Here is a 44,077-nt window from a genome sequence, read left to right as displayed (position 1 = left end):
TGAAAAGATCAAACGCATGCGACGCGTGGCCACCCGGTATGACAAAACCGATGTTTCATTCATGGCTTTTGTCCTTCTTGCCATCTGCACTTTATCCCTCAGAAACCAATTTTAAAACACGCCCTAACGACGGCCACCCATGAGAAAACTGAAAAGCTTAGGGGTATGCCGACGCAGCTGGGAACCTACGACCAGACAGATCGCAAGCACGATCAGGGGTAAAAACAGGAAGGTTAAAACGGAGTTCGTTCCAGTGTAGGGCACACATTTGAAAATCAGCTTTTTGCAAGTCAACATCAACGGCTCATGAGCTAGATAGACGAAGAAACTCAGCTTTGCAGCCTTCAGCATCTTTTGCCGCAGTGGAGCCGTGACCAGATCGCTCAGGCCCCAGATGGCGACCATCCCTGAGACATTCGCCAGTTTGTTCATCCATGGCAGCGCGTCACCCGCCAGATCAAACCAGGTATCAGACCACAGAGCAACAGCCAGACGGCAGCGCAGGGCCATCTCCAGAAGCCTAGATCCCAGTCCGGCACGATCTGTTTCTTGGCCATCACAGCCCCTAGAGTGAAAAAGGCCAGCCCCGCCTCATCAGGCGGAGTGGGCAGACATCCAACAAACCAGGCCCCGATGACTGCACTCACCAGGTACCAACCCAGTCTCGTTGCCAAGAATGAGATCAGCGGACTCAAAAAGATCAGCAGCAAAAGATGACGAAGATACCAGAGTTGATAAGCCACCGGATTCCATAGCCAAACCCCCAGCCATTGCAGCCAAGTCAGCTCAGCCAGCTCCATCCGCTGCCCGATCAGGGCGCGGGTCGGACTCAGCTAGTAGGCAAGCCCAAACAGCACACAGCTCAGCAAACTCCAAATCAAGTAAGGCAGCAGCAGGGACTTCACCCGCTTTCGCCATTTGTGCACAAAGCCAGACCAGCCAGGCTTCAGGGTCCAAAAGAACAGAAAACCCGAGATAAAGAAAAACAACGGACGATTCACCCGCCCCAAATGGCTAAAACAAAAAGTCAGCCAAACATCTGCTTCAGGAGATGGCTGCTTCATTAGAACCCCATCATAAACCAAGGAAAACGGTGCCGCATGATTGAAAAGCACGATCAGGATGGAGATAAAAGAAAGCAGCCGAAGCTTCTCTCGAATTGCTAGAGATAAAGGCTGCTGCGTGGGAGCTTGAATCATGGAATGCGTAACGCCGAATCAATGACGCTGAATGGATGGAGGAAGATCAAAGATAAACGCATTCCACATGAAGAGATCGCCACTGCACAGAAGTGCTAAGACTACGGAAAACGATAGAAACACACCAATTAGGAATGGCAGAAATCCATCATCATGGAAAACGGGCGATTAGTATGCAACAGCCTGACATTTCTAGCAATGAATTGACTTAGCCTTTTTCGTCATAATTTCGCACGCCGGCCCTGTTTCTACCGTCCCATTCAGGCTTCATAGCCTCCACATCCGTCTGGGAATGCGTGGTGTAGTTCGCCGCGTCTTCTTGAATCACCTCCCCTGCGAACGCGGAAACCAATGGTAGCCGAATAGGAGCCGTCCCAAATGGATTCAAAGCCATGCTGCTACTCTCATTCTACTGTCCTCAAAAAATGGGAAGCCTAAGCTTTCACCACTTTACCCAACGCGTGCTGTCCGGCGCTCGGCAAGTCAGCTACCAGCGCCTTGGCCCCGCCTTCTGCGAAACGAATCAGCCACTTGTGACCGCCTTTGCGGCTTATCATCCCGAACTGCTTTATACAGTTCACTAACATTAAACCCGCCACTTTGGGCGAAAGTGACTAACTCATATCTCTTTTCTGGCATGCGTGAGGTATTTCAGGTTATAGCCCTCCTCGTAATTGATAACCATATTAACACCCACTCTTTTACTTATTTTATCGATTCATAGCGGCACATCACCTTCAGGGCTACTTAGCACCATAGAAATGGGGCGTGGGGGAAGCTGGCGGAGATGAAAACCAGAAAGGAAGGTTTCACGGCTCCATTTTGGAGGCATGCAAACTCATCCGTGATGACGCTTTTCTCTGGGGAGAGGCTGCGTGGGCCGGGCGCGGCGCGCCCCCCCACTGCCAGTCGGCATCACCGGCATGAAACCGGGCGCACAGCAACGCACCTTTGACCTCGTGGGCATCCAGACGCACAAGCCGGGCGACGGTCTGGACCTCGGCATCCTAGGCGACTCTAAGAAGCTAGGCTGACCCGTTGGACGATTCATTTGACTCCACACCCGACGCCGGACACTGAGCAGCATGCGCCTCAACCACGACATCCACCTCGGCTACTGCACCAACATCCACCGCGGAGAGACATGGGAGGAGACGTGGAGCGGCCTCAAGAACTACACGCTTCGCGTCAAAGATCGCGTCAGTGGCGGGAAGCCGTATGGAATCGGTTTGCGCCTCAGTGCGCTGGCCGCGCGTGAGCTGAGTGCGCCAGGAAAAATGGCCGAGTTCAAAGCCTGGCTGGATGCGAACGGTTGCTACGTTTTCACCATCAACGGCTTCCCCTACGGCTCCTTCCACGGGACACGGGTGAAAGAACAGGTGTTCAAGCCAGACTGGAGCACGCCGGAGCGGCTCGCTTACACAAACCTGCTCTTCGACATCCTCGCGCAACTGCTTCCTCCAGGCGTCAGCGGCAGTGTCAGCACCCTGCCAGGCTCTCACAAGACCTTCGGCGTCGGCGCGGATGAACTGAACGCAATCTTCACGAATTTGCGCCTCTGCCGCGAACACATTGAAAAAGTCAGTGTGGCGAGCGGGCACGATCTGCATCTCGGCCTGGAACCCGAACCGCTCGGCTTGTTCGAGACTAGCGGTGAGACCTTGAAGTTTTTCGGCCTCTATTTTGACCGCCACCCGCAGGACCGCAATTTCTTCAAGTTCATCGGCCTCAACTACGACACCTGTCATCTCGCGATCGAGTTTGAGGACGCAAAGAAGGCGCTGGATCGCATCACGGGGGCCGGAATTCGACTGAGCAAGCTGCACTTCAGCTCCGCGCTGAAATTGAAGCCCACGATCGAGAATGTGGAGAGGCTGCGCGGCTTCAATGAACCGGTGTATTTCCATCAGGTTATCGCCAGCTATGGCGCGGACGAGCCGCTTCGACGGTTCAAGGATCTGCCGGACGCGCTCGACTTCGCGCAGACGAATCCTGGCCAACTCGGCGAAGAATGGCGCGTTCATTTCCACATCCCGATCCATGCGCAGCCCGGCGACGGCTTTGACAGCACGCGGGATCACCTGATCGGCGCGATGGACTGGCTGGCAGCGAATCCGAAAAAATGCCAGCACATCGAGATGGAAACCTACACCTGGGAAGTCCTGCCGCCGGAAATGCGCAGTGGCGATGTGGTGGATCAATTGGTGAGGGAATACGACTGGACTCTTGCAGAGATGAGCAGGCGCGAATTGAAACCGGTTTGAGGGGAAAATCCCCTTGAATCACGGCCCATCCATCCGAAGTCTGCCAGCCCCATTCTCCCAGCCATGCAAAGCCTCTGGAACGACACTGTAGCCGCCACTTTCGGAACCGACGCCCTCGGACAACGCGTTTACACCTCCCGCCTGCTCGGCCGCAATCCTGCGCTTGTGCTGCACGGCGGTGGGAACACCTCCGTCAAAGTCACCGAGAAGGACTACTTCGGAGACAGCGTCGAAATCTGCTACGTCAAAGGCTCCGGCTGGGATCTCGCCACCATCGAGCGTGAAGGCTTCGCCCCCGTGCGCATGGAGGCGCTCCTGAAAATGGCCAAACTACCCACCATGACCGATGAGGACATGGTCCTGCAGCAACGTGCCGCGATGACCAACCCCAACGCGCCCGCCGCCAGCATCGAGGCCATCCTGCACGCCATCCTGCCCTTCAAGTTCGTCGATCACAGCCATGCCAACGCCATCTCTGCCCTCACCTGTGCGCAAGATGGCGAAGCACGCACGAAGGAGCTTTTCGGCTCCAAAGTGCTCGTTTTGCCCTATGTGATGCCCGGCTTCGTTTTGGCCAAACAGGTCTTCGAAGTGCTCCAAAAGACCGATCTGCGCAAAGAAGGCATCGAAGGCATCGTCCTCCTCAAACACGGCCTCTTCACCTTCGCCGACGACGCCAAAGCCAGCTACGAAAAGCACATCGAGCTCGTCACCAAAGCCGAAAACTACCTCGCCCAAAAATCCGTCAATCAGGTCAATCCTGTCACCGAAGTCAAAACAGACCTCCTCGCCCTCTCCAAGCTCCGCCAGCTCGTCTCCAAGACCCGTGGCTTCCCTCAAATCGCCCGCCTCAGCACCAGCGAGGACGCTTTGACCTACTCCGCGCTGCCAAACATCGCCGATTGCGCCACCCGTGGCCCCTTGACGCCGGATCACAGCATCCGCACGAAGCGCATCCCCGCCGTGCTTGGTGATGACCACGCCGCCAGCATCCAAACCTTCGCCGCGAACTACGAAAGCTACTTCAAAGCCCACGCGACCACGCAGACCATGCTCGACGCCGCCCCGCGCTTCGCCGTGTGGCCCGGAAACGGCATCGTCAGCTTTGGTGATACCTTGAAGGACGCCAAAATCGTCGCCGACATCGCGGAAAGCACCGCCGCCACCGTCGCGCTCGGCGAGCGCACCGGCGGCTGGGCACCGCTCAGCGAAAAAGACATCTTCGACATCGAATACTGGGACCTCGAGCAGGCCAAGCTCCGCAAAGGCCCCGGCCGCAAAGTCCACCAGGGCAAAGTCGCCCTCGTCACCGGCTGCGCCGCCGGCATCGGCTTCGCCATCGCTGAATCCCTCGCCGAGCAGGGCGCGCAGGTCGTCGGTCTCGACATCGACAAGGAAATCCCGCAGATCATGGCGAAGATCGGTGCCATCGGCATCGTCGTGAACCTCACCGAGGACCAGCCCGTGCAGGACGCCATCGACTTCACCGTGCGTGAGTTCGGCGGTATCGACATCGTCGTCAGCAACGCTGGCATCTTCCCGAAGAACGATGCCCTCGACGTCATGGCGCAGCCCGATTGGGACCGCACGCTCATGATCAACCTCACCAGCCATCAAAAGCTCATGAACAAGGTCATTCCTTTCGTGAAGCACAGCCCCGATGGCAGCATCATCTTCGTCGGCAGCCGCAATTTCAAAGCTCCCGGCCCTGGTGCCTCGGCCTACTCCTGCTCCAAGGCCGCCCTCACGCAGCTCTGCCGCGTCGCCGCCCTCGAGCTCGCCCCGTGGAAGATCCGCGTCAACATCGTGCATCCCGACGCCGTCTTCGACACCAAACTCTGGACCCCCGAAGCCCTCGCCAAGAGCGCTGCCCGCTACAACATGACCGTCGAGGAATACAAGACCAAGAACCTCATGAAGGTCGAGATCCGCTCCAAAGACATCGGCAACATGGTCGCCGCCATGGCGAGCCCGCTCTTCGCGAAAGTGACGGGTGCGCAGATCCCAGTGGATGGCGGGAATGACCGGGTGATTTGATGTTTTCAAAGGAGGGAATCATGACATTACCCGATCTCCCTCTTTCCACCCCTTCCCTGCTCTTTCCGGCGATCTCGCTGTTGATGCTGGCCTACACGAACCGGTTCCTTGCGCTGGCGAACGTGGTGCGAAAGCTGCACGCGGACTGGGAAGCGACGAAGGAACCGGTGTTGCTGGAGCAGATTCACAATCTGCGTAAACGCATCCGCATCATCAAGCACATGCAGTCGCTGGGCGTGCTGAGCATCATGCTCTGCGTGATCAGCATGACTCTTCTCTTCTTCGGACGACAGACAAGCGGCCAGGCGGCCTTTGGCGCGAGCCTGCTGCTGATGTTTGGCTCGCTGACACTGTCGCTGATCGAAATCCAGATGTCCGGGACAGCGCTGGACATGCAGCTCCGCGATGTGAAGTGCCGCAATGAGTAAAAGCCCGGCGTGACTCAAATCGTGAGTCCGGCGATGCGCTGCATGACCTCGTCGGCGAGGGCTTGATAGAGGTCTTTGCCGGTCTGCGGATAGCTTTCGAGGTCGGGCTGCCACAGATCGCCGACCACAAGCGTGATGCGGGCGGGGCGGAGGGTTTTGGCTCCGCGTGGATAGGCGTCGTAAGTGCCGAAGATGCGGACGGGCAGCACCGGAGCGCCTCCTTTGGCGATGAAGAGGCCGACACCGGCCTCGGCGGACTGGAGGCCGCCGTCCGGGCTGCGCGTGCCTTCGGGAAAGATGAGCACTTTTTTTCCCGCACGAAGAAGACGGATGGTGGCCTTCAAAGAAGCTGCGTCAGGCTTGTCGCGGTCGATGGGGATGGTCTGCCAGCTACGGAGGATGGCTCCGGCGAGCGGATGATCGAAGAGGGTCTTGCGCGCGAAGTAGTGGATGGCCTCGTCGAAGGCCTGGCCGACGAGGGGCGGATCGAGAAAGCTGACATGGTTGCACGCGATGAGCGCGGGGCCGGGGAAGCGGAGCTTTTCCGCGCCTATGGTCTGAAAATCGAACAAACCACGGGCAAGCTCGCGGAAGAAGCGATGGCCGAGCCAATAGCTGAGGTTCATGACGCGCCGCAGGGAAATTAAGGGTGTAAACAGCCGCACGGGCGCTGCGGAATGACGAAATCAGAATGGCGAATGACGAATGTGTCCAGAGTTGAGTCTCGAAGGCAGAGCCTCATGGTGATGGGGGCATTCATTCGTCATTCCTCATTCTGGTTTCGTCATTGCAGCCGGAGTGCTGCGATCACCTGCTCGACGGCCTGGTCGAGGGTGATATGGGAGTTGTCGATGACCGTGGCGCCGTCTGGAATGACGAGGGGGCTGTTTTTGCGCTGTTTGTCGAGGCGGTCACGTTCGGCGATCTGGTCGGCATGTCCCTGGGCTCCACGACGGCTGGCGCGGACCTCCTCGCTGGCATCGACGTAAATCTTGTGCGGACTGTGCGGGAAAACGACGGAGCCGATGTCGCGGCCTTCCATGACGAGCGGGCCGATGGCGATGAGCGCGCGCTGTTCGGCGACAAGGCGTTCACGCACCTCCGGCACGCGGGCGACGAGTGAAACGGCACGGTTGACGGGATCGCTGTTGAGTTCGGCGTCGGTGAGGGTGTGGGCGGCGATGCAGACCTGGGTTTTGCCTTCGACCACAGGTGATTCGAGCACAATGCCCGCCGCGGCGTTTCGAACGGCGTCGGCGTCATTTGGATCGACATCGCTCTTCAGAACGGCCCAGGTCATGGCGCGATACATGTTTCCGGTGTTCACATAGGTGTAGCCGAGCCTTTGCGCGACGAGGCGCGCGATGCTGCTTTTGCCGGAGGCGGCGGGTCCGTCGATGGTGATGACGGGATGCGGCGTGCTCATGAGGACTTGGCGCGGTTCATTTTGTCCACCAGCGGCTGCGGAACGGTGGACATGACGGGAATGGGACGCGCGCCGGTGTCGCCGAGCAAAAACAGGTCAAGGTGATGCTCGAAACCGGGATAGGAAGTGGCGATGCACTCGGTGCCCTCGATGGTGGTGGTGCCCTCGGCGAACAAGCCGGCGACGAGGAAGGCCATGGCGATGCGGTGATCCCCCCAGCACGGAAGCGTGGCTCCCTGCAATTTCGCGCCGCCCTCGATCTCCATGCCGTCCGGATGCTCGGTGACTGTGACGCCCATGGCGCGGAGGTTTTGCGCGACAGCGGCGATGCGGTCGGTTTCCTTGACGCGGAGCTCGGACGCATCGCGAATGAGCGTTTTGCCGCGGGCGAGAGCGCCTGCGACGGCGAGGATCGGGAGTTCGTCGATGACGTTGGGAATTTCCGCGCCGCCAATGACGGTGGCGTTCAAATCTCCACCGCGGACGGTGATGTTGCCACGCGGCTCGCCATCGGAATGCGTTTCCGAGCTGGTGACGAGCGCGCCCATGCGCAGGAGGACCTTGATGATGCCGGTGCGGGTGGGATTGAGACCGACGTTTTTGAGCGTGATCTGCGCACCGGGCGTGGCGGCGGCGGCGACCATCCAGAACGCGGCGCTGGAGATGTCCCCCGGCACGACAATGTCGGTGGCGCGCGGCTCCTGACCTCCATACACAGTGACACAGTCGTCCTCACGGAGCCATTTGATGCCGAAGTGGGTGAAGAGGCGCTCGGTGTGGTTGCGGGTGGGAACCGGCTCGACAACGGTGGTTTTACCCTGGGCAAAAAGTCCGGCGAGAAGGATGGCGCTCTTCACCTGGGCGCTGGCGACAGGGAGCTTGTAGTAAATGGATTTCAGGTTTCCGCCCTCGACGGTGAGCGGAGCGCAGATTTTTTCACCCTGACCGGTGATCTTCGCGCCCATCTGGCCGAGCGGATCGGCGACGCGCTTCATCGGGCGGCGTGAGAGCGAGGCATCGCCAAACAGCTCGGTTTTGAAGTTCTGGCCAGCTAAAATGCCGGACAGCAGACGAATGGTGGTGCCGGAATTGCCGCAATCGACGGGTTTGGAGGGCGCTTTAAGCTTCATGCCGTTGCCGGTGATGGCGAGTTTCACAAGGCCGATGCCTTCCACCTCCTCAAGGGGCTCGACAGTGGCTCCGAGGGCCTGCATGGCATGCACGGTGCAGAGGCAGTCCTCGCTGGGCAGGAAGCCGTCGATCACGGTGGTGCCCTTCGCAAGTCCGGCGAACATCGCGGAGCGGTGGGAGATGCTTTTGTCCCCGGGGACGGTGATTTCGGCGGGGATGCTTTTGAGTTTCTTCGACTTGAGGCTGGCCATGGTGTGTCAACCCGCCGGAAGGAGGTCGCGCAGGGCCTTGGCCTTGGCGAGGAAACGGCGGAGGGCTTCTTCGTCCATGCTGCGGAGCATTTCAACAAGCTCTAGCATCGCCCCTGCGGCGTCTTCGAGCGCGGAGATGACCTCGTCCTTGTTGTTTAGAAAAATGCCGGCCCACATGGCCGGATCACCACCGGCGACACGCGTCGTGTCACGAAAACCGCCGGCTGAGCTATCGAGCACGCTGGTATCACGCTGCAAGGCCGCGAGCGTGGTCAGAACGGCCATCGCATGAGGCAGGTGGGAAATCCGCGCGACACAGTGGTCATGTGCCTGCGGGGTCATTTCCCGCACGCGGCAACCAAGCTTCATCCAAAATGCCCGCAGTCGGTCCAGGTGCTCGCGCCGGGTGTTTGGCGTCGGCGTGATCAAACAGGCGGCGCGATGAAACAAATCGCCGCTGGCATTCGCAAGGCCGGTTCGCTGCGAACCGGCCATGGGGTGGCTGCCGATGAACACCGCCTTCGCCTGGGTCAGAATCGGCTCGAGCGTCTCCACCACGCTGCCTTTCACACTGCCCACGTCGGTGACGAGCAAATCATCCGCAAGTTCGCAGGCTGCCATCTGGCGCGCGATCTCCGGCATGTGCTGGATGGGCATGCAAAGTATGGCCAGCGAGGCGCCATGAACCGCCTCGGCCACGCTGGTGGTCGCAAACACCGCAGGCATCTCGCGCCGCACTTCCTGCGCGGCTTCCTCCCTCCGTGCCCAAACCCGTATTTCCACACCGGGCATGCGTTGCAGGATGGTTTTGATCAACGAGCCTCCAAGCAGGCCGGGACTGAAAATGGCGATGGAGCGTTCGGCGGACAAAGCAGGGAGCGGTTGGGCGTGAACAGGGTATTTACAGCCCAGCCGGGGAAGCCTGAGGGCGTTTTGCCATTTACGACGGGAAAGAACGATACCTGGCCGTCAAAAGCCTTCAGGGCACACGGAATACTTTGCCTGTGTAAGGGCAGCGCGCTTTCTGGCCGGACTGGAAGTCACGCACGTCGATGGCCTGTCCGTTCGGATCGAACGGGCTCTTCACGAAACCGGGCTTGCCGGTAATGCGAGTGGCGTAAGGAATCTCTGTCGGAGCGGCAGGTTGCGGAGACGCTGCCGGAGCCGGGCCAGTGGAGGGCGGTGGTGTGTTACCGGGTGGTGTGACTGTGACCGGAGGCGGTGCCGTTGTGGAACCATTCGCAGGGGGAGTGGTGACCTGAGTGCCGGTGGGCGGCGCGTTGGGATCCGGGGGTTGCACGGCCGCGGCGTTCGGATCGGCCATGTTCACGCCCTCAAAGAACTGGGTCTGCTCCGGTGGGGCGCCGTAACGCGGCGGCACATCAAGCGAGCGACCACCTCCGGGCGACGGCGGCTGGGAAGGCCCATAGCATGCCGTCAGACTGGCAACGGACGCAATCAGAAGGAAGGCTTGCGACTGGCTTTTCATAGTGTGTTCAGGTGAGGTAAAAAATCGCACGATCAGGCATTCACGCGCATGGGCATCAGCACATAAAGGAAATTCGTGCCGGTGCGCAGCACTCCGGGGCTGATCTCGTCGATGAGGTGCAGATGAACCTCGTCAGCGCTCAGATTACGCAAGGGTGCCATCGCGAACTCAGGATTGAAGGCGATGGTGATGGCCGCGCCCTTGTAATTGATGGCGAGCGTTTCACGCGCCTCACCGACATCGGGCGAGGAAGCCACAATCTCGACGCTGCCGGGCGTGAAAATGAACTTGATGGAGTTCGACTTGTCCGTGGTGAGCAGCGAAACACGGGAAATGGCACGAAGGAAGCCTTCGCGATCAAGCGGAATACGCTCTTTTGACTCGCCGGGGATGACCTGGCGGTAGTTCGGGTAATTTCCGTCGATGAGCTTGCTGACGAGCAGGCTGTCGCCGAGATCGAAACCGACCTGCGAGCCAGTCACACGAATGGACACCTCGCCAGAATCGCCCAGGAGGCGGGAAAGCTCGTTCACGGCCTTGGTGGGAACGATGATGTCAATTTCCTGGCTCTGCGGAAACTCAAGTTCCTGCTCAACCATCGCGAGACGGCGGCCGTCGGTGGCGACCATCGTGAGCGCGTTGTCCTTGAAGGAAAACAGGATGCCGTTGAGCACATAACGAGTCTCGTCGGTGGAGATGGCATAGCTGGTCTTGCGCAGGCAGTCACGAAGCACTTGCTGCTCGATGCGGAACTCGCGGGCGTCGTCAAAACGCGGCAGCGCGGGGAATTCCTCGCTGGTGAGCCCGAGAACTTTGAAAAAGCTGGGGCCGCTTTTGATGGATGCCACGTTCTTCTCATCCACCTTGACCTCGATTTCTTCGGAGGGGAGTTCACGCACGATAGTGGCGAGACGGCGTGCAGGAAGCGTGGTGGCACCGGGTTCGTCCACCTCGGCAGACACTGAGCAAGTGACGCCAACATCCAGATCCGTGGTGGTCAGTTCCAGAACGCCGTCCTTGGCCTTGAGCAGGACATTGGAGAGGATGGCGAGCGTGGTGCGCGAACTGACCACGTGCTGAACCTGGTTGATGGCGCCCAGGAAGGATTCCTTGCTGATAGTGAACTTCATATAAAATACCTGCTTTGGGGCGATTTGTTAACAAACCCCGATGAAACGGCAAGGATATTGAGCGGAAAAATCCGGGTGTCTAACTGCAATCTGCGCTCTTTGCCGTTCACGGCGCATTCACCTTCCGCGGCGCTGACTCAAACGACGCAGGCACTGGCACACCGAAAACCTCCGGCTGCTTTTGCGGCTCCGGCGAGGCTGCGGGGGCCAAATGCTTGAAAAAATCATCAAACCTCAGGCTGCATTGCAGCCGGCGCTGGTTGCCGTCGATCTTGGGATTTACCTGGATGACCGCCTCGGTGAAAGGGGGACGGCTTTTCATCTCCTTCGCTCTTTCACGGGCCTCCGCGAGGCTGAGCGACTTGTCCTTGATGATCGCATCGAGTTTTTCGAGGTCCGCACGCGTCACGCCGCCCCACAGCTTCCTCCATGCGTCTGGCTCGATAATCACCACCTGCACATTCGTCCAGCATTTCGTCTTCGGCGTGACCTGCTCCCAAAAACCGGCGATCAGCATGAACCGCTCATCAATATCAAACTGACGCAACGCGTCGCCGAGACCAATCGGCGTGCGATATTTTGCAACCTTCGGGTTCACAGGCACACGACCATGATCAGGATTCGCGCTGGCAGGGATGTCCCATTTTTGAGTGAGACTTTCGGGCTGATACTCGCCAAAAAATGTGGCTCGGAGCCAATGCTCAAACTGCAGACCGTGGCTTTGCACCTCAAGAGCAACCAGCTGAACCGACATGGCCACCAATACCAAGCTCAAGATCGCCGGTGTGGGTCTCATGGCTGTTTGCTGGCATTTTTTTTGGTGGAGCATAGCGGGTTCGAACCGCTGACCTCCTGCATGCCATGCAGGCGCTCTACCAACTGAGCTAATGCCCCGGAATAAAAACCGGCCCCCCTAGTTTTGGGGAGCCGGAGACTAGCAAAGTGCTCTGTTTTGACAAGCGCTTATTTCTTCTTCTTCGCATCACCAGCAGGCGCGGCGGCGGGTGGAGCGGGGGCCGCCGCAGGAGCGCCAGCGGCCTGGGGCTTCGGCAGCTTGTCGAAGATCTTTTTCGCCTCGGTGACCTCGTCAGGCTTCATCTTGTCCTCAAGCTGCTTGAGCACATTCGCCGTCACATCCGAGTCGGCCTTGTTGCCGCTCTTCTGGGCGAGTTCGTCGGCCTGCTTGGCATAAGCCCACGCACGGGCGAGTTCCGGTGTTCCCGGGACAACACCCACGGCATAAAGATTCGCGAGGCGCAACATGGCGAGCGCATTTCCCTGCTGGGCGGCGTCAGAGTAATGACCGGCGGCCACCGTGCGGCTCTGGCGCACACCAGCACCCTGTTCGTAAAGAATGCCAAGCGCGATCTGGGCAGGAGCAAAGCCCATGTCGGCGGCGCGCTGATACCAGCCTGCGGCAGCCACCAAATCCTGCGTGGTTCCGGTGCCGTTAGCATAGAGGCCGGCAAGACGATTCATGGCTTGGGCGATGCCTGCGGTGGCGGCCTTCATGTGGAAGGCGAAGGCTTTCTGCGGGTCTTTGTCCACCACGGTGCCGGTTTCGTAATAGACACCGACGTTGTAGAAGGCTTCGGCCAGATTGTTCTGCGCGGCAAGACGGTAGAGGTCGAGGGCGCTCTTGGGGTTCGGCTGGATGAGGATGTTATCCTTGTCGAAATTGCCGTTCTCATCACGCTTGCCCTTCGGATCCTTCACGATGCCGGTTTCAAACGCGTTGCCAAGACGGAACAGAGCCTGGGGATCGCTGCCATTCGCGGCCTTGGTGTAGTATTCAAACGCCTTGGTCACGTCCTGCTTCACATCAGCGCCATCCTGGCCGACACCGTTTTCATAAATCTGGCCAAGGATGCGGTTCGCGGCGGCGAGACCTTTTTCCGCAGAGTCATTGAACATCTTCAATGCGGCGGCGACGTCCTTCTTGACGAGCTTGGGGCTTTCCTTGGTATCCGGATCGCCATTCAAAAGGCGGGCACCATAGGTGCTCAATGCCACCGCATTGCCCTGCTTGCCGGCTTCGATGAGAAGGTCGAGGGCTTTCTGATGATCCTGAGGGACGCCTTCAACTCCAGCGGAGTAAAGCTGGGCCAGACCGAGGGTGGCCTCGCCGTCGCCTGCCTTGTTACCCTTTTCTAGAAGCTCCTTGGCCTTCGCCACACTCTTCTCGACAACCACAACGCCTTTTTCACCTTCGGTGACGCCTTGGAGATGCAACTGGGCGAGCATGCGGCGCGCCACCTTGTTATCAGCAGCCTCGGCCTCCTTAATCAGCTTGATGGCCTCTTTGGCCGCTTCCGGGTTCTGGGCGCCGGCCTGCATCAGCACCTGGGCGAGTTCTGATTTGGCAAGAACCTGTCCTTTGTCGGCAGCCTTGCGATAAAGAGCGGCCACTTCGTTAATATTGGCACCGCTCAGGACTCCCCAGTGCGCCAGCGCATAGGTCGCGTCCTTGTCGTCCTTTTGGGCGAGTTCACGGACCTTGGCGACAGCCTCGTTAAAGGCTTTGTTGATGTCGGCATTGTTGGCGCCGGGATTGGCCTGGACTTTCTTTTGCTCGGCTTCGAGCGCAGTGAGGACATCGACGAATTCCTTGGAGGCTCCGGGCATTTCGGCGGTGTCGAGACCGGCGACCGCGACCATGGCCGCGAGTTTAAGTTTGATGGCTGTGAGTAACATATGGTTGTTTGAGGAGAGGCGCTTTTGACCCGCCTATGCGGGGAGCGTTTATTTTTCAGAAGAAAGCCCATGAAAATCAAGCATTTGCTAAAACATTTTTGTTAAGGCCTCCGAAATCCCGCACACAATCTCATCCGCCTGCGGCGTTGACGCGATTCCCCCGCCCTGCCATTCTGACAGCCCCCGCATGGCTGACAATCCCACTCCCAACGCCGCCGCAACAGCCCCCTCCCCAGGCGGGGCCATGCCCGCTCAGGGCCGGGAGAATTTCAAAAAGCGCAACGAAATCCCCTCCGCGGAGGAGCTTTTGGCCTCCTTCAATCGGGCATTGCCCTTCAGCGACGAGGCGGAAAAAGGCGTCCTTTCCTGCCTTCTCCAAGACCCCAACGAGCGCCTCAGCGATTGCCGCGTCAATCTGCCCGCCCTGGCTTTTTATCACGAGGCGAATCGCACCATCTACGAGAAGCTACTCGAATTTTACGACAAAAACCTGCCTGTCGATCCCGTGACGCTCACCCATGCGCTGCGCGAACAAAACCTTCTCGACAAGGTCGGCGGCGCGGCGGCGATCTCCGAACTCTTCGCTTTCGTGCCCATCCCGGCGCACTTCCCGTTCTACAAGAAGATCGTGCTCGACAAGCACGTCCTGCGCGAGCTCATCCACGCCAGTTCGCTGAACATTCATCACGCTTATGAGCATGGAAAAGAGCAGATGGATGAGAATATCGACACGCTTATCGATCACGCCGAGCAGCGTGTTCTCGCCGTGCGCGAATCATTCGGCTCCAAGGAGGGCATCAAGACGCTCTCCACGCATGTCATGGATGCCATCGACAGCATCCAATACATGCTGGAGCACCCCGGCCAGCTCCGCGGCCTTTCCACCGGCTACAGCAAGCTCGACGCGATGAGTTCCGGCCTGCAAGGCGGTGAAATGTTCGTCATCGCCGCCCGTCCATCGATGGGCAAGACCTCGCTCGCGATGAACATCGTCGAGCACATCGCTGTGGACTGCAACACGCCCTGCGCCGTCTTCAGCCTCGAAATGAGCGCCACGATGCTCGTCCGCCGTCTGCTCGTCTCCCGGGCCCGCCTGAGCATGCAGGATCTCTCGCGTGGTCTTTTGTCACGCGCACAGCAGGACGCTCTTGCGAAAGCCACCCGCGACCTGCAAAAAGCCCAGATCTTCATCGATGAAACCCCCGGCCTCGACATCCTGGAGATGCGGGCCAAATCTCGCCGCCTCAAAAAGCAGCACGGCATCCAGATGATCATGATCGACTACCTCCAGTTGGTCACCAGCGGCAGTCGACGTGCCAAGGACAACCGCCAGATCGAAATCGCTGAAATCTCCGCCGGAATCAAAGGCCTCGCCAAAGAACTGAACATCCCGATCATCGTCCTTGCCCAGCTCAATCGCGCCGTCGAATCCCGTAAAGGCCAGCGCCCTGTGCTCTCCGACTTGCGCGAGTCCGGCTCCATCGAGCAGGATGCCGACATGGTCGGCTTGCTCACCCGCTCCGACTACGCAGGAGCCAAGATGGAAGTCGAGGACGAGGAGGCCGAGGAGAAAAAGAAAGGCGAGGCCATGCTCATCCTCGCCAAAAACCGCAACGGCCCCACCGACGACGTCCTCCTGCGCTTCATCGACCACGCCATGCGTTTCGTCGAACGAAGCGAGGAAGCCGAGTCGCCTTGATGCTTACTTCTTCAGCAAGTCACGGATCTCCGTGAGCAGAGCGATGTACGCGGCAGGCGCGGGCGGCGGTGCCTCCGCCTCCTGCTTCTTCATCATGGTCATCAGCTTGTTCATCGGCTTGACGATCACAAAGAAGATCACCGCCGCCGTGATGACAAAACCGATGGCCGCGTTGATCACCATGCCGAAATCGAGCATGTTCGGGAGTTTTTCGCCCTTTTCATTCACGAATTCCCCGATCTTGATGCCCAGCGACACATTGGGATTGCCGCCAATCGCCTTGAGGATCGGCTCGATGATGCCTTTCGTGAAAGCGGTGACAATGGTGCCGAACGCCGCGCCGATGATGACACCGGTGGAAAGGTCGATGACGTTGCCTTTGAGGATAAATTGCTTGAACTCGTTGAGCATGGCGGTGGATGTTTGAAGTGGAGTGGCCGGGTGATCGCACCCGGCCACCTTTTACCTCATCCAGCATCCACCGCGCCAGTTCAAAGTTCCTGCGCCACCTTCCAGCTTTCCGTGTCGAGTCCGGCACGCAGCTTCGCAAAGCTCGATGCGATGCGCTCGCGGGTGATCTTGCCGAAGAACTTCACCAGGCGTACCAGCTTGCCGATCTCAGCCTCCGCCATCGAAGAATCGGTGATTTTCGCCTCCGCATGAGCGAGCGCACAGCTCCACACAAAAAGCTCAGCGCCCACATCGACGAAGTGACCGAGCAGTACCTGCCGTTTTTCAAGCTTCGGCCCGTTCATCGCCATCGCGAGGAACAATTCACGCGCCAGCTTACGGCTGAGCCTGGCGACGGCGTCCAGATCGCCTTGCAGCGCAGGATGCAGCAACTCCTTGGCATCGCCTGAGCCAAACGGCAGCCATTTGAGCGGATACCACTTCGCGTAGAAGCGTGCGGCACGCGTCGCAGCCTTCGCGCGAACCTTCCAAGGTAGCGTGGAGTTCACCGCCTCGGCCCCGAGCCGCAGATGCGGCTCCAGCGCCTCGCGTGCAATGAACAGTCGCATGATCTCGCTGCTGCCTTCAAAGATCGTGTTGATGCGCGAATCGCGGAACAAGCGCTCCACCGGCTCCGGTGCCTCACCACGTGCTTTGAGCGATTGCGCCGTTTCAAACCCGCGCCCACCACGAATCTGCATCGTGTCATCCATGATGCGCCAGCACTTCTCGCTGCCCCACAACTTGCCGATGGCGGCCTCAAGGCGCACATCAGCGTGCTTGTCCTTGTCCACGAGCGCGGAGACATAGTGCACGACACTTTCCATCGCGAACGTGTCAGCGGCCATTCGGCTGATTTTGTCAGCAATGGCAGCATGTCGGCTGATCGGCTGGCCCCACTGTTCACGCGACTTTGCCCAGCGCGTGCTGATTTCGAGGCAGCGCTTCGACAGACCGGTGCAGGCAGCTGGCAGCGTGATGCGCCCCGTGTTCAGCGTCGTCAATGCCACCTTCAAGCCACGACCGACACCTCCGAGCACATTCGCCACGGGCACGCGCACGTTTTCAAAACGGATCACGCCGTTGTAGAGCGCCTTCAGGCCCATGAAGCGGCAGCGGTGCATGATTTCGACACCTGGCCAGTTTGTTTCAACGATGAAGGCAGTCGTCGCATGCGGCTTGTCCGGCAGCGGCGTCTTCGCCATCACCACGATCATGCCCGCCTTGGTGCCATTCGTGCACCACAACTTCTCGCCATTGAGCACATAATGGTCGCCATCGAGCCTCGCCTCGGTCCTCATGCGTGCCGGATCGGAGCCGACATCATTTTCAGTCAAAGCAAAGGCACTGATCTCGCCTTTGGCGCAGCGCGGCAGGTATTTCATCTTCTGCTCCTCCGTGCCGAACAAGATGAGCGGCTGCGGTGCACCAATGGATTGATGCGCCGACAACAGCGCAGCCAGATTGCCGCACCGGCTGCCCAGCAGCATCGCTGCACGCGAGTAATTCGTCTGCGACAGGCCCAGACCGCCGTATTTGACCGGGATCTTGATGCCAAAGGCACCAAGCTTCGCGAGTTCGCTCAGCAGCACGTCAGGAATCTCGCCGGTGGCATCGATAGCATCAGGGTCGGCATGTTTGTCGAGCACCGCTTCGAGACGGTGCAGGAAAGCATCACCCTGGTCGTGATCTTCGACGCTTTGTTTCGGGAACGGCAGCAGTTTGTCGAAATCCGGTTCGCCAAAGAAGATGCCAGCGGCGAGACCGGTGTTGCGACGTTCGTCGCGGGCGGCTTCCGCCATTTCCAGCGCGGCACGCTGTCCCGCATTCATGCGGGAGGTGTCGATGAGTGTTTTTGTTTCTTCGAGTGTGTTAGAGTTCATGGCCTTGTCCTCCAATGTTCAATAGTCAATGATGCCCGTATCCCGGGCGAAAGTGATGGGACCGCCACGGAACGGCGGGTAGCCGGTGCCGAGCACCATCGCGAGGTCGATGTCGTCGGCGTTGCGTGCGATGCCTTCTTTCAGGCAGCGCATGGCCTCCTGACTGAGCAGCAAGGCCAGCTTGGTGCCGATACTCTCATGCCTCGGCAGATCGTTGTGAACCTCAGGCGGGATCTCACGCCCCTTTTCATAGCGGTAGAACCCCTGGCCCGACTTTTTGCCGAGATGACCGGCTGCAACGAGCTTGTCGAGCGCTTCGGATCTCGGAAAACGGTCTGGGAAGGCCTCAGCGAGTGTTTTGGCAACGTGCATGGCCACATCGAGGCCAATTTCATCCAGCAGGCGCATCGGGCCCATCGGCATGCCGAACTCCAGCATGGCATCGTCGATGTCCTTCACCGGCACACCGCTTTCATGCAAGCGCACGGCCTCCATGAGATAAGGCACCAAAATGCGGTTCACGAGGAAGCCGGGACTGTCCTTCACGACTACTGGAGTCTTCCCGAGCTTCTGCACAAAGCTCACCGCAGTGGCGAGCACGTCCGGTGCGGTCTCCGGCAGAGTGATGATCTCCACCAGCGGCATGCGATGCACGGGATTGAAGAAATGCAGTCCGATCACACGCTCAGGATGCGGCACGTACTTGGCCAGTTCGGCAACGGAAAGCGCGCTGGTGTTCGTGGCGAGGATCGTGTCGGCAGAAACGCGGGCAGCGAGATCGGCAAAGATCTTTTTCTTCAGCTCCATGCTCTCCGTGGCTGCCTCGATGATGAGATGATGACGATTCAGTGGCACCGGCGTGTGTGTGGTGTTGATGCGATCGAGAGTGTCACGCCCCTGCACCTTGCTGACGAGCCTCCTGCGCGTGGCGTCTGAAACGAGGCCATGAATTCGCTCCAGGCCACGCGCGAGGCTGTCGTTGGTGACGTCAGTCATCAAGACCCGGACGCCACGCGAAGCGAGTGTGTGCGCGATACCAGCCCCCATCACGCCTGCGCCGACGACAACGGCGTCGTGAATGGGAATGGCCGTTCCAACGGCCGCAGGCCGTTTATTGGCTTCTTCGCGCTTGAAGAAAAGGTCGATGAGCCGCGTCGTGTCGCGGTTCTGGATGAGTTCCGCCACGGCATTGCGTTCGAGCAGCAATCCATCATCAATTTCCCCGCGCACGGCATGGGTGACGACTTCGATGGCTTTCGTGATCGAAGGATAAAGGCCGCGTGTCTTCGCCAGCGCTTTCTTCCCAGCGAAATGGCGAATGACTGGCGCAAACAGGTTTTCGACGTGGAATCGCGTCACAGGACGTTTTTCACGAGCGAGACGACGGGCGAGCGTTTCGAGATGCTCAGGAGCCACCACATGACTCACGAGGCCCGCATGCTTGGCAGCAGAAGCATTCAACAGCTTGCCCGCAGTGATGAGATCAAGTGCCTTGCGCACACCAACGAGACGCGGAAGGCGCGTGGAGCCACCCCAGGCCGGCAGGATGCCAAGCTGCGTCTCTGGCAGGCCGATCTTCGTCGATTCGTGATCGCTCGCGATACGCCAGTCACACGCGAGCGTGACTTCAAAGCCACCACCCATGCAAGCACCGTGAATCGCGGCGATCTTTGGCATGCGCAGCCTGGCGAGGCGGTCAAACACGGCCTGACCGAGCCAGATCAGATCATTCACTCGCGCATACGGCATGCTGCGGATGGCCTTCAGGTCAGCGCCAGCGACGAAGATGCGATCCTTCGCACTGCGCAGCACCAGCGCCTTCACGCGAGTGTCATGTTCCAGCAACTCAAGGTTGTGATTGAACTCCCGCAGCGTTTCCTCATTCCACACGTTGGCGGAGGATTTCGGTGAATCGAAAACGAGCCACGCGATGCCATCGTGGTCGATGTCGAGCTTGAAGTGCTTCGGTGGGATCGGATGTCCGTGGACGATCGACTCCAGCACGTGTGGAGGATCATGAATGACGGAGGGGCGGTCGATAAGGAGCGTTTTCATGGTGGGTTGGATGTGGTTGGTGAGCTTGAAATTCATAGGGCTTCGAGGCAGGCGGCCATTCCCTGACCACCACCGACACACAGGCTGACGACGGCACGCTTGGAGTCGGTGGCATGAAGTTGGTTGAGCGCGGTTTGCACCAGACGTGCTCCACTGGCACCCACCGGATGGCCGAGCGCGATAGCACCGCCGCAGGCATTCACTTTCGCCGGATCGAGTTCGCCAAGAGGAACCTCCAAACCAGCACGGCGGGCACTGACGGGATCGGCGAGGCATTTCATCACGGCGAGCACCTGGGCCGCGAAGGCTTCATTGATCTCGACGACATCGGCGTCACCGAGCTTCCATCCACTGCGATGCAGCGCCGCGTCCATCGCACGCACGGGGCCGAGACCCATGCGCATCGGATCACAACCGGTGGCGGCGTAGCTAACGAGGCGACCAATAGGTTTCCAATTGTGAGCCGCAGCCGCCTCCTCGGTCGCCACCAGCATCGCCACGGCACCATCGGTGATCTGCGAGGAGTTTCCGGCAGTTACGCTGCCTGTGACCGTGTCGAACAGCGGCTTCAATTTGCCGAGTTTTTCGAGACTTGAGTCAGCGCGGATGCCGTTGTCGGCAGAAATGACGTTCCTTCCAAGAACGGGGGCAATTTCCTGGCTGAGCAGATGATTCGACTGCGTGGCGCGCAAATGACTGCGCATCGCAAAGACGTCCTGCATCTCACGTGAGATGCCAAACTCGCGAGCGAGCACCTCGGCGGTCTGTCCCATGTTTAAAGCCGAAACCGGGTCGGTGAGGCCAATCTTGAGTCCAACGACCGGCGCAAAGTCAGCGGGACGAAATTTCAACGCGGCAAGCGCACGGCCCTTGAGGTCACGCGCACGACTCATGGCAGCGAATTTCGCCATCGCAGGCTTCGAGAAGTAGAGCGGCATGTTGCTCATGCTGTCCGTGCCACCGACGATGAAGACCTCCCCCTGCCCTGCACACATCTTCGCATGCGCGAGCGTGATCGCTTCGAGGCCCGAGGCGCAATTGCGATGCACGGTCATCGCCGGCTTCGACTCCGGCAATCCGGCGCGCAGAGCGATGACACGGGCGATGTTCATCGCGTCCGCAGGCTGGCCGACGCAACCGAGAATGGTTTCATCGACAAGCATCGGATCGATGCCCGTGTGTGTGAGCAGCGAACTGACCGCGTGGCGGCCGAGTTCAACGGCCTCGAGGTGGGCGAGGTCCGTTCCCGCACGTGAGAACGGCGTGCGAACGGCAGAGATGATAACAAGAGAGGGAGTTTTCATGATGTGAGGGCAAGTTGAGGGTTGGGGGCGGCTTTCGGGCGGCGGTCGGCGATCTTTTCCTCTTTGAGAAGGCGTCCGATGCCGAGTTGCTCGCGCATTTCCGGCAGGGAGTGGAAGTGCAGCTCGTTCGGCGTGATTTCGGTGGCCTCGTGGAAGCGGCGGGTGACAGCGAGTTCGACATCGGCCTCACGGATGCCAGGCTCGGTGGCCAGGTGGAGATGAACTTCGTCGGTTTCGAGCGGATCGTCGTGACGCTTGCGCAATTCGATCTGCCAGGCAGCAATCCCGCGCTGATCGTCGAGCAGGTGTTCGAGCACGTTGAAGTTCACCAAGGTGCCCTTGAGCTTGTCCATGTTCAGCTCCTTGACCTCGCTGACACGCGAGATGGGGCCTAGCAGACGCGGGCAGGTGCGTCCGCAGTTCGGGCATTTTTCCCAAGTGAGACCGCCTTCGGCGATGTCGCCGGTGCGGTAACGCAGCACCACCGTGCCACGCGCATTGAGCGGTGTGAAGACAATCTCACCCGCCTGGCCGTCCGGAACGAGTTGGCCAGTCTTTGGATCGACGATCTCGATGAGACCCAAGTCGGGACTCAGGTGATAGCCGAACGAGTCATGCGATTCGCCGACACATTCCGGGAAGGCCATCTTGGCTTCGGTGAAGCCATAAGTCGCCATCACATGCACATCCGGGCTGCCGAGCGCCGCGGCGAGGTCACGCAGGCGAGCACGCAGGCCATCAGCGACTTTTTCGCCACCGAGCACGAGACGCTTCAAGTTCGGCCAACGTTTGCCAGTCTCATGAGCCTCACGCAGCACGTGGTAAATGAACGTCGGCATGCCGATGAGGATGTCCGGCTGGATTTTGTCGATGAGCTTGATGTTTCCATCCGTGCCGAGCGTCTTGCCGCCGCCGGTGCTCAGCATGAACGTGCCGAATCCAAGCCCCGCATGATGTGCCAGCCAGAAGGCGAGATGCGGCGCATACGGGAAGAGATTGATGTGGCGGTATTCGCGCTGTGAGCGGCCTGCGAGCATCAGGCGTGTGCCGCTGAGGTCGAGATTCGCCAGGTCATGCTTCGTGTATAGGAAGGGCACGGGATCAGAAGAGCGTCCCGTCGTGCTGGTGAGCAGAATCGGACGGAACTCGGCCTCGGCACGCTCTTTGGCGGCCTTTTTGCCGTGCAGCAGCGCGGTGAGGATCATGCCGGGTTCGTGACGCAGCACGGCCTCGTCAGGCATGAGAACGAAGTCGCGAGGATTAGCGAGATCCTTCTTTGAGGTGAAGGGAACGCGGCTCCAATCCTCGAAAGAGGCGATGCCTCGTGGATCAATGCCTTTGTCTTTAAAAACGCGCCGGTAGTGCGCGCTGAACGGGATGACCCGACCGCCGAGGTAGTCGCGCAAGGTTGCTAGTTGCCAGCTTTTCCAGACTTCAGGCGGCGAGGCATTCCAATTGGGTGTGTGACGGAGCAATTTCATGGCTGATTGTCTCCTGGTGGATGGTTGGGTTGTGCAGCAAAGCACGGATGGCAGGCAGCGCGGCGATGGTGGCGTCGCGACCGGCCTGCAGATACTGCGAGAAATTTTCAAAGTCGTGCCACGACGAGGCAGCGAAGCGCGGGTGGATCACGACGTCAGCTGCAGCCTCCTCTTTGGTGATGAGCCGAAGCTGCGCAGCCATCAGGGCGCGGCGGAAGGTGTCCAGCACGTTTCCGTGAGCGAGGAGGTTCACCTTGTGCCAGAACGAGCGGAACAAACGTCCGAACAGATGCCGGCCGGCGCTGTCGTCAGTCGCGAAGGTGCGATCGGTGCGCGCCTCAAAATCCTCCGGCATCGGCATCACGTTCACCGCGATAATGTGGTCGAGATGCAGGCGCTCCTTGAGCAGCGTGACCGGCAGCGGCTCGGACGCGCCGCCGTCCGTGTAGCGGCGGCCATTGAGATGAACCGGGGCGCAGATCGCCGGGATGGCCGCGCTGGCATGCACGGCGTGTGAAACAGAGCCCGAATCAAAGACATGCGGCGTGAGCCGGTCGAGATCGGTGGCGACGACGATGAGCTGACGGTCGAGATCCGCAAAAGTCCTCGATCCCACATCACGCTCGAGGTGCTGGCGGATGCGGTCGCCACGGATCAATCCTTCGGATGGCGGCAGGATGAAATCGAGCAGCTTCTTGAGCGTGGCACGGTCCTTGATCTCGCGGGCACGCACCTCAAGCGCCGAACCATCCAAACCCGCCGCCCAAAGCGCGCCGACATAAGCGCCCATGCTGCATCCAGCGATGGCGGTGATGGGAATGCCTTCCTTTTCCAACACTTGGATGACACCCGCGTGCGCCAGACCACGCGCCCCGCCGCTGGAGAGCACAAGGCCGATCCGCGGCAAATTTTCTCCCCCTGAGCCGTGCTTGTGGCTTTCTTCGGCACGGCTCCATCCCTGGAAGGGCGGGTGGAGGCTGGCGTTCATGGCCTGCGGTGATTGTTCTCCTTGTTAGAACCCCAAAATCGAAAAATGATTCAAAAGAAGTGCATTTTGTGCATAAAATGTCCGCGATGAACGACCAAGACCTGAACCGGATGCTGAAGCACGCCGCCACGGCCGGACCCGCCGCAATGCCGCCACGGCTTGAAGACGAGATCATGGCGCGGGTGCGAGTGGACGACGGGCGCATGCGGCGCTGGCGCTCATTTGTGCACTGGCTGTTGATCCTGGCCGCCGGCGCCGGAATACTGACCGCGGGCGTGATCGGCTGGTCATTGGCCTTGCGCGACAAAACACACACAACCCCGCCCGCGATGAACCTTTTCCGCGAGGGGGCCGCACCATGACCTCCCGTGCCAAATGGATGATCGCAGCCGTGCTCTCATCGGTCATGCTGGCCGGGCTCACCGCCTGGCTTGTGACGGACTGGACGCTTCATCGCCATGGCGAGGGACACGCCCATGATCATGGCGGCACCGACTTTCACGCCTGGATGCACGAGCATCTCGACATCACGCCCGAGCAGCATGAGAAACTGGAGCCCATCGAGCAGGAGTTCGAAAAGCAGCGATCACGTCTGAAAGAGGAGATTCGCACCGCTGGACTGGCCTTGGCTGCCGCAATCAGCGAGTCCAAGGTGGACGAAGCAAAGCTGCAGGACGCGCTCGCAAAACTGAACAAGGCCCAAGGCGACCTGCAGCGCATGACGCTGGATCATTTCTTCGCGATGAAGCGCTACCTGCGTCCCGCGCAGGCGAAAAAACTGGTGCAATGGACCCATGACAGCCTTGCCCGCGACCATTGATCTCCTCAACACGGTGACCGATGACGCGACGCAGGAATGTGTGGAGCGGCAGAAGGTGCTCGCCGCGCAGTCAGGCGACATGACGGCTTTTGAGTGGCTGGTGAAACAGAATGAGAAGCGATTGTTCGGCTTCTGCACGCGCTGGCTTCACTCCAACGAGGACGCCCGCGAAGTATGTCAGGACGCTTTTGTGCGCGCATGGCAGGCGCTGCCAGAATTTGAGGTGCGCGCGAAGTTTTCAACGTGGCTGTGTCAAATCGCGCTGAATCTGTGCCGTGACCGCGCCAAATCCCGCGCCGCACGTCAGAACGAAAGCACGATCACTTTGGACGATGTGGACAAGCCGCCGTTGTGCACGCAAAGCACTCCAGATGAGAACGCCGAGTTGCAAAGCGAGCTGCAAAAGCTCGACCGCGGTCTTGCCCTGCTTCCTGAAAAACTCCGCGCCGCGCTGATGCTCACCGCAATGGAAGGACTGAGCCACGAGGAATGCGCGCTGGTGATAAACTGCTCCGTGCGTGGTGTCGAAGGACGTGTTTATCGCGCCCGCCAGATGCTGATGGAGTGGTGGGATGAGAACAAGTGAGCAGCTCACGCCACCGCCACCATCGGCACACCGAGCTTGCCGGTGCTGGACTCCGCGGTCTGGAAAAAGCTCACCTCGCCGCTGGTGACATCATAAAGAGCACCCACGATGGCGATCTTGCCTTCGAGCACGAGCTTGTCGAGCGTGGTGCTGCGCTGGCGGATGGTCTTGATGGTGCGGATGACGTTGAGGCGCGAGATTTCGTTCGTGTAGGCGGCTTTTTCACCAGGAGCCCACGCATCGGGCTTTTTGAGCGTGGCGGGATTGATGGCGAGCTGAATTTCCGTGACGAGACCGTCGAGGTTCGCACACGGCGTTGCCTCGCTGGCTTTCTTCGCGGCGACGAGCAGATCGACGGCGGCATTCACCGCGCCGCAGCTCGTGTGACCGAGCACGACGACGAGCTTTGATCCCACCACGGCGGTGGCGTATTCCAAACTGCCGAGCAGCTCGGCGGTGGCGATGTTTCCAGCCACGCGGGCGCTGAAGATGTCGCCGAGACCGAGGTCGAAAACGGTCTCCGCAGGCGCTCGCGAATCGATGCAGCCAAGGATAGCGGCCATGGGGAACTGCCCGGTGGATGTGGCGGTGACTTGACGGCCAAAGTCACGCTGGATGCGTTCACCGGCGAGGAAGCGCTGGTTTCCAGCCTGCAAAATCTCGAGCACAGACTGCGGTGTGAGGCCGCTCTGCACCTCGCGGCTCGTGTAGTCGATGAACTGCACGTAGTCGTCGAAGAAGTTGTGATCCTTCATGCCGATGAAGCTCACCTCGATGCCACGGGCGGGCGCGGTCTTGTCACGCAGATCGGAGAGCAGGTCGCGAATGTCCGGGTCGATGAAATCGGTGCCGCGGGCGTCGATGAGCACGCGGCCGCCGCGTGGCACGCTGAAAAAGACTTTTTCCAAAGCAGCGCGGTTCAAGAAGCTCACCTGGTTCGCCAGCTCGATGCGCAGCACATCGCCCATCGCGTGCTTTTCCATCACGCGGCGCAGCGGGCGGCGCAGATTGCTGTGCAGGATGAAGAGAATGCTGCTCCCCAGGCCGATGAGCACACCGGTGAGCAGATCGGTGAGCACGATGGCCGAGATGGTGATGATGAAGGGCAGAAACTGCGGCGCTCCCTCGGTCCACATTTCTTTGAAGAGCTTCGGGCTGGCGAGCTTGAAGCCGGTGGTGATCAAAATGGCCGCGAGAGCCGAAAGCGGGATCTCATTAAGCCAGTGCGGCACGGTGACGACGCAGACAATGAGCAGCACGCCGTGCAGGATGGCGCTGAGTTTCGTCCTGCCGCCGGAGTTGATGTTCACGGAGGAGCGCACGATGACGCTGGTCATCGGCAGGCCGCCGATGAGGCCGGCGATGAGGTTGCCGGTGCCTTGCGCGACGAGTTCGCGGTTCGGCGGCGACTGGCGCTGGTCGGGGTCGATCTTATCGACGGCCTCCAGATTGAGCAGTGTTTCCAGTGTGGCCACCAGCGCCACGGTGATCGCGGCTTTGAAGACGAGCGGATTGCTGAAGTGCTCCACACCGGGGAATTGCAGGAAGCCGAGGAATGCCTTGAAATCACCCGCCGCGGGGACCTGCACGAGATGCGAGGCCTTCACCTCCCATGCGTGGCCCATCTTCCGCAGGATCAAATTGATACCAACACCGAGCACCACCACGATCAGCGCGGAGGGCACGGGCAGCTTTTTCAGCGCCTTCACCTTGTCCCAGGCCAGGAGGAACAAAACAGACGCGATGCCGATCAGCGCCGCGCCGGGCAGGATGTCCGAAAGCGTCGCCAGGAGCTCGGTGAAGGTGTTTTCATGGTCCGGCTGCTCAAAGCTCATCTCGCCCTCCACATCGGCGTCATGGCCGAACACATGCGGGATCTGTTTGAGGATCAAAATGAGGCCGATGGCGGCGAGCAGACCCTTGATGACGCTCATCGGGAAAAACGAGGCGATGAAGCCCAAGCGGAAGGTGCCCATCAAAATCTGGATCACGCCCGCCATCGCCACCGCAGCCAAAAAGGCCTCAAAACTGCCCAGCGCCGCGATTTGCGCCGCCACGATGGCCGTCAGACCCGCCGCAGGTCCGCTCACGCTCTTGTGCGAGCCACTCAGCATGCCCACCACGATCCCGCCCACGATCCCCGAGATCAAACCCGCAAAGAGCGGCGCATTCGATGCCAGCGCGATGCCAAGACACAACGGCAGCGCCACGAGAAACACCGCGATGCTCGCGGTGAGGTCTTTGGGCAAAGTGACGGACAGAGGCGCTTGGTTGTGAGGCATGGTCAAGACGCACTGTAGAGGGTCTGTTTCCCGATGCCAGTTTTTCAAAGCGAAACTTCCAAGGTTCCCAAATCTGATGTGGCGGTTGCCATGACAAGCCTCCGATGGTTCTTTCGCGTCGTTCCGAGGCTCCGTCTGTCGATCAGGCGAATGGATGCTGGGCATCACAAAATCCGATTGGTCCACCGCTGCCGCCTCATTAGCCATTTCATCACCATGCGCCTCTCTCGAGCCCTTTCCGTCCTTTTGGTCCCTTCGGTCCTTTTCGCCGCCGAAAAGCCCTTCACGATGCTCACCGACGACCTGCTCGCGAAGCTCCCCGAAGCCCAGCGCACCGAATGGACCGCCTACATTGCCAAATCGAAGGCCTTTGCCGCCGAGGAGCACCGCCTTCTCGATGAAGAACGCACCAAAGCCGAGGCCAAGCCCGCGCCGGGCAATCGCGCCGAGTTTGAGTTCGATAGCGACACGCCTGCGGAGTGGTTTGCCAGCGCGGAAAACCAAAAGCTCGCCAACATCGTCATTAGCTACCAGACACCCACCGGCGGTTGGTCAAAGGCCGTCGATTACACAAAAGGCCCGCGCCAGCCCGGCACGCACTGGACCTCGCAAAAAGGCGACGCCTGGCACTACTGCGGCACCTTTGACAACCGCACCACCACCGAGCACATCAAGTTCCTCGCCGGTGTCTTCACCGCCACGAAGCGCGACGACGTGAAGGCCGCGCTGATGAAGGGTCTCGACTACGTTTTCGCCGCGCAGTATCCGAACGGCGGCTGGCCTCAAAATTACCCCGTCGAGCGCGGCTACCACGAGGCCATCACGCTCAATGACGATGCCATGATCCACGTCCTGGAGGTCCTCCACGACCTCGCCGAGGGCGACAACCACTTCGCCTTCGCCGATGCTGCGCTGAAGCAGCGGGCGCAGGCCGCGTTCGACCAAGGCATCGCCTGCATCGCCGCCATGCAGGTCCGCATCGATGACCAGCCCACCGTCTGGTGCGCGCAGCATCATCCGCTCACGCTCGAGCCCGTCAAAGCCCGCGCCAAAGAGCCGCCGTCACTCAGCGGAGGCGAATCCGCAAACCTCGTGAAGTTCCTCATGCGCAGCGGCCCCACCACGCCCGAAGTTGTCGCCATCATCGAGTCCGCGCTGAAGTGGTTCGACGCCCACCGCCTCACCGGCCTGCGCAAAACGAAGAACGACCAAGGCAAGACAGACTACATCGCCGACCCCGCCTCCACCGCCGTCCTCTGGGCCCGCTTCTACGACCTCCAAACCGCCAAGCCCATCTTCGCCGGCGCCGACGACGGCATCGTCTATCACACCTTCCAAGAAATGGCCGCCAAAAACAAAGTCGCCTACGACTTCTTCAGCACCCGCCCCGCCGAACTCCTCGGCAAGGAACTGCCGAGGTGGAGGAAGAGGCTGGAGAAGGGGAAGTGAAGCGATATTCCCTAAATCACAATCGATCAGCCACCTCAAACTCATGCCTCCCTACTGGTTCTCATTCGTGCAAAGGCACGGCTTGATTGGTCGCGAACTCTCCGTTCCAGAGGAATGTGACAGCTCCGGTGTTGGTACTGAGATCGAAATCCTCGACGAGTCGGGCATTCAATCCGAACAAACCGACCTCTATCCGGGAATTGCCGTAGCCGAGGCTGGTTATGTTCCAGTCGGCGGATGCAATATTGGGACTGGTGACCCCTATTTCATCAACACCCGCGATGGAGAAGGAGGGCCATTGTATCGAATTTATCATGATGAGGTCGTTGATGGGCACTTTGACGCGACCAAGGCGATTGCTGTGGTTCTCAAAGACTACAGAGAGTTACTGGACTTTATAGGCTAGTGAGTTCGCCCATGCGCCTCCTCCTTTTTTCATCATTCGCCATTCTGGTTTCGTCATTGGCGGCGGAGCCGCCGAACCTCTTTCTCGGCACGCAGGCCATCGGCGGTCGGTATCATTTCACGGCGGAGGAGCCGTTGATGGAGAGTGCGAAGCTGATCGCGGAGCTGGGGTCGGGCATCATGAAGTTCTCGATCTCGAAACAGGCCTCGTTTGGCAAAACGAAGGCGAATGTGCTCAAGAATGAGCTGGGACTGCAAACGCTCGCGGAGATCGCCGCAAAGGACCCGACGCATCGCGCGGTGCTCGACATACCGTTCACACACATTTTCATCTGGGCTTATCCCTTCACCACGCATGGCAGCGCGGGCACCTTCAAGCCTGCGGAGCGGGATCTGGAGTATCGCGAGATGTTTGACCTCACCGCGCACCTGCTGCGCACTTACAGCGGCAGCGGCAAAAAGTTCTACCTCGGCCATTGGGAGGGCGACTGGCATCTGCGGCCGCACTTTGACCCGAAACAGCCCTTCCCCGAGCACTTTGGCGACAATTTCATCGCCTGGCTCAAGGTCCGCCAGCAAGCCATCGACGATGCGAAGCGCGACACGCCGCATCAAAACGTTGAAGTCTGGCACTACACCGAGGCGAACCTCGTCGAGCCCTACCTCAAAGGCGGCCAATGCCTCGCCAACGACATCCTCCCGCAGGTCGATGTCGATTTCGTCAGCTACTCCTGCTACGACAGCCTTCAGCGCGGCATCCGCGACGATCTCCACGCCACGCTCAACCACCTCGAGTCCAAGCTGAAGCCCAAGCCCGGCATCCCCGGCAAACGCGTCTTTATCGGCGAATACGGCTTCCCCGCGCGTCGCTACTCGCCCGAGGTGCAAAACGAAAAGAGCATCCAGACGATGATCGCCGCCCTCGAATGGGGCTGCCCCTTCGTGCTCTACTGGGAACTCTACGACAACGAAGGCACGCCCGAAAAACCCGGCGGCTTCTGGCTCATCAACGAAAACAACGAGAAACAACCCATCTGGCACACGCACCAGCGCTACTTCAACTGGGCTCGGAAGCACCTCGCCGATGTCCAGCAGCGCACCGGCAAGCCTCCGAGCGAGGCAGAGTTTCGTGCGGCAGCATTGGAGTATCTGCGCGGGCTAAAGTAGTCTGCTCAGCCTGATTCGGCTCAACACGTCGAATCCAGGAGCCATCGACAGAAGAATGGGGACAAAAGAATCCAAGCATTCATTCTTCTGTCCCCATTCTTCTGTCGAAAGAGACTCTTCGTAGAGGAGGTTCATCCTCAGCCAATCCATCATCCCATGCGCCTTCTCCTCCTCCTTTCGACCTTCGCCATCACAAACTCGGCATTCGCCCAAGACACCACCGCCTGGCTGGAGAAAAACTCAACGCTGATCTTCCACGATGCCTTCGAGCGCGAAGAAGACGGCAACCTCGCCAAGGCCATCGGCAATGGCTGGAACAGCGCGACGGCGGACCGGGTGCCGGATGTGAAGATGGCGGACATCGATGGCGGCGTTTTGAAGGTCGCGAGCGCCTCGGAGGCGGCGAAGCACGCGGCGCACATTCATCATGAGGCGGGGTTCACGGATGGCGGCGCGGTGGTGCGTTTTCGGTTTCCGGGGCTGAGCAAGGGCGAGTCCTTGCAGCTCGGTTTTGTGGACCGCGAGACGAAGGGAGTGCATGCCGGCCACCTTTGCTACGGCATCCTCAGCCAGAGCAGCGTGACACTGGTGGATCACAAAACCGGCGTCATGAACCTCGAAAACCGCCGCCGACGCGATGAGGCAGTGGCGAAGAAGCAAAAAGTCCCCGCCGACCTCGAGGCGCTGCTGAAGACGAAAAGCATCAACGTGCCCTTCAAGGCCGACACGGAGTGGCATGAGCTCATCTTGATCACGGTGGGCGATGAGATGCGTCTCACGCTCGACGGCAAACTCATCGCCAAACACCGCTCCGAGGGCTTTGCGCATCCGATGAAGCGCTGGTTCAGCTTTCTGATCCCCAACACCGTCTGGATCGACGACGTGAAGATCTGGAAGATCCGCTGAGGTCGCGCTTCAAGCCTGCCACTGGCCATCCGCACCGCGCCGCGTGATCACACGCCCCTCGTCCTCGATGGCGAAGAGGTGGAGCCAGCCGTTTTCGACGAGCTGGCGCACGCTTTCGTGTTTCGAGATGACGGCGTCGATGTCGCTGCGCGGGGCTTCGATGAGGACGCTGAGGCGCACGGGCTCGTGCATCCAGGTTTCGCCGTTGTGCACGCTTTGCAGTGGCAGGCCGGCTTGCAGATCGCCGCCGTTGCCCTGCTGGATGCCGAAGGTGCCGACGACGTTGTGCGTGACCTTGTTGCCGCTGCCCCAGAGGCGATTGTTCACGGTGCTGGCGTAGTATTGGAGGTTGATCCAGTTCGCCACGACCATGGGCGCGGTCATGATGAGCTCGAGCGTGCTTTTCGTGGTGTCGGCGCTGTGGCGGTAGTTGTGCAAAAAGACGCGTCCGCCGAGATTGAGATGCCGCGTGCGCTCGCGTGGCGCGGCGATGAAGGCGGCATTGCCCGCGAGGCCCCACTCAGGCCGCACCTGCGACCAGTCGCGGCTGCGCTCGTGGATTTTGCTGTCGAGCTCGGCGTCAAAGTGCTCGCCGAGGCCGAGCGAGGTGGCGCGGAGGCTGCGGGTGCGCTTGGCCGCGCGGCGCAGCCAGTCGCGGATCTGCTGGAGATCGCCCTGATGGCTGGCGGGGACTTTTTCGGCATCAAAGAGGGTGATCTCATCCGTGGTGGTGTCGTGCAGCGCGGCGATGAAGCGTGTGTCCTGCGGGATGCGGATGCCTTCGCCCTCCAGCACAGTGCGGACCATCGGTTGATTGAGGATGGCAGCGGCGACGCGGGCATTGGAATCGCCGGCGTGACCTCCGCAGGCACCGCAATCGAGCCCGGCGGCATACGGATTGTTCGTGGTGTTGCTGCCGTGGCCGCAGAGCATGACGAGGCGGGCGAAGTTCGAGGTGAGGCCCATGTTTTTCAGCGCACCGAGCGCGAGCTGCACCTGGTCCTCCGGCGGGATGCCGGCCTCGGCCTGCGTGTCATCGAGCGGATCGGGGATGAGGCGCTTGTGCTGGTGGAGATTCGGCGCGGCGCAGGTGGAGCAGGTGTGGGACTCGCGTTTGCCGAGTTGAAAGCCGTCCTTCACCAGCTTCCACGCGAAGCTGACGCCCGCGGCCTCGACGAAGCTGAAGCAGCTCACCGCGGAGGTCTTGAAGGCGTTCCACGAGTGCGAGACGCGGCGTCCGAGCTGGAGCTGCTTTCTCGCGTCTTTTTCCTGCTCCGGCGTGGCCTGCGGCAGATGCTCGCGCACGCGATATTTCGGCGAGAAGAGCACGGGGACCTGCGAGGTGCCATGCCGCTGGCCGAAGGGGATGTATTCGATGGGCATGCCAAAGAAGCCCGCAAAGCCGAGCGTCTCGATCTCCGGCGATGCGGCCTCGAGTGACCGCCGCATGACCTCGGAGCGCACGTCGATGCAAAACACGGCCTGAAGGGATGGGCGGGCTTTTTCGATGCTGGCGGCCGTTTGCGCCGCGCCGCTGATCTTGGCGCAAAGATCGCGCTGGAAGCCCTTTTCGAGCGCGGCATGCCAGAGGAGCTGTTTTTGCATCGGCACATCGGGTGCGCTTTCGCTGATGAAACTGTCCTGCCAGTGACCGTGAATGCCGGAGGTGCTGAATTGCTTCAAGAGCTGCGTTTCAAACACGAGCCGCACGGCGAGCAGGTCGAGCAGCGACTCGTCATGCGTGCCGTGCATGGCTTTGTCCCGCACGCAATACTGCACGTAGCTGCTCCAGCCGGGCAGTGTCATGAGCAGGCGGTGCAGGTAGTTCTCCGTCTGCGCGGGGGCGATGCCGAGCTGCTCCAGCATCTGGCTCACGGCCTCGCCGCTGTCCTCCGGCAGTCGGGCGATGTGCTTGCGAAAGCCCTGGAAGCCCAGCAGCTCCGGCGTGGCATCGATGAGCGCGGCCTGACGCCAGGCGGCGAAGAGCGGCAGCTTCTTCCACGGCATGCGCCAGGCGGATTGGCCTTCATCGAAGTAGGCGGCGCACCATTTCGAGATCTCCTCGATGACCAGCGTGCTCCATTTGCCGCCCAATTGCGCGGTGGCGATGTCTGCGAGGCTTTGCACGCCATTCACCGGCTGCGGCTCGGGATTTTTCAGCCAGGCGAGCAGATCGGCGGTGCTGAAGGCGCTGCCGCTGTGCGCGATGGCCTCGGCGAGGTCCTGCGTGGTGATGCGGCTGCTGGCGAACTGCTGGCGGAAGTAATCCACGCTCATGAGCATGCTCTCATGCGTCACCTGGCGCATGAGATCGCACACCTCGGCAAAGGGTTTGCCGGTGAGGCCGACGAAAGGATTCACGGCGACGAAACTCTGCAGCGGCCACAGCGGCGGCACGCGCAGGCAGGCATTGCGGGCGTGGCGCAGCCAGTTCGGCTTGTCAGCCGTGAGGACGGCCGGTTTGGCGGCGAGGACGGACGTGGCGGATTCGAGCGTGGTATTCATAAAGAGGTGTCAGATGAGGGTTCAGGCGATGAGCTTGCTGGTGAGCCGGTTGAAGAGCGTGCCGAGGTAGAAGCCGTTGCTGGCATGCACATAGAAGCGTGCGAAGGCTGGGCGTGAGGACCAGGCGGGCAGTTGCGATTGGAAAACGAGCACCGCGAGGAAGAGCAGCGCCACGAGGATCATCACCGCGTGCTCCACGCCACTGCGCAGCGGTGCGTAGGCCGGCACGCTGGCCGCGAGCAGGTGCTCAAAGCCCGCATGCAGCGCGAAACACGCCGCCGTGGCCGCCACGACGAGACCAATGCCGCGCAGGATGAGCCTTTGCCGCATGCTGCTGCTCCAGAGCGTCCACAGCAGATGAGACATCGCCATGATGAAGACCGCGATGAGCAGCACCTGACCCGGATCATTCGCCAGATCGAAGCTGAACACCGCCGCGACACCCAAACCGATCGCGATCGACACCGCGAGCGAACCCAGCACCACCAGCGGATGCGCTGCGGGCCGTCCGACCGGCGTCCATGCCGACTTCGCGAGATTCACCACGCTGCCGCTGCTCAGGAAGGCATGCGCTTTGTAGAGCGAGTGCGCCACGATGTGCATCATTGCCAGTGCGAAGGCCCCGAGACCGCATTGCAGCATCATGAAGCCCATCTGCGCCACCGTGGACCATGCGAGCGATTTTTTGATGCTCGTCTGCGTCATCATGATCACACTGGCAAACAGCGCCGTGAAGGCTCCAAGCAGCGCCAGCGTGTTTAACGCCGTGGAGGATTGCGTCACCAGCGGACTCAGCCGCACGATGAGGAAGCCGCCCGCATTGATGATGCCCGCATGCATCAGCGCGGAGACCGGCGTGGGCGTCTCCAGCGTGTCCGGCAGCCAGGAGTGGAAGGGGAACTGCGCGGATTTCAGCATCGCCGCCGCGACGAGCAAACCGGCCACCAGACCCGAGTGCGGCCCCGCAGGATTCGCAAAGAGCTCATGAAACTCCCACGTGCCATGCCCACGCCACACCAGCACCAGCGCCGTGATCATGCACGCGTCCGCCAGCCGGCTGATGATGAATTTTTTCCGCGCCGCGATCACCGCCGCCGGCCGCTCGCGGTAGAAGGTGAGCAATTGATGCAAACTCAGGCTCGTGGCGATCCAGGCCGCCGTGAAGAGCAGCAGATTGCTCGAAAGCACCAGCACCAGCACGCTCGTGAGTGTCAACACCAGCCAGCGTGAGAAGGTCGCCTGCCGCGCATCGCCGTCGAGGTAGTTCACCGCGTAGCGCGTCACCACGATGCCCAGAAAACTAACCAACAAAAACATCAGCGCGGAGAGCGGATCGACCAGCAGCGCCAGCTTCGCCGGTCCCCAAGCCGCGAACTCCAGCCGCATCGGCCCTGCAAGCATCACCCCGCCCGCGAGGATCAGCGCCGTCACAAAAAACAACCGCGCCACCCACGTCGCACCCTCCGCAGCCTGGCGTCCCTGCCGGATCATCGTTCCCGCGATCACCGCGGCCACAAAAACCAGCGGCGTCATCCATTCGGGGGCTTCGAGCATCTGTGGCGAGGTCTGGGCGAGGGTCGTCATGGGGAGAGTGGAGTTCACGGGTGCAGTTTATGCTCCCCGGCCTCGCTTCTCTCCAATTCATGTTTTGCCAGGAATCGTTCGCTTTGCTAAAAGCATGACCTCATGGCCTTTTTGAACTACCACCACCTCCGCTACTTCCGCGCCATCGCCCATGAGGGCAGCCTCACGAAGGCCGCACGGCACCTGAAGCTCTCTCAATCGGCCCTCAGCGTGCAGCTTCGCAGTTTGGAGGAAAACCTCGGCCAGCCGCTGTTTGAGCGAAAACACAAGGCTCTCGTGCTCACCGAGGCCGGTCAGATCGCTCTTGAGTATGCAGACTCCATCTTCCGCAGCGGCGAGGAACTCACCGACCTCCTTCAAAACCGCGCCAAACGCAGCCGCGGCTTCCTTCGCGTCGGCGCAGCATCAAATTTGTCGCGAAACTTCCAGCTCAGCTTCCTTCGTCCGCTCATCACCCGCGATGATGTCGAGCTCATCATCCACTCTGGCACGCTGCGCGAGCTTTTGGCGCAACTCCAAACCCACACACTCGATGTCGTGCTCTCCAATACGCCCGTGCGTCGCGATGCCGAAACCGGCTGGCACAGTCATTTGCTCGACGAGCAGCCCGTGAGCCTTGTCGGCCACAAAACACGCGGCATGAAGCCTTTTCGCTTCCCCGAGGATCTGCGCAAAACACCCATCGTGCTGCCCAGCCTCGAAAGCAGCCTCCGTGCGGCCTTTGACGTCCTCATGGATCAAACCGGCATCCGTCCCATCATCGCCGCCGAAGTCGATGACATGGCCATGCTCCGTCTCATGGCTCGCGAAACCAACGGCGTCACCCTCGTGCCACCCGTCGTCGTCAAAGACGAACTCGCCAGCGGCACCTTGGTGGAGCGCCACCGCTTCCCGCAGATCAAAGAGACCTTCTACGCCATCACGCCGAGCCGTCGCTTCCCGAATCCGATTCTGCGAGAGCTGATGACGAAGAAGCGCTGACCGTACGTTGTTCACGCTTTAGCGTGCAGAACGCAATCCCACGCTAAAGCGTGAACAACGTACTCAAAACTTCTCCGGCCGCATCACCTGCACCTCGCTCTCATACGCCACCATCGCGTAGTCTTGGAAAAAATCCCGGTGCAGCCTCGCGAGCAGCGTTTCCGCTACCGACGGCTTCGCGATGACATCGATCTGCACGTTGCCACTCTCCACGAGATCCGCGCTGCGCTGCCCCTGGCGACCGCTGCCACGCACATCGAAGGCCGTGTGGCCATTTGCGCCGGATTCGTGCAGCACCTCGACGATGCGTTCCTCCAGCACGGCTTCGCAGACGATGGTGACGAGTTTCATGGGATGCAGGTTCATGGCGGATCAGGCGTGGAGGAGTTTCGCGGCCTCGTAGAATAACGGAATGCCAAGGCTGATGTTAAACGGAAACGTGATGGCCAGCGCGGCGGTCAGCGAGAAGGTCGGGTTCGCTTCCGGCACGGAAAGACGCACCGCCGCTGGTGCCGCGATGTAGCTGGCGCTCGCAGCCAGCACACCGAGCAACGTGGTGCCGCCCACACTCAATCCCACCCAACCACCGAGCAACACACCCACCAAACCATGCACCAGCGGCGCGGTGACGCCGAAGATGAGGAGAAACAGGCCGACTTTCTTCAGATCGCCGAGCCTACGCCCTGCGACCATGCCCATTTCAAGCAGGAACAGCGCGAGTACGCCTTGAAACGGTGTCACAAAGAAGCCCTCGACGGATTCCATGCCACGCTTGCCGCAGAGCGAGCCGATCACCATCGCCCCGATCAGCAGAAGCACGCCTTTACCGAGCACCGCATCCCGCAGCGCATGCCGCACGCCCGGATCACTCAGCGAAAACTTGCCGCCGCCGAGCACGCCCTTGCCCAGCATGACGCCGACGATGATCGCGGGCGATTCCATCACGGCAAGAAAGGCCGACGCATAGTTCTCGAAGGGCTCATGGATGCTTTTGAGGAAATTCGTGGCCGCGATGAAGGTCACCGCGCTCACACTGCCGTAGTGCGCCGCGATGGCCCCGGCATCGGCCACGCTGAACTTGCCGAGCTTCCGCAGCACCGGGTAGGTCCACAGCGGGATCAGCCCTCCCAGCGCCATCGCGGCCAAAGCGGGCAGCCACACCGCACCGAGGCCCGCCTCATGGATCGCCACGCCGCCTTTGAAGCCGATGGCCGTGAGCAAATAGATCGTCAGCGTGGTGTAGAGCGACTCGGGAAACTTCAAATCGCTCTTCGACACCGCCGCGAAGACTCCGAGCACAAAAAACAAGACGGCAGGGCTGAGCAGGTTCGATTGAATCGCAGTGAGAAGGTCCATGAATGCGCTTTCATGCCCGCACAGCAGGATTCTTTCCAATTCATGTTTTGGGTCACATCGTTCGTTTTGATGCAATCAAGGCCGGGGTCCATACACCGGCCTCTTTTCACCGGCGTAGGCACCGGCTTCCGTCAGCGCGGAGAGGTCCTGAGGCTCGTAGCGATGTCCTGGGTCTTCTGGAGGTGTGACAGGCACTTCCAACACGCGTCCGTGCTTTTCGAAGTCGGTGCCGGGAAGCGTTTTGAAGGTCCAGGTGCGGATTTTGCCTTCGAAGGGCATGCCGATGACAGCGTAGGCATTGTGATCGATGGCGCAATGGTCGCCAAAGCGCTGCGCATCGACGGCGCGGCCCCTTCCGGGTCCGTAGCCGCCGTATTTGACTCCTTCGGGTGGTTTGCCGCCGATGAAGAGGTTGTGGGTGATCATGGCATGATCAAATGGCTCACTGGTGTGAATGCCGAGGCCATCACCGGCTTTGATCACGGTGTTGTGCATGATGACATCTCCCTGGCTGAAGCGGCTGATTTTGAAGGGCTCGTGGATGATGTTGAACATCACATTGCGCATGAAGTAGGTCGGACCGCCGAGGCCGGGCTGACTGCTGATGCCGACAAAACAGTTCGTGAGGCGATTCCGAATGATGCGGCAGTTACTGAGGGCAAAGTCAACCTCGATGCCGTCATCGAGTCCGCTGTCGATGTCGTTGTTGAGGATGTCGTTGCAGCTTTGCTCCACCGCGCCGTCGTCTTCCATGTGGCTGATGCAGTCGCGGAAGCCACTGACGCGGTTGTGACGGATCACATTGCCGCTGCCGGTGAATTGAATGCCCTCGCCGTCGTTGTCGCCGCCTGCACCCATGATCTCCGGCTTCCACTCGCGAATGCCAGTGATGACGTTGTCCTCGATGCAGGCGTTCATCATGCCGGGTTTGTAGGCTTTGATGCCATACTGCGACTTGATGGTGCAGCGACGCACGACGCAGTGCTCGGTGCCGTTCAAACGCACCGGGCCGTTCACGGTGACGCCTTCGAGATAGACCCACTTCCGATTCGTGAGGCTGATCTCGCTGAAAAAGGCTTTTCCACTCGTGCTGCGATACACAATCGGCTTCCCCGGCTCGCCATCGCAATTGAATGTCGCCGCACCATAGTCGCCATCGGCGAGCAACAGCACCTCGCCGGGCTTCACGGCATTCAAATCGGCCTTCGACCCGTTTTTGAGCACCGCATCGGCTTTGGCGATGGGTTCGGGCCGAGTCGATGCCTTCACGATTTTCACTACTGAGCCGCCATCGGGGTCATTGAGCTTCAATTCGACCTCGTAGGCTGTTCCCGGCTCCAGATCGAACACGCTGCCGCTGAGCCGGTTCGACCACGTGAAGATCGGCGAGGTCTTCTGGCTCTTTCCAGACGGAACTCGCCGCAACGGCAAACCATTGCGCCAAGCCGTTTCGCCTTCTTTTCGATACTTGAGCTCGCATGCGGCATCCGAGTCGTCATCTCCACCTATTTTCCATTCAACGGCGAGATTGGTGATCGTCGGAAACGGTGTGGTGACCTCGCCAGGCGTGGTGGAATCCGCCGCATGCAAGGTGGTCAGGAGAAAGAACGGAAGCAGTTTAGTCATGAAGTTGCGTGGTGCGGGCCATGTTGCCGAACATGTGATAAAGCACGCTTCCAGGCTTGCCGCCGTAGGTGAAGCCGCGAGCGGTGTAGCTGGGCGCATCGTGATGAAAGTCGGCCCACGTTTTACCGCCATCGGTGCTGCGGAGGATGCCTTTGCCGCCGTGCAGGGTGCTCATGAGCATGATTTCCGGATTCACGGGATCGACCTAGAGCGGGCCGCTGTCGAGGGCCGCGAGTTGCGTCCACGTTTTGCCGGCGTCGGTGCTTTTGAGGAGCTTGGCGGGGCGGGTGCCTTTGTAGCTCCAGTAGTTCTCGTGCTGGCCGTCGCTGATGAAGAGCGTGCTTTCGTCCTTCGGATGATGCGCGAGGCCGTCCACGCCATCGGCGGCGTGGGCGACCGCCCACGTCTCGCCGCGATCGTGGCTGGCGTAGAGGCCGGTGCGTTTGAGACATTGCAGATACACATGCTGGCCGCTGGGGCTGGTGACGAGGCTGAGGCCGTTCTTGGTTTTCAGCGTGTGTTTCCAGCTCTGGCCGCCATCGATGCTTTTGAAAACACCGAGCTGGTAGTTGCAAAGGTGCATCACGTCCGGATTCGAAGGATCGAACCACAAATCGCCCATCTCGCTGTCGTCGAGCCACTTGCCCCATTCGCCGCCGAACTGCTCTTTGAGGTCCAAAACGAGCTTCCACGTCTCCCCGCCGTCATCGCTGCGATGCAGGCGCGGATGCCGCGTGCCGCCGTGGCCGTGGATGATGGCAAACCAGGTATTCGGCAGCTTCGGGTGCGCTTTGACGACGCTGCCGTCGTGGTTCTGCCAGTCGTCGTTCCACCATTCAGTCTGCACACGCACCGGCTTCCATGAAGCACCGCCGTCATTTGTTTTGAAGACGCCTTGATCCAGCGCGGCCACCATCGCCTGCTTCGGATCATGCGGGCTGATGGCAGGGCCTTGGAAGTAACAGAGCACTTGCAGGCCCGTGGTGCTGCCCGTCCAGCTCACGCCGAAGTCGGTGCTGCGACACATGAGCGAGCTGTCGCATTTCAGCCATGTCGAGCCGTCCGCGGTGACGGTGAGCGTGCTGCATTTGCCCTCGGGCGAGGCGTAACGATTCATGCCGGGATAGCTGCCGCGATCCCAATTCGTCTCGATGCGATGCCGTGTCCACGTTTCGCCGTTGTCACTGCTCACGACGAGCTGGCTCAAGGCCCAAAGCATGACCTTGCCACCCGTCGCGACCGCCAGACCGCCTGCAAAGCGCAGACCCGGCTGCCACTGGTGCGGCACCTCTTTGATCATCGTAAAGCTCGCGCCGCCATCGAGGCTGCGATGCAGTTTGCCGGTCGAATCAAACGCAAACAATCCGCTGCCTGTCGGCGTGGCACGCGCATTCAGGATGATGCTCTCCGGCAGCTTCAGTTCCCACGTCTTGCCACCGTCCTTCGAGATGGCGAGGCCCGGCGATGGCCGGCACGCGACGCACAGCGTGCCATCGGCGAGGAGGAATGGAAACGCGGGCGTGTCCGGCGAGTTCTTCGCCACGGGAGGCTTCGTCAGCTCCGTCCACGTCGCGCCATGATCGCGTGAGACTCGCAGCGTGCTTTCGTGATCGAGCGCATACACGCTGCCGTCCGCCGCGCAGGCCATCGCGTGGCCGAGTTGCGGTGTTTTGTCATCACCGACCTTCGGCGCGGTGCCAAACACTGCCTGCCACGTCACGCCGCCATCGTGCGAGGCCCAGATCATGCCGCACACGCCCCAATACAGATGCTTCGAGTCCTTCGGGTCGATGGCGAACTGCCGGTTGTGCGAGACGATCTGCTTTCGCGCCATCACGCCGCGTTCGACATCGGCCGACATCTTCCGCCACGTCAAACCGGCATCCTGCGAACGAAACAGCCCGCTCAGGTCCGTCATCGCCCAGACTTCTTTCGGGTTCGTGGGATGAGCGACGACATCTTCAATCCAGCCTCCGCCTCCGGGTCCAAAGGGATGCCAGGTGGGTTCAGCGAAGGCGGTGGTGGCCGCCAGGAGCAGGGTAAGAAGACGCATGGTTGAGCAAAACGTTCGGGTGCAGGCAAAGTGGCTCAGCAATCGGCTGAGAAGCTGCGGTTTCATTCCAGCGCCTTCACACGTTCGATCACCCGCGCATCGCGCTCGTCACGCGGCAACGCTCCGGCTTGCTTGAGCACGCTTTGCAGCGCATCCGCCGCGCTCTCGGTCTTCACCGCCGGTGCCTCGAAGGGTGCTGCAGCCCGATAGCTCTGCGGCGCGGGACGTTTTTCGTTCCAACCACCTGCGACACGTTCATGCAGCGTCACCCAGTTCCATTCATCCGTTGTTGGCTGGCCTTTCAAGACGTTGCCTTGCATGAAGAGGCTAAGTGCTCCCGGCGGATCTTCGATGAACACGCAGCCCTTCGCTGCGTTTGAGGTCGCGCCGGGCAGGTAAAGGTTGCCCAGCAGATTCACGCGGGCACCGAGGCGCAGTTTGGTGGCGTTGTTGTTCTTCCAGGCGGCAAACACATTGTTCACCACCTGGTAATGGCCGCCTTCCAGCTTCGGATTGCGATCGTCGCAGCCTGCAAACAAGCAGTGATGCAGCGTGATGCGATCACACTCCGCGCCGGAGAGCCAGCCCTTGCTGTGCGGCGGCGCGGCATCGGCGATGAGGCACCATTGAAAGGTCACATCCACCACGCGGCCCCAGGTGTTCACGCCTTCATCCGTGGCCCCGTGGATGGAGCAGTGCTCCACGAGCACGCGACGCGTCAGGCCACCTTCCTTGCCCCACAGCAGGATGCCATCGCCGGACGTGCCGCCTTCACTCACATGAATGCGCAAGCCGCGCACGATCACGTCCTCCGCGTTCACCACATCCAGACCATGCCGCTTCAGCGTGATGCCATTCCCCACAGCGGTGGAAGCATCCAGCGTCACCGAGCCCTCGCGAATCCGCAGGCGTGACTTCAGCTCCACCTCGCCCTCAACTGCAAAGTGAATGATCCTCGCACCTCGCTGCGCCAAAGCATCGCGCAAGCTCCCCGGGCCCTCATCGGCCAGATTCGTCACCCGGATCACCCGGCCGCCCTCACCACCGCGTGCCGCCGCACCGAAGCCCTCGGCAGGCGTGTTGGCTTCAACAGCATGCAGCCGCAGAATCAAAAGCAGGGGCAGGATGAAGCACAGGCGTTTCATGTTTTCGGCTTCGGTGGACAGGCCCACAGCAAAGCGAGTCCGATGAGGAAGCAGCCCACGCTGTCCATCAGCGTCCACCACAGCGGCAGCGGACATTGCAGATCGATCGAGAGATATGCCGGACCTGCGAAGACCATGGTCCAGCCGCACATTCGCACGAGCGGCTGATAGCGCTCGAGATCACGCGAGATGACCCAGATCAGCGCGGCGATCACGACGTAGGCAAAACCGGCATTGCCGGAGAGATAGACGACCAGCGGCGTGATGGGTTGTTTGCCATAGCCCATGAGCCACGAGAACTTCTGGAACGCGATCTCCGGCAGCAGCGCTCCTGGCAAGCCCGTGAGCAAAATAGCGATCATGAGGCGCAGCATCCAAAGCTGCACACGTGGGCGGGGAAGGCGGGTGGTGGACATGGGCGACATCTTATCGCGTCGTCATCGGCCCCATTTTCACGACTTCGAGATCTTTTCCCTTCACTTTGCGGATGGGCAGCAGTTCCTCGTGGTTCCAGCGATCATCGGGCGCGCCGCTGATGAACCAGTCGCCGCCGTTGTCGGCGAGGATCATGCCGTGCGTCTTCAGGCCTTCGAGGATCACTTTGGCCGCGCCGGTGAACTTGGAGGTGTCAAAGCTGGCCTTCAAGCGCACGCGCATGCCCATTGGCGGCAGGTTTTCGTCCTTGTGCGGGCTGGCGAAGTGCGTGGCGGGAGGCACATAGGCGCGACGGCTCTTTTTCACCGTGAAGCGCAGCGCATGCGTAAGCTTCTTCGCGCCGCAGATCTCATCGTAACGGGCGAGGCCGGGCAAAATCGGCAAACCTGCGGCATCGGCGCTCGTCCAGCCTGCGGGACGCGGTTTCGGGTTCTTCAGATCGAAAACGGCTCCGCTGCTCGCCTTCCATGATTTGCCACCATCGAGCGGGAACGAATGAAACAGCTCGTAGAGCTTCCAGTTGTCCTTATCGAGCACCAACACATGCCGGTCGCCCTCCGCCTGCGGCCCGCCTTCGATGTGGGCATCCGGCGGGATGGGATACGGCCCCGGATCGCTCTCATCCGCGTATTCAAAAGCGATGGGCACCTTCGGCTGATCGCCACTCACGACGTAATACGGAATCCCTCCCGGCTGGCCCTTCCACACCACACCAAAGTCCTCATGCAGCCCCGTCTCCGCACCGATGGAGGCAATGATGGCATCGCTGAGCGGATCGACCTCATCCTTCGACACATCGCGATTCCATTCATCACCCGCCGGCATGAGCAAGGCCCCGCCGAGATCGGCATTCGGGCCTGTTTTGAGC

At 60.4% G+C, this 44,077-nt stretch carries 39 protein-coding genes and 1 tRNA gene (1 of these 40 running past the window's edge); 12 read left to right on the top strand and 28 right to left on the bottom strand.

The window, feature by feature from the left end; genetic code table 11:
* Positions 1-123 precede the first annotated feature (123 nt).
* Both ACILSE_RS16610 and ACILSE_RS16605 read right to left on the bottom strand, forming a co-directional pair.
* Positions 124-510, bottom strand: coding sequence for a hypothetical protein (locus tag ACILSE_RS16610; protein WP_395718540.1), 387 nt, complete (start codon positions 508-510; stop codon positions 124-126).
* A 323-nt stretch (positions 511-833) separates the two neighbouring features.
* A complete protein-coding gene (locus tag ACILSE_RS16605; RefSeq protein ID WP_395718539.1) occupies positions 834-1,199 on the bottom strand; it encodes an acyltransferase family protein in 366 nt (121 codons plus the stop codon).
* Between the two features lie 1,085 nt (positions 1,200-2,284).
* Between ACILSE_RS16605 and eboE the strand changes: the two genes are divergently transcribed.
* The 3 genes from eboE to ACILSE_RS16590 all read left to right on the top strand — a co-directional run bounded on the left by eboE (position 2,285) and on the right by ACILSE_RS16590 (position 5,928).
* On the top strand, positions 2,285-3,463 hold the full coding sequence (eboE, locus tag ACILSE_RS16600) for a metabolite traffic protein EboE (protein WP_395718538.1): 1,179 nt from the start codon (positions 2,285-2,287) through the stop codon (positions 3,461-3,463).
* Between the two features lie 63 nt (positions 3,464-3,526).
* Positions 3,527-5,500, top strand: coding sequence for a bifunctional aldolase/short-chain dehydrogenase (locus tag ACILSE_RS16595; RefSeq protein WP_395718537.1), 1,974 nt, complete (start codon positions 3,527-3,529; stop codon positions 5,498-5,500).
* A 20-nt stretch (positions 5,501-5,520) separates the two neighbouring features.
* Entirely contained in the window at positions 5,521-5,928 is a 408-nt protein-coding gene (locus ACILSE_RS16590) for a DUF2721 domain-containing protein (RefSeq protein WP_395718536.1), read from the top strand.
* Between the two features lie 14 nt (positions 5,929-5,942).
* Here ACILSE_RS16590 and ACILSE_RS16585 read toward each other — a convergent pair whose 3' ends face one another.
* From ACILSE_RS16585 to ACILSE_RS16545, 9 genes are all read right to left on the bottom strand, one after another.
* Positions 5,943-6,554, bottom strand: coding sequence for a lysophospholipid acyltransferase family protein (locus tag ACILSE_RS16585; RefSeq protein WP_395718535.1), 612 nt, complete (start codon positions 6,552-6,554; stop codon positions 5,943-5,945).
* Between the two features lie 158 nt (positions 6,555-6,712).
* Positions 6,713-7,354: a (d)CMP kinase gene (gene cmk / locus ACILSE_RS16580; protein ID WP_395718534.1), complete on the bottom strand. Its 642-nt coding sequence runs from the start codon at positions 7,352-7,354 to the stop codon at positions 6,713-6,715.
* Positions 7,351-8,736: a 3-phosphoshikimate 1-carboxyvinyltransferase gene (gene aroA, locus ACILSE_RS16575; RefSeq protein ID WP_395718533.1), complete on the bottom strand. Its 1,386-nt coding sequence runs from the start codon at positions 8,734-8,736 to the stop codon at positions 7,351-7,353. Before aroA ends, cmk begins: the two co-directional genes overlap by 4 nt.
* A gap of 6 nt (positions 8,737-8,742) precedes the next feature.
* Positions 8,743-9,606: a prephenate dehydrogenase gene (locus ACILSE_RS16570; protein ID WP_395718532.1), complete on the bottom strand. Its 864-nt coding sequence runs from the start codon at positions 9,604-9,606 to the stop codon at positions 8,743-8,745.
* 109 nt (positions 9,607-9,715) lie between these two features.
* Positions 9,716-10,225 carry a hypothetical protein gene (locus tag ACILSE_RS16565; RefSeq protein WP_395718531.1) on the bottom strand — a complete coding sequence of 170 codons (510 nt, stop codon included), beginning with the start codon at positions 10,223-10,225 and terminating at the stop codon, positions 9,716-9,718.
* Positions 10,226-10,257: 32 nt separating this feature from the next.
* A complete protein-coding gene (gene dnaN, locus ACILSE_RS16560) occupies positions 10,258-11,355 on the bottom strand; it encodes a DNA polymerase III subunit beta (protein ID WP_395718530.1) in 1,098 nt (365 codons plus the stop codon).
* A gap of 106 nt (positions 11,356-11,461) precedes the next feature.
* Complete coding sequence (locus tag ACILSE_RS16555; protein ID WP_395718529.1) at positions 11,462-12,109, bottom strand: hypothetical protein; 648 nt, start codon at positions 12,107-12,109, stop codon at positions 11,462-11,464.
* A gap of 64 nt (positions 12,110-12,173) precedes the next feature.
* Positions 12,174-12,249: transfer RNA gene (locus ACILSE_RS16550), tRNA-Ala, on the bottom strand.
* A 69-nt stretch (positions 12,250-12,318) separates the two neighbouring features.
* Positions 12,319-14,049: a tetratricopeptide repeat protein gene (locus ACILSE_RS16545; protein WP_395718528.1), complete on the bottom strand. Its 1,731-nt coding sequence runs from the start codon at positions 14,047-14,049 to the stop codon at positions 12,319-12,321.
* A 187-nt stretch (positions 14,050-14,236) separates the two neighbouring features.
* On the opposite strand from ACILSE_RS16545, the gene dnaB reads away from it, so the two are divergent.
* A complete protein-coding gene (gene dnaB / locus ACILSE_RS16540; RefSeq protein WP_395718527.1) occupies positions 14,237-15,748 on the top strand; it encodes a replicative DNA helicase in 1,512 nt (503 codons plus the stop codon).
* A gap of 3 nt (positions 15,749-15,751) precedes the next feature.
* On the opposite strand, the gene mscL is transcribed toward dnaB, so the two are convergent.
* From mscL to ACILSE_RS16510, 6 genes are all read right to left on the bottom strand, one after another.
* A complete protein-coding gene (gene mscL / locus ACILSE_RS16535; RefSeq protein WP_395718526.1) occupies positions 15,752-16,159 on the bottom strand; it encodes a large conductance mechanosensitive channel protein MscL in 408 nt (135 codons plus the stop codon).
* An 80-nt stretch (positions 16,160-16,239) separates the two neighbouring features.
* Positions 16,240-18,081 carry an acyl-CoA dehydrogenase family protein gene (locus ACILSE_RS16530; protein ID WP_395718525.1) on the bottom strand — a complete coding sequence of 614 codons (1,842 nt, stop codon included), beginning with the start codon at positions 18,079-18,081 and terminating at the stop codon, positions 16,240-16,242.
* Positions 18,082-18,099: 18 nt separating this feature from the next.
* The gene (locus ACILSE_RS16525) at positions 18,100-20,136 is read right to left on the bottom strand and encodes a 3-hydroxyacyl-CoA dehydrogenase NAD-binding domain-containing protein (RefSeq protein ID WP_395718524.1); all 2,037 of its coding nucleotides are present in this window, start codon (positions 20,134-20,136) and stop codon (positions 18,100-18,102) included.
* 32 nt (positions 20,137-20,168) lie between these two features.
* Entirely contained in the window at positions 20,169-21,440 is a 1,272-nt protein-coding gene (locus tag ACILSE_RS16520) for a thiolase family protein (RefSeq protein ID WP_395718523.1), read from the bottom strand.
* On the bottom strand, positions 21,437-22,921 hold the full coding sequence (locus ACILSE_RS16515; RefSeq protein ID WP_395718522.1) for a phenylacetate--CoA ligase family protein: 1,485 nt from the start codon (positions 22,919-22,921) through the stop codon (positions 21,437-21,439). The genes ACILSE_RS16520 and ACILSE_RS16515 overlap by 4 nt, the downstream gene beginning before the upstream one ends.
* Complete coding sequence (locus ACILSE_RS16510) at positions 22,875-23,909, bottom strand: patatin-like phospholipase family protein (protein WP_395718521.1); 1,035 nt, start codon at positions 23,907-23,909, stop codon at positions 22,875-22,877. Before ACILSE_RS16510 ends, ACILSE_RS16515 begins: the two co-directional genes overlap by 47 nt.
* 8 nt (positions 23,910-23,917) lie before the next feature.
* Between ACILSE_RS16510 and ACILSE_RS16505 the strand changes: the two genes are divergently transcribed.
* Genes ACILSE_RS16505 through ACILSE_RS16495 form a run of 3 tightly spaced genes read left to right on the top strand, consistent with a single transcriptional unit; the run spans position 23,918 to position 25,315 of the window.
* Positions 23,918-24,271 (top strand): hypothetical protein, encoded by a 354-nt coding sequence (locus tag ACILSE_RS16505; RefSeq protein ID WP_395718520.1) that lies wholly within the window; start codon positions 23,918-23,920, stop codon positions 24,269-24,271.
* Positions 24,268-24,729, top strand: coding sequence for a Spy/CpxP family protein refolding chaperone (locus ACILSE_RS16500; RefSeq protein ID WP_395718519.1), 462 nt, complete (start codon positions 24,268-24,270; stop codon positions 24,727-24,729). Before ACILSE_RS16505 ends, ACILSE_RS16500 begins: the two co-directional genes overlap by 4 nt.
* Positions 24,704-25,315: an RNA polymerase sigma factor gene (locus tag ACILSE_RS16495; protein ID WP_395718518.1), complete on the top strand. Its 612-nt coding sequence runs from the start codon at positions 24,704-24,706 to the stop codon at positions 25,313-25,315. Before ACILSE_RS16500 ends, ACILSE_RS16495 begins: the two co-directional genes overlap by 26 nt.
* A gap of 5 nt (positions 25,316-25,320) precedes the next feature.
* On the opposite strand, the gene ACILSE_RS16490 is transcribed toward ACILSE_RS16495, so the two are convergent.
* The gene (locus tag ACILSE_RS16490) at positions 25,321-27,597 is read right to left on the bottom strand and encodes a bifunctional SulP family inorganic anion transporter/carbonic anhydrase (RefSeq protein ID WP_395718517.1); all 2,277 of its coding nucleotides are present in this window, start codon (positions 27,595-27,597) and stop codon (positions 25,321-25,323) included.
* Between the two features lie 216 nt (positions 27,598-27,813).
* Between ACILSE_RS16490 and pelA the strand changes: the two genes are divergently transcribed.
* The 4 genes from pelA (at position 27,814) to ACILSE_RS16470 (ending at position 31,524) form a co-directional block, all read left to right on the top strand.
* Entirely contained in the window at positions 27,814-29,046 is a 1,233-nt protein-coding gene (gene pelA / locus ACILSE_RS16485) for a pectate lyase (protein WP_395718516.1), read from the top strand.
* A 43-nt stretch (positions 29,047-29,089) separates the two neighbouring features.
* Positions 29,090-29,452 (top strand): hypothetical protein, encoded by a 363-nt coding sequence (locus ACILSE_RS16480; protein ID WP_395718515.1) that lies wholly within the window; start codon positions 29,090-29,092, stop codon positions 29,450-29,452.
* A gap of 11 nt (positions 29,453-29,463) precedes the next feature.
* Positions 29,464-30,618 (top strand): hypothetical protein, encoded by a 1,155-nt coding sequence (locus ACILSE_RS16475; protein ID WP_395718514.1) that lies wholly within the window; start codon positions 29,464-29,466, stop codon positions 30,616-30,618.
* 156 nt (positions 30,619-30,774) lie between these two features.
* Positions 30,775-31,524, top strand: a complete 750-nt coding sequence (locus tag ACILSE_RS16470; RefSeq protein ID WP_395718513.1) for a hypothetical protein — start codon at positions 30,775-30,777, stop codon at positions 31,522-31,524.
* Positions 31,525-31,533: 9 nt separating this feature from the next.
* On the opposite strand, the gene ACILSE_RS16465 is transcribed toward ACILSE_RS16470, so the two are convergent.
* Together ACILSE_RS16465 and ACILSE_RS16460 are read right to left on the bottom strand one after the other, a co-directional pair.
* Positions 31,534-34,029, bottom strand: coding sequence for a YbcC family protein (locus ACILSE_RS16465; protein WP_395718512.1), 2,496 nt, complete (start codon positions 34,027-34,029; stop codon positions 31,534-31,536).
* A gap of 21 nt (positions 34,030-34,050) precedes the next feature.
* Positions 34,051-35,613, bottom strand: a complete 1,563-nt coding sequence (locus ACILSE_RS16460) for an NADH-quinone oxidoreductase subunit L (protein WP_395718511.1) — start codon at positions 35,611-35,613, stop codon at positions 34,051-34,053.
* A 102-nt stretch (positions 35,614-35,715) separates the two neighbouring features.
* Between ACILSE_RS16460 and ACILSE_RS16455 the strand changes: the two genes are divergently transcribed.
* A complete protein-coding gene (locus ACILSE_RS16455; protein ID WP_395718510.1) occupies positions 35,716-36,594 on the top strand; it encodes a LysR family transcriptional regulator in 879 nt (292 codons plus the stop codon).
* A gap of 63 nt (positions 36,595-36,657) precedes the next feature.
* Here ACILSE_RS16455 and ACILSE_RS16450 read toward each other — a convergent pair whose 3' ends face one another.
* The 8 genes from ACILSE_RS16450 to ACILSE_RS16415 form a co-directional block, all read right to left on the bottom strand.
* Entirely contained in the window at positions 36,658-36,960 is a 303-nt protein-coding gene (locus ACILSE_RS16450; protein ID WP_395718509.1) for a P-II family nitrogen regulator, read from the bottom strand.
* A 6-nt stretch (positions 36,961-36,966) separates the two neighbouring features.
* Positions 36,967-37,950 (bottom strand): sodium-dependent bicarbonate transport family permease, encoded by a 984-nt coding sequence (locus ACILSE_RS16445; RefSeq protein ID WP_395718508.1) that lies wholly within the window; start codon positions 37,948-37,950, stop codon positions 36,967-36,969.
* Between the two features lie 75 nt (positions 37,951-38,025).
* Positions 38,026-39,576, bottom strand: coding sequence for a right-handed parallel beta-helix repeat-containing protein (locus ACILSE_RS16440; protein ID WP_395718507.1), 1,551 nt, complete (start codon positions 39,574-39,576; stop codon positions 38,026-38,028).
* Complete coding sequence (locus ACILSE_RS16435) at positions 39,569-39,772, bottom strand: hypothetical protein (protein WP_395718506.1); 204 nt, start codon at positions 39,770-39,772, stop codon at positions 39,569-39,571. The genes ACILSE_RS16440 and ACILSE_RS16435 overlap by 8 nt, the downstream gene beginning before the upstream one ends.
* A gap of 9 nt (positions 39,773-39,781) precedes the next feature.
* Positions 39,782-41,629 carry a WD40/YVTN/BNR-like repeat-containing protein gene (locus ACILSE_RS16430; protein WP_395718505.1) on the bottom strand — a complete coding sequence of 616 codons (1,848 nt, stop codon included), beginning with the start codon at positions 41,627-41,629 and terminating at the stop codon, positions 39,782-39,784.
* A 62-nt stretch (positions 41,630-41,691) separates the two neighbouring features.
* Positions 41,692-42,774 (bottom strand): polysaccharide lyase family 1 protein, encoded by a 1,083-nt coding sequence (locus tag ACILSE_RS16425; RefSeq protein WP_395718504.1) that lies wholly within the window; start codon positions 42,772-42,774, stop codon positions 41,692-41,694.
* Complete coding sequence (locus ACILSE_RS16420) at positions 42,771-43,190, bottom strand: hypothetical protein (RefSeq protein WP_395718503.1); 420 nt, start codon at positions 43,188-43,190, stop codon at positions 42,771-42,773. The genes ACILSE_RS16425 and ACILSE_RS16420 overlap by 4 nt, the downstream gene beginning before the upstream one ends.
* A gap of 10 nt (positions 43,191-43,200) precedes the next feature.
* A protein-coding gene (locus ACILSE_RS16415; protein ID WP_395718502.1) for a hypothetical protein crosses the window boundary here: on the bottom strand, positions 43,201-44,077 show its 3' portion. The gene runs 56 nt beyond the window's last position; the window shows 877 of its 933 coding nt (coding positions 57-933); its start codon lies off the right edge, out of view — the gene reads right to left on this strand; the stop codon is at positions 43,201-43,203.

The organism is Prosthecobacter sp. (assembly GCF_044236155.1).
Classification (GTDB): Bacteria; Verrucomicrobiota; Verrucomicrobiia; order Verrucomicrobiales; family Verrucomicrobiaceae; genus Prosthecobacter.
The sequence above is the reverse complement of the archived record's forward strand: the minus strand, read 5'-3'. Positions and strand labels throughout refer to the sequence as shown.

Coding starts and splice junctions, on each gene's coding strand:
- ACILSE_RS16500 (WP_395718519.1), top strand. CDS start 24,268: ATGACCTCCCGTGCCAAATGGATGATCGCAGCCGTGCTCTCATCGGTC.
- ACILSE_RS16590 (WP_395718536.1), top strand. CDS start 5,521: ATGACATTACCCGATCTCCCTCTTTCCACCCCTTCCCTGCTCTTTCCG.
- ACILSE_RS16495 (WP_395718518.1), top strand. CDS start 24,704: ATGACAGCCTTGCCCGCGACCATTGATCTCCTCAACACGGTGACCGAT.
- ACILSE_RS16610 (WP_395718540.1), bottom strand. CDS start 510: ATGGCCCTGCGCTGCCGTCTGGCTGTTGCTCTGTGGTCTGATACCTGG.
- pelA (WP_395718516.1), top strand. CDS start 27,814: ATGCGCCTCTCTCGAGCCCTTTCCGTCCTTTTGGTCCCTTCGGTCCTT.
- ACILSE_RS16555 (WP_395718529.1), bottom strand. CDS start 12,109: ATGTCGGTTCAGCTGGTTGCTCTTGAGGTGCAAAGCCACGGTCTGCAG.
- ACILSE_RS16430 (WP_395718505.1), bottom strand. CDS start 41,629: ATGCGTCTTCTTACCCTGCTCCTGGCGGCCACCACCGCCTTCGCTGAA.
- ACILSE_RS16455 (WP_395718510.1), top strand. CDS start 35,716: ATGGCCTTTTTGAACTACCACCACCTCCGCTACTTCCGCGCCATCGCC.
- ACILSE_RS16545 (WP_395718528.1), bottom strand. CDS start 14,049: ATGTTACTCACAGCCATCAAACTTAAACTCGCGGCCATGGTCGCGGTC.
- aroA (WP_395718533.1), bottom strand. CDS start 8,736: ATGGCCAGCCTCAAGTCGAAGAAACTCAAAAGCATCCCCGCCGAAATC.
- ACILSE_RS16475 (WP_395718514.1), top strand. CDS start 29,464: ATGCGCCTCCTCCTTTTTTCATCATTCGCCATTCTGGTTTCGTCATTG.
- cmk (WP_395718534.1), bottom strand. CDS start 7,354: ATGAGCACGCCGCATCCCGTCATCACCATCGACGGACCCGCCGCCTCC.
- ACILSE_RS16425 (WP_395718504.1), bottom strand. CDS start 42,774: ATGAAACGCCTGTGCTTCATCCTGCCCCTGCTTTTGATTCTGCGGCTG.
- ACILSE_RS16460 (WP_395718511.1), bottom strand. CDS start 35,613: ATGACGACCCTCGCCCAGACCTCGCCACAGATGCTCGAAGCCCCCGAA.
- ACILSE_RS16525 (WP_395718524.1), bottom strand. CDS start 20,136: ATGAAAACGCTCCTTATCGACCGCCCCTCCGTCATTCATGATCCTCCA.
- eboE (WP_395718538.1), top strand. CDS start 2,285: ATGCGCCTCAACCACGACATCCACCTCGGCTACTGCACCAACATCCAC.
- ACILSE_RS16520 (WP_395718523.1), bottom strand. CDS start 21,440: ATGAAAACTCCCTCTCTTGTTATCATCTCTGCCGTTCGCACGCCGTTC.
- ACILSE_RS16445 (WP_395718508.1), bottom strand. CDS start 37,950: ATGGACCTTCTCACTGCGATTCAATCGAACCTGCTCAGCCCTGCCGTC.
- ACILSE_RS16465 (WP_395718512.1), bottom strand. CDS start 34,029: ATGAATACCACGCTCGAATCCGCCACGTCCGTCCTCGCCGCCAAACCG.
- mscL (WP_395718526.1), bottom strand. CDS start 16,159: ATGCTCAACGAGTTCAAGCAATTTATCCTCAAAGGCAACGTCATCGAC.
- ACILSE_RS16510 (WP_395718521.1), bottom strand. CDS start 23,909: ATGAACGCCAGCCTCCACCCGCCCTTCCAGGGATGGAGCCGTGCCGAA.
- ACILSE_RS16480 (WP_395718515.1), top strand. CDS start 29,090: ATGCCTCCCTACTGGTTCTCATTCGTGCAAAGGCACGGCTTGATTGGT.
- ACILSE_RS16420 (WP_395718503.1), bottom strand. CDS start 43,190: ATGTCCACCACCCGCCTTCCCCGCCCACGTGTGCAGCTTTGGATGCTG.
- ACILSE_RS16565 (WP_395718531.1), bottom strand. CDS start 10,225: ATGAAAAGCCAGTCGCAAGCCTTCCTTCTGATTGCGTCCGTTGCCAGT.
- ACILSE_RS16470 (WP_395718513.1), top strand. CDS start 30,775: ATGCGCCTTCTCCTCCTCCTTTCGACCTTCGCCATCACAAACTCGGCA.
- dnaB (WP_395718527.1), top strand. CDS start 14,237: ATGGCTGACAATCCCACTCCCAACGCCGCCGCAACAGCCCCCTCCCCA.
- ACILSE_RS16595 (WP_395718537.1), top strand. CDS start 3,527: ATGCAAAGCCTCTGGAACGACACTGTAGCCGCCACTTTCGGAACCGAC.
- ACILSE_RS16490 (WP_395718517.1), bottom strand. CDS start 27,597: ATGCCTCACAACCAAGCGCCTCTGTCCGTCACTTTGCCCAAAGACCTC.
- ACILSE_RS16515 (WP_395718522.1), bottom strand. CDS start 22,921: ATGAAATTGCTCCGTCACACACCCAATTGGAATGCCTCGCCGCCTGAA.
- ACILSE_RS16440 (WP_395718507.1), bottom strand. CDS start 39,576: ATGACTAAACTGCTTCCGTTCTTTCTCCTGACCACCTTGCATGCGGCG.
- ACILSE_RS16530 (WP_395718525.1), bottom strand. CDS start 18,081: ATGAACTCTAACACACTCGAAGAAACAAAAACACTCATCGACACCTCC.
- ACILSE_RS16605 (WP_395718539.1), bottom strand. CDS start 1,199: ATGATTCAAGCTCCCACGCAGCAGCCTTTATCTCTAGCAATTCGAGAG.
- dnaN (WP_395718530.1), bottom strand. CDS start 11,355: ATGAAGTTCACTATCAGCAAGGAATCCTTCCTGGGCGCCATCAACCAG.
- ACILSE_RS16585 (WP_395718535.1), bottom strand. CDS start 6,554: ATGAACCTCAGCTATTGGCTCGGCCATCGCTTCTTCCGCGAGCTTGCC.
- ACILSE_RS16450 (WP_395718509.1), bottom strand. CDS start 36,960: ATGAACCTGCATCCCATGAAACTCGTCACCATCGTCTGCGAAGCCGTG.